Source organism: Paenarthrobacter nitroguajacolicus (assembly GCF_031455195.1).
Classification (GTDB): Bacteria; Actinomycetota; Actinomycetes; order Actinomycetales; family Micrococcaceae; genus Arthrobacter; species Arthrobacter nitroguajacolicus_D.
This window is the reverse complement of record NZ_JAVDSH010000002.1, coordinates 169319-226989: the sequence shown is the minus strand read 5'-3', so window position 1 is coordinate 226989 and position 57671 is coordinate 169319. Positions and strand designations below refer to the sequence as shown.

46 protein-coding genes and 1 riboswitch (2 of these 47 running past the window's edge) are annotated in these 57671 nt (G+C 63.6%); of the genes, 13 read left to right on the top strand and 33 right to left on the bottom strand.

Annotated elements, in window-relative coordinates; translation table 11 throughout:
* A protein-coding gene (locus J2Y68_RS04820; protein ID WP_309990428.1) for a response regulator transcription factor crosses the window boundary here: on the bottom strand, positions 1-124 show its start. 620 nt of this gene lie to the left of the window's left edge; 124 of the gene's 744 nt are visible here — the first part of the coding sequence; it begins with the start codon at positions 122-124; its stop codon lies off the left edge, out of view.
* Between the two features lie 99 nt (positions 125-223).
* Here J2Y68_RS04820 and J2Y68_RS04815 point away from each other — a divergent pair, with 99 nt between their 5' ends.
* Positions 224-1894, top strand: a complete 1671-nt coding sequence (locus J2Y68_RS04815; protein ID WP_309990425.1) for a sensor histidine kinase — start codon at positions 224-226, stop codon at positions 1892-1894.
* A gap of 3 nt (positions 1895-1897) precedes the next feature.
* Here the strand turns inward: J2Y68_RS04815 and J2Y68_RS04810 are convergent, their stop codons facing one another.
* The 13 genes from J2Y68_RS04810 to speB form a co-directional block, all read right to left on the bottom strand.
* Entirely contained in the window at positions 1898-2152 is a 255-nt protein-coding gene (locus tag J2Y68_RS04810) for a PLDc N-terminal domain-containing protein (protein WP_309990423.1), read from the bottom strand.
* Positions 2153-2188: 36 nt separating this feature from the next.
* Positions 2189-3397 (bottom strand): 5-methylcytosine restriction system specificity protein McrC, encoded by a 1209-nt coding sequence (locus J2Y68_RS04805; RefSeq protein WP_309990421.1) that lies wholly within the window; start codon positions 3395-3397, stop codon positions 2189-2191.
* Between the two features lie 73 nt (positions 3398-3470).
* Complete coding sequence (locus J2Y68_RS04800; protein ID WP_309990418.1) at positions 3471-5705, bottom strand: McrB family protein; 2235 nt, start codon at positions 5703-5705, stop codon at positions 3471-3473.
* Between the two features lie 72 nt (positions 5706-5777).
* On the bottom strand, positions 5778-7715 hold the full coding sequence (locus tag J2Y68_RS04795; protein WP_309990417.1) for a DUF5107 domain-containing protein: 1938 nt from the start codon (positions 7713-7715) through the stop codon (positions 5778-5780).
* Between the two features lies 1 nt (position 7716).
* Positions 7717-10779: a glycoside hydrolase domain-containing protein gene (locus J2Y68_RS04790; RefSeq protein ID WP_309990415.1), complete on the bottom strand. Its 3063-nt coding sequence runs from the start codon at positions 10777-10779 to the stop codon at positions 7717-7719.
* Positions 10780-10926: 147 nt separating this feature from the next.
* Complete coding sequence (locus J2Y68_RS04785) at positions 10927-11688, bottom strand: copper homeostasis protein CutC (protein WP_309990413.1); 762 nt, start codon at positions 11686-11688, stop codon at positions 10927-10929.
* A gap of 82 nt (positions 11689-11770) precedes the next feature.
* Positions 11771-12190, bottom strand: coding sequence for an acyl-CoA thioesterase (locus J2Y68_RS04780; RefSeq protein WP_309991622.1), 420 nt, complete (start codon positions 12188-12190; stop codon positions 11771-11773).
* Between the two features lie 74 nt (positions 12191-12264).
* The gene (locus J2Y68_RS04775) at positions 12265-14343 is read right to left on the bottom strand and encodes an ABC transporter ATP-binding protein (protein ID WP_309990410.1); all 2079 of its coding nucleotides are present in this window, start codon (positions 14341-14343) and stop codon (positions 12265-12267) included.
* Complete coding sequence (locus J2Y68_RS04770) at positions 14340-16073, bottom strand: ABC transporter ATP-binding protein (protein WP_309990407.1); 1734 nt, start codon at positions 16071-16073, stop codon at positions 14340-14342. The genes J2Y68_RS04775 and J2Y68_RS04770 overlap by 4 nt, the downstream gene beginning before the upstream one ends.
* A 310-nt stretch (positions 16074-16383) precedes the next feature.
* Positions 16384-18423 (bottom strand): MDR family MFS transporter, encoded by a 2040-nt coding sequence (locus tag J2Y68_RS04765; protein ID WP_309990406.1) that lies wholly within the window; start codon positions 18421-18423, stop codon positions 16384-16386.
* Positions 18424-18432: 9 nt separating this feature from the next.
* Positions 18433-18915: a MarR family winged helix-turn-helix transcriptional regulator gene (locus J2Y68_RS04760; RefSeq protein WP_309990404.1), complete on the bottom strand. Its 483-nt coding sequence runs from the start codon at positions 18913-18915 to the stop codon at positions 18433-18435.
* A gap of 197 nt (positions 18916-19112) precedes the next feature.
* Positions 19113-20816, bottom strand: a complete 1704-nt coding sequence (locus tag J2Y68_RS04755) for a thiamine pyrophosphate-binding protein (protein WP_309990402.1) — start codon at positions 20814-20816, stop codon at positions 19113-19115.
* Positions 20813-21874, bottom strand: a complete 1062-nt coding sequence (gene speB, locus J2Y68_RS04750; RefSeq protein ID WP_309990400.1) for an agmatinase — start codon at positions 21872-21874, stop codon at positions 20813-20815. Before speB ends, J2Y68_RS04755 begins: the two co-directional genes overlap by 4 nt.
* Positions 21875-22090: 216 nt before the next feature.
* Here speB and J2Y68_RS04745 point away from each other — a divergent pair, with 216 nt between their 5' ends.
* Positions 22091-24064 carry an APC family permease gene (locus J2Y68_RS04745; RefSeq protein ID WP_309990398.1) on the top strand — a complete coding sequence of 658 codons (1974 nt, stop codon included), beginning with the start codon at positions 22091-22093 and terminating at the stop codon, positions 24062-24064.
* Positions 24065-24372: 308 nt separating this feature from the next.
* A complete protein-coding gene (locus tag J2Y68_RS04740; RefSeq protein ID WP_309990395.1) occupies positions 24373-24816 on the top strand; it encodes an endonuclease domain-containing protein in 444 nt (147 codons plus the stop codon).
* 117 nt (positions 24817-24933) lie between these two features.
* Here J2Y68_RS04740 and J2Y68_RS04735 read toward each other — a convergent pair whose 3' ends face one another.
* Positions 24934-25509 (bottom strand): helix-turn-helix domain-containing protein, encoded by a 576-nt coding sequence (locus tag J2Y68_RS04735; RefSeq protein ID WP_235519052.1) that lies wholly within the window; start codon positions 25507-25509, stop codon positions 24934-24936.
* Between the two features lie 266 nt (positions 25510-25775).
* Here J2Y68_RS04735 and J2Y68_RS04730 point away from each other — a divergent pair, with 266 nt between their 5' ends.
* Positions 25776-27317: a sodium:solute symporter family protein gene (locus J2Y68_RS04730; protein WP_309990388.1), complete on the top strand. Its 1542-nt coding sequence runs from the start codon at positions 25776-25778 to the stop codon at positions 27315-27317.
* A 187-nt stretch (positions 27318-27504) separates the two neighbouring features.
* Positions 27505-27624: riboswitch (SAM riboswitch) on the top strand.
* Between the two features lie 16 nt (positions 27625-27640).
* Positions 27641-27982, top strand: coding sequence for a hypothetical protein (locus tag J2Y68_RS04725; protein WP_309990386.1), 342 nt, complete (start codon positions 27641-27643; stop codon positions 27980-27982).
* Here J2Y68_RS04725 and J2Y68_RS04720 read toward each other — a convergent pair.
* Positions 27979-28170, bottom strand: a complete 192-nt coding sequence (locus J2Y68_RS04720) for a hypothetical protein (protein ID WP_211712919.1) — start codon at positions 28168-28170, stop codon at positions 27979-27981. The genes J2Y68_RS04725 and J2Y68_RS04720 overlap by 4 nt on opposite strands.
* A gap of 225 nt (positions 28171-28395) precedes the next feature.
* Between J2Y68_RS04720 and J2Y68_RS04715 the strand changes: the two genes are divergently transcribed.
* From J2Y68_RS04715 to J2Y68_RS04705, 3 genes are all read left to right on the top strand, one after another.
* Entirely contained in the window at positions 28396-29568 is a 1173-nt protein-coding gene (locus J2Y68_RS04715; RefSeq protein ID WP_309990383.1) for a VIT1/CCC1 transporter family protein, read from the top strand.
* Positions 29569-29653: 85 nt separating this feature from the next.
* A complete protein-coding gene (locus J2Y68_RS04710; RefSeq protein WP_309990380.1) occupies positions 29654-30547 on the top strand; it encodes a matrixin family metalloprotease in 894 nt (297 codons plus the stop codon).
* A 119-nt stretch (positions 30548-30666) separates the two neighbouring features.
* Positions 30667-31602, top strand: a complete 936-nt coding sequence (locus tag J2Y68_RS04705) for a matrixin family metalloprotease (protein WP_309990376.1) — start codon at positions 30667-30669, stop codon at positions 31600-31602.
* 20 nt (positions 31603-31622) lie between these two features.
* Here the strand turns inward: J2Y68_RS04705 and J2Y68_RS04700 are convergent, their stop codons facing one another.
* Positions 31623-32762, bottom strand: coding sequence for an LOG family protein (locus J2Y68_RS04700; RefSeq protein WP_309990373.1), 1140 nt, complete (start codon positions 32760-32762; stop codon positions 31623-31625).
* Between the two features lie 258 nt (positions 32763-33020).
* Here J2Y68_RS04700 and J2Y68_RS04695 point away from each other — a divergent pair, with 258 nt between their 5' ends.
* Both J2Y68_RS04695 and J2Y68_RS04690 read left to right on the top strand, forming a co-directional pair.
* Positions 33021-35867, top strand: coding sequence for a chitobiase/beta-hexosaminidase C-terminal domain-containing protein (locus J2Y68_RS04695; protein WP_309990371.1), 2847 nt, complete (start codon positions 33021-33023; stop codon positions 35865-35867).
* Positions 35868-36111: 244 nt separating this feature from the next.
* Entirely contained in the window at positions 36112-37137 is a 1026-nt protein-coding gene (locus tag J2Y68_RS04690; protein ID WP_309990368.1) for a Gfo/Idh/MocA family protein, read from the top strand.
* 83 nt (positions 37138-37220) lie between these two features.
* Here J2Y68_RS04690 and J2Y68_RS04685 read toward each other — a convergent pair whose 3' ends face one another.
* Positions 37221-38240, bottom strand: a complete 1020-nt coding sequence (locus J2Y68_RS04685; RefSeq protein WP_309990365.1) for a sugar phosphate isomerase/epimerase family protein — start codon at positions 38238-38240, stop codon at positions 37221-37223.
* Positions 38237-39424, bottom strand: coding sequence for a Gfo/Idh/MocA family protein (locus J2Y68_RS04680; protein ID WP_309990360.1), 1188 nt, complete (start codon positions 39422-39424; stop codon positions 38237-38239). Before J2Y68_RS04680 ends, J2Y68_RS04685 begins: the two co-directional genes overlap by 4 nt.
* A gap of 157 nt (positions 39425-39581) precedes the next feature.
* Between J2Y68_RS04680 and J2Y68_RS04675 the strand changes: the two genes are divergently transcribed.
* Positions 39582-40577 (top strand): LacI family DNA-binding transcriptional regulator, encoded by a 996-nt coding sequence (locus tag J2Y68_RS04675; RefSeq protein WP_309990358.1) that lies wholly within the window; start codon positions 39582-39584, stop codon positions 40575-40577.
* A gap of 75 nt (positions 40578-40652) precedes the next feature.
* On the opposite strand, the gene J2Y68_RS04670 is transcribed toward J2Y68_RS04675, so the two are convergent.
* The 3 genes from J2Y68_RS04670 to J2Y68_RS04660 all read right to left on the bottom strand — a co-directional run bounded on the left by J2Y68_RS04670 (position 40653) and on the right by J2Y68_RS04660 (position 43711).
* Complete coding sequence (locus J2Y68_RS04670) at positions 40653-41579, bottom strand: ATP-binding cassette domain-containing protein (RefSeq protein WP_211712911.1); 927 nt, start codon at positions 41577-41579, stop codon at positions 40653-40655.
* Positions 41580-41591: 12 nt separating this feature from the next.
* A complete protein-coding gene (locus J2Y68_RS04665; protein ID WP_211712910.1) occupies positions 41592-42650 on the bottom strand; it encodes an ABC transporter permease in 1059 nt (352 codons plus the stop codon).
* 65 nt (positions 42651-42715) lie between these two features.
* Positions 42716-43711, bottom strand: a complete 996-nt coding sequence (locus J2Y68_RS04660; protein ID WP_211712909.1) for a substrate-binding domain-containing protein — start codon at positions 43709-43711, stop codon at positions 42716-42718.
* A 307-nt stretch (positions 43712-44018) separates the two neighbouring features.
* On the opposite strand from J2Y68_RS04660, the gene J2Y68_RS04655 reads away from it, so the two are divergent.
* Complete coding sequence (locus J2Y68_RS04655) at positions 44019-44759, top strand: GntR family transcriptional regulator (RefSeq protein ID WP_211712908.1); 741 nt, start codon at positions 44019-44021, stop codon at positions 44757-44759.
* 14 nt (positions 44760-44773) lie between these two features.
* Positions 44774-45667: a 5-deoxy-glucuronate isomerase gene (gene iolB, locus J2Y68_RS04650; protein ID WP_309990353.1), complete on the top strand. Its 894-nt coding sequence runs from the start codon at positions 44774-44776 to the stop codon at positions 45665-45667.
* 65 nt (positions 45668-45732) lie between these two features.
* On the opposite strand, the gene J2Y68_RS04645 is transcribed toward iolB, so the two are convergent.
* From J2Y68_RS04645 to sucC, 11 genes are all read right to left on the bottom strand, one after another.
* Entirely contained in the window at positions 45733-47148 is a 1416-nt protein-coding gene (locus J2Y68_RS04645) for a sugar porter family MFS transporter (protein WP_309990350.1), read from the bottom strand.
* Positions 47145-48017 (bottom strand): sugar phosphate isomerase/epimerase family protein, encoded by an 873-nt coding sequence (locus J2Y68_RS04640; protein WP_309990347.1) that lies wholly within the window; start codon positions 48015-48017, stop codon positions 47145-47147. The genes J2Y68_RS04645 and J2Y68_RS04640 overlap by 4 nt, the downstream gene beginning before the upstream one ends.
* A gap of 10 nt (positions 48018-48027) precedes the next feature.
* On the bottom strand, positions 48028-49041 hold the full coding sequence (locus tag J2Y68_RS04635; RefSeq protein WP_309990345.1) for a Gfo/Idh/MocA family protein: 1014 nt from the start codon (positions 49039-49041) through the stop codon (positions 48028-48030).
* A 59-nt stretch (positions 49042-49100) separates the two neighbouring features.
* The gene (locus J2Y68_RS04630) at positions 49101-50018 is read right to left on the bottom strand and encodes a sugar phosphate isomerase/epimerase family protein (RefSeq protein WP_309990342.1); all 918 of its coding nucleotides are present in this window, start codon (positions 50016-50018) and stop codon (positions 49101-49103) included.
* 33 nt (positions 50019-50051) lie between these two features.
* Complete coding sequence (locus J2Y68_RS04625; RefSeq protein WP_309990340.1) at positions 50052-51563, bottom strand: CoA-acylating methylmalonate-semialdehyde dehydrogenase; 1512 nt, start codon at positions 51561-51563, stop codon at positions 50052-50054.
* A 43-nt stretch (positions 51564-51606) separates the two neighbouring features.
* Entirely contained in the window at positions 51607-53532 is a 1926-nt protein-coding gene (iolD, locus tag J2Y68_RS04620; RefSeq protein ID WP_309991619.1) for a 3D-(3,5/4)-trihydroxycyclohexane-1,2-dione acylhydrolase (decyclizing), read from the bottom strand.
* A 21-nt stretch (positions 53533-53553) separates the two neighbouring features.
* Positions 53554-54525: a Cgl0159 family (beta/alpha)8-fold protein gene (locus tag J2Y68_RS04615; RefSeq protein WP_309990335.1), complete on the bottom strand. Its 972-nt coding sequence runs from the start codon at positions 54523-54525 to the stop codon at positions 53554-53556.
* Positions 54522-55526 (bottom strand): 5-dehydro-2-deoxygluconokinase, encoded by a 1005-nt coding sequence (gene iolC, locus J2Y68_RS04610; RefSeq protein ID WP_309990331.1) that lies wholly within the window; start codon positions 55524-55526, stop codon positions 54522-54524. Before iolC ends, J2Y68_RS04615 begins: the two co-directional genes overlap by 4 nt.
* Before the next feature lie 162 nt (positions 55527-55688).
* Entirely contained in the window at positions 55689-56093 is a 405-nt protein-coding gene (locus J2Y68_RS04605) for a tautomerase family protein (RefSeq protein ID WP_309990328.1), read from the bottom strand.
* Positions 56094-56457: 364 nt separating this feature from the next.
* On the bottom strand, positions 56458-57360 hold the full coding sequence (gene sucD, locus J2Y68_RS04600) for a succinate--CoA ligase subunit alpha (protein WP_309990324.1): 903 nt from the start codon (positions 57358-57360) through the stop codon (positions 56458-56460).
* Between the two features lie 12 nt (positions 57361-57372).
* Positions 57373-57671: the 3' end of an ADP-forming succinate--CoA ligase subunit beta gene (sucC, locus tag J2Y68_RS04595; RefSeq protein WP_211712897.1), read on the bottom strand. The gene runs 871 nt beyond the window's last position; only the last 299 of its 1170 coding nucleotides appear in the window; its start codon lies off the right edge, out of view — the gene reads right to left on this strand; the stop codon is at positions 57373-57375.

The following is a 57671-nucleotide window of genomic DNA, read 5'->3' as shown; positions in this document are numbered from 1 at the left end:
TGACGCCGGCAGATCCCGTGGACGCAGTGTGGACATCAAACCCCGCCTGGGATAGAACCACACGTACCAATTCGCGAATATCCTGGTCATCTTCAATGACCAACCCCACACGTACTTCATTCATCGCTGCCCCTCAGCCCCTTCGATAACCTCAGAAGTATATCCGTTATGGTTAGGCTGATCTCATGAACCAAATTTCTTCTGCATCCGTGGTGGATGTGCCATGACCGGCCCTTCTTTTTGGGATATTGGCGAAAAGAAGAAATTGTTGATCTTTCAGCGCTCCTTCCATGAACATACCCTGCGGATGCGGGTAGCCCTCAGCCAATTGCCGTTATCTGTATGTGTCTGCTTGTCGGCTGTATTGGTTTGGCTGTTTTTTCCGGCCACACTCGGAAATCCGTTGTTCCTGATCTTCCTGCTCAGCCAGGCTTTTTTGTTGGCATTGTGCATCATTGTGCCGTGGCACAGGCTTCCCTTTGCCAGCTTCCTGGCCATCCCCATCCTGGACATGGTGTCGATCGCGTTCGGCCGGGAGGGTGGACAGGAAGCGCTCACCGGCCTCAGCGTCCTGGTTGTGCTGCCCGTCATTTGGCTATGCGCTTCGGGCCTGTACCCGAAACTGGCCATAGTCCTGTCCTTCATTGGCCCCTTGGCCATCGTGTGGTTCCCCTTGTTCGTCCGTGGTGACCTCTCGGAGCAAGCCCTGACCAAGCCGCTCCTGTTCCCCATACTCATTCTTGGCATCGGCGTGTCGGTCAGCGTCCTGACCTTGAGCATGGTTCGCCAACAGCGAGCCATGGAGCAGAAGGACGAGGCACTCAAGGAAGCACTGGAAGTCAGCACCAAGCAGGAGCGGCTCCTGAACACTGTCATGGAGGCCTTGCCGCTGGGTGTGGTGGCGGTGGACGGGGACGGGCACGACATCCTCATGAACCGTCGCCAACGGCAAACCCACGCCCTGGCGACTCCCCCGGACAACGACGACCCCAACGAATCCCAGCTGCTCATCTTCGACACCGACCGCACCACCCCGTTGCCGGCCGACCGCCGCCCAGTGCGCCGTGCTGTACTGGGCGAACGGTTCACCGACCAGCTCGTGTGGCTCGGCGACGGCAAGGACCAGCGCGCCTTCACCGCTAGCGCCCGCCCCATGGTGGACGATGCCGGGAAGTTTGCCGGGTCAGTGGTGGTGTTCAGCGATGTCACGGAGTTAGTGAACGCGTTGGCTGCCAAGGACGACTTTGTTGCCAACGTTTCCCACGAATTCCGAACGCCGCTGACGTCAATCCTGGGCTACGTGGAACTGATCCTGGACGATCCTGATGCCTTGGATGCGCGGTCCCAGAAGCAGCTGGATATTGTCCGGCGCAACGCCGAACGGCTGCTCACCCTCGTCTCGGACCTCCTGGCTGTCCGCTCGGGCCAAATCGCCATCCAGCCTCACGCCGTGGACGTCGCGGAACTGGTGCGGGGCAGTGTTTCCTCCGCCGAACCCCGTGCAGCGAAGGCCGGGATCAGGCTGTCCATGGACTTGCCTGACGCCTTGGAAGCGCACGTCGACTCGTCACGGATCGCGCAGGTGCTGGACAACCTGGTGTCCAACGCCATCAAATACTCACCCGACGGCGGGGACGTCGAGGTAGCTGCCTGGGAGGATCAGGACTTCGTTTTCTGCCGTGTCACCGACACCGGAATGGGCATGAACGAAGAAGAACAGGCGGAGGCCTTCACCAAGTTCTTCCGCGCCGGGGGCGTCCGCAACAGCGCCATCCCCGGGGTAGGTCTGGGACTGCCCATCAGCAAGGCGATCGTTGAAGCGCACGGTGGCACCATCACCTTGGAAAGCGAACCGGGGCGCGGCACGACCTTCACGGTGAAGGTGCCCGCCTGAGGCTCAACGCTTGGCCGGCGATCCTCCCACCAAGGCCGAATCCCGACGGCGGCCGAACAGGAAGTAGCTGACGGGGCCGAAGAAGTTGACGAACGAAACAGCTCGCCAGATGCCCTTCTTGCCCCGGATGTTGGCGTCCGGGGTTTTGGCGATGCTCCGCTGCGCGGCCACCAGCAACGCCATGTTCACCACGCCGCTGGCCACCACGGAAATCCGCTGGCCCTTGCTCATATCCCGCCACGATTTCTTGCGAGCCATGGTTTTGCCTCCACTCCGGATAGGTTCCTTCTCAGGCTAGTCCGACGGCGGTCCACCCGCCACAGCCTGGCGCACCACTTCGCCCCACGACTGTTCGGCGAGGTCTGCCACCGCAGCCAGGATTTCCGCGGGCGGCCCGGAAAGGTCCAGCGGATACTCCACAATGTCTATGTCAGTGTTCAGGATCCGCCGCAACTTCATTTCCCCGGAACCGGCGTACACCAACCAGGCGGTGGGAACCCTGAGCGCGGTGCAGTAGGCCAGCAACTGGTAATGGTCGGCACTCAAGGAGGCACCGGCGTCGGAAGCTGCTTTGTACTTGGAGTCGTACACCACCACGGGCCGGCCGCCCAGGAAGTGGACAGCATCGGGCCGGACGGTGAGGCGATCGGAGTCACGGACGGCCTCGTTCAGCAGGGCGCCGTACTGGAGCCGCATCTCTCCCGGGTGGGCGCTCATGGCACTGCGCAGGGCTGCGCCCACGAACTCCTCGAAAACCTGGCCCATGTCCACCACGAAGGAAGCGCTCTGCTGTTTGCCCATACCGGCCTCGGCGGAGGCATTGCGGAGGATCACCTCGGAGAGACGCAGGACCGCGTGGTACCTGAGGTTCATCCGGTTGGCCCGCCACGGCGGAAGCGGAGCCCTCGACTGAAGGCGGGTGACGGCGTCGAGCTTTCCCTTGAGCTGGCGCAAGCGACTCAGGACGTCGGGCCGGACACCGGGCACCTGTCCCATCCGCTCCAAGGCGGCCCGAAGAATCCGGTTCTCGGCAATGTCCTCCGTGAATTCGTCGTAGGACACCTCCAACGGAACCATCATTCCGGGGCGGCGGGAGATTTGGTCCGAGATGCGGATGCGGCCCTTGACCGTCCGGAGCGATTCGTCCACTGTCAGGTAGCCCTGGAGGACGCCCCGGCTCAGTGCCTTGTCCGCAAGTTGGGCCAGCGACTCGGCGAGCGCGCTCCACAAGTCCGGGTGCTCCACGGCCTCCACCGACTGGTCGCGGAAGCCTTGCTCGCCGGCGTAGCTGAGCAGGAAGAGCAAGCGGCTGAGGCCCAGCCGGTCTTTCGGGCGGACTTCCAACTGCACCGTGGCAGTGCGCACGGAGCCCACCTTGCCCACCGGTTCTATCCGGTAGAGGCCCATGCCCATGGGCGATGCCTTCGCCAGTCCGCTGGCGTTGATAAACGCCGCCGATTCGGGGTCCAGCTTGTCCACTACTCCGCCGGAGAGCTCATCCATGACAATGTGCCGTGGACCCGATGGTCCGCGGCGGGCACTCGCAGGAGCCCGGCCGGGCTTCGGCGGGATGGCGCTAGCGGGCTGCAAGACGTCCCAGCAACTGTTCCAGGCCGAAGCGTTCTTCCAACTGTGCCCGGTTCAGCTGCCCGTGGTAGTGCTCCTCCAGCAACGGCATGAGCTCGTACTTCCAGATGCGGCGCAGGCCCGTGGGATTCTGGGCCGTGTTCTTCATGAAATACGACGGCCCGATCATGAGGTCACGGTCCCAGTCGTCGATGGCGTCGTTGAGCGCGTCGAGGAGGTCCGCGTTGAGCGTATCCAGGCCGCGGGCTTCCAGGAACCGGCGCAGCGTGCCACGGATCGGCTCCTCTTTGGGGTGCAGTTCGATGAACGCGAAACGTCGGCGGATAGCGGCGTCCATCATGGCGATGGAGCGGTCCGCCGTGTTCATGGTGCCAATGATGTAGAGGTTGTCCGGAAGGCTGAAGGGCTCGTTGGGACTGTACTGCAGGTAGATGCGGTCGTCCCGGTATTCGAGCAGGAAGTACAGTTCGCCGAACACCTTGGCCAGGTTGGCGCGGTTCATTTCGTCGATGATCAGGAAGTACGGTTTGTGCGCATTCTCCGGTTTGGCGGCTTCCTCAGCGAGCCGGCGCAAGGGTCCGGCAACAAGCTTGAAGGAAACCTGGCCGTCGTCGGTCTTGTCTGGCCGGTAGCCCTCAAAGAAGTCCTCATAGGCGTATGAAGGGTGGAACTGGACCAGCTTCACGCGCTCGTCCGTGTGGTCTCCTGCGAGCTCGGCCGCGAGGTGCTTGGCAAGGTAGGTCTTGCCTGTTCCCGGAGGACCGTACAGGACCAGTTGCCGGTTGTCTTCAAGCAGTTCGGCGATCTCCTTGAGGGGTTCGAGGTCCATGTGCAGGGACGCGGCAAACTCTTCCGTCAGGGGACGGAAACCTTGCTGGACAACCTCGACGACGGCGGTTGGCGGCGCTTCGTCCTCGCCGTCGGTTTCGGCTTCCACCGGGAGCAGCTCCTGCAGGGCCTGGATGACCCGGGTGACATCCACGAGTATGCCGGGCGTGGAGAGCTGCCGCTGTGCGTGGCGAGGAAGCTCGGGGATGGCATAGCTGTCATCGAACCAGCGGACCTTGCGGCGGATGCGCCGGTTGTCCTCGTGGTGCTCAGGCTCGCCGAGAACCACGCCAACCCGCACCCGCCCCGCGTGCTGGTAGAGCGTGAGATCGCCTGGCTTCATGACTGTCAGGAACGCGAAGACTGCCGTCTTGGTGTCTTCACGTTCAACGTAGCCAAGATGCTTGTAATCCTCATCCACGGCATGCTGGACCACGCCGGCGGTAACTCCCGCGGTGAGGGTGCGCAGGTGCTCCACATCGAGGGTGGCCTTTTCTTCGGCAACCCATGAAGCCAGGAGGTCGGCATTGTCATGGTGCGTGCGCAGGAGCCAAGAACGGCGCCCCGGGTCCCCTACCTTCCGCCACTGGCTCACCAGTTGGCGGGCGTACCAGTCGATGCGTTGCCCGGCCTGCTCGTCCAAGTGCAAGCGGATCCGGTGGATGTCCGCCGTAATGTCCTCGTCCGTGTCGCCCTTGGCCCCGCCCACCAACGACGCGAAAGCATCCCTGATCTCCTGGCGTTCGACGTCCGCAACCACAGGCTCGAAATAGCTTGGCCACACCAGGTACTCGATGCTTCGACGCAGGGCGGGCTGGTCCCCGGGTGTACCGGCCGCAAGTTCGTGGAAGGCCAAGGGGTCCGCGAGCGCCTGGCTGATGGTTGCTGTGCTTTGGCTGTCCACGTGGGCCACAAAACGGCACAGCCATTTGAGGTGGTCCCAGATGGTCCAGTTGAATTCCGCGGTCCGGTCACGGATCACGCCGTGGTCCGTCATGCCCTCGTAGAGTTCCTCAGGGAGCTCGATGGGCGGCTCAACCCACGATGCTGCCTCAGCAACGCGGGCACGCTTCACCCGCAGGGACTTGACCTCGTGGGCGAGGGGCAGGGACTGCAGGAACAGCAATTCAACGGCCAGGAGCTTGGCCTCCCGGGAGGCACCTTCAAGGTTTTGGCGCAGGTTGGTCATCATGGGCGCCTTGGAGTCTTCCACCCCGCGTTCAAGCCGTTCAAGGAGCTCCGCGGCAGCGTCCGATGTCCACGTCAATGTCCGTCCGTCCAGCGCAGAAGGTCTCCCCTTCAGCGCCGGACCGAGCACATACCAGGCCGCGTCCTCGATCTCCTTGGAGACTCCGGGGGCGCGGTCAATGGCAGGTTCTACGGAGGGAATCACCATGCCAACTTACCCTGTTTGGCTTAAGCAAGCATCTGGATATCCACAGCCTGGCAGCGCAGGCCGGGGCTCCCGTCAGTGCATGCCGAACTGGTACGCCGCCGGTACGGGTTCACCTGGGCACACTTCCTCCCACAGCGCCGCAATCGCGTCTTCGCCCTCCCGGAGGTCCGGAATTTCGACGCCGTTCCGCAGTATCGCGGCGGCCTCCGCGCCGTGGCCGCCCCTGGCAAGCGCCAAGGCCTTAAGGAACGTCAAACGCCCGACGGCGGCGCCCTCCTTGGGTGCCGACTCCGCCAAGTCCAAGGCCATGGTGGGATCGCCATGCCGGATACCCAGGGTGACGGCCTCCGAGAGCAAGGCAGTCGCGGAGGAATCGGTTTCGACGCCGCTACGCAGTTCGGCGAGCCCTTCTGCGTCCCTCCCCGCCGCGAGCAACGCCAGGCCGAGCCCGCGGTGCGCAAGCGCCTTGGTGCGCCTCCGCACCCCCTTGGCCTCTAGGACCTTCCGGTACCCTTCCTTTGCGCCTTCGAGGTCCTGCCGTGCGTGCCTCATCGTGGCCAGATGGAACGTGGCTTCAGGATTGTCCTGCGCGGCAAGCAACTCTTCCCAGTCCCACCCCGCAACGAAACTTTGTGCGCCGTCGAACGCCTTTCCGTGCAGAAGCCCAAGCCAGGGTTCCTGTTCCTCCGTGACACTCTCGTCCACGAACGGGGTCCCGCTTTCATCGATCCAGCGCCTGCCGCCCTTGAGCCGCCGGGCACGTTCCACGACACCCCAGCCGCTGCCGTGCAGGAGCATTTTCGACGGCGGGACATCGGCATTCGTGATAGCGGCCGGGAGCATGGCCTCAAGATCATCATGGGGCAGCAACTCTTCCAGGCGGGCGCCCGCATCGGCCACGGCAGCGACCCAGTCCGCGCCGTGCGAAGCTTCCGGGTCCAGATGCCCGTTACCGTATGCCTCCACCCAGGCCCACTCCGCGCCGGCGGGCATCACCAGGTGTTCGAACTGTGTCTGCGCCAGGCCCGCTTGGATTTCCGCGTAGGGACCTGCTCCGGGGCTGAGCCACTCCTGCCAGCGTTTGCCACCCTGGCCCTGGCCCCACACGAACAGCTTCTTTCCCCGCAGGAGGCCCGTGGACAGCATCGCCAGCCCGTCGCCGTCGTCGTCTGCCGCTACCACCCAGCGCCGCTCGCCGGGGTCGATGTCGAAGAAGAAGTCAGCTGCGTGCGGGCTGTTGACCAGCCAGGTTCCGTCATAGCCTTCATGGCTGGTGGGCGTGACGCGGGTGATGTCCGTGGTGTAGTCGCTGCCGAAAGCTTCGTCTGCCGGGGCGATGACGCGGGTCCGGTCGGTCTCCGGGATGGCTGCGTTGCTCCACCAGTACATGGGGACGTCGTGGTCGTTCGGGTTTCGGAGCCGGACGGCCGCGAACACCACTGCCGAGTCCTCGGGAAGCCAAATGTCCACTTGGAACACCACTTCGCGCAGCCGTTCGTACTCCCACATGCGAAGGATGTGCTTGCCGTCGGGTGTGTGGACGATCGCCGTATGCAGCGGGTCGCAGCTGGTGGGCGAGTGTCCGCGCGTGCCGATGTTCCATTCCAATCCGCCCGCGAACCACGCCTTGCGCAGCGCGATGTTGGCCAATTGCGGGGCGTCGTGGGTGTGGAGCAACTGTTTGCCGGTGGCTTTGTCGAACAGTTCCCAGATGCGGCCGCCCAGCGACGGAAGGACCGTCACCCTCAGTTTGCTGTTTTCAAGAACGACGGCGGGCAGCTCCTTGGGTGCCGCCTCCCGGCTGTAGCCGTCCTGCATCAGGTACGGGTAAACGTTGGGCACCACGCCGTAACGGGCTGACGCTTGGAGTTCCTCCGGGACTCCCTCACCCACGGTGTAGGGCTGGTCCAGTTCGGCTGCGACCACAGGCAGGGGATTCAGGGGGCCGAGCTCGGCCATGGTCAGCGAGATGGTGGTGACGGTCAGGTTGGAAGTTGCTGTGTGTGCCACGTCAGAATCCGATCCAGAGAAGGAGGCCGCGCTGCGGCTCGATGGTTATTGATTGGCCGGGGGCGTACTCCGCGGCTGGCTGGAAGCCGCGGATCGCGGGCGCTTCCATGCGACGGCCGGTGGCGGCAGCGCCGTGCCCCGCGGAGGTGACGGCAGCGTCGTCGAATATCAACGTCACGTCCTCAGTTTGCCCGGCCCATGATGCGAGCGCCACAACCATTCCGCGCACCGTGAGCCAGGTGGTGGCCAGGACATCCGGATGGCTTGTGCGGACGGGTGATTGCGGGTCCCAGAAGCCCTGCATCTGCGCGCCCTCCAGGCCGGTGGTTGCCCAGAACTCCCAGAGTGGACGGTTATCGACGGCGGGGGCCCGGCCGGTCATGCCGAACACCATGCCACGCCATGGGTTTCCCCCGCCTTCGAGCATTTCGCCCATGAGGCCAAAGGGAATGCCGGACAGTTCCACCAACCAGTAGTCGGGGTCTGTGTTGTCGTAGTCGAAGTACTCCCCCAGCCATAGCCTGTCCACATAGGGCAGCTGCTCCATGTACAGATTGGCCGAGGACGCGTACCCGTCATGCGCTGTGAACTGGTTGGCCGAGTGGAGGTCGATCTCCGGTCCAACCACACCCCGCGTCGCGCAGGCCCTCTCGAGGACCTTGCGCACGCGCAACATTGCATGCCGGTCGTAGGCGATGTCATCCAGGTAGATACCATCGATCCCGTCATCTCCCTTGGCCAGTTCCTGCAGGCTGCGCACGTAGAAGTTCTCCCACCGCGACTCGCCTGTGGTCACCACTGCGATGTCCTCGACGTTCGGCGCGAACCACGCGGACACGTAGCCGCTGCCGGCGTGTTCCTGTAGCCAGATGTGGCCCGCCCCCGGGCCGTCGCTGAAGATCTCATGGTCGAGGTGCAGCAAGGGCAGCAGCTCCGGGCTGTGGAAGGTGAGCTCCCGGACGGTGTTGTAGATTTTGGCTTTGAGCCCTTTCTGATGGCAAGCAGCCACATACTTCCTCAGCCGTTCGGCGCTGAGAAGGGGGTCGTTGATGTAGGGCGCCGGTGCTGTTGCGTGATGGATGTTGACCACCGTGGCGCCGGCGGCTTTGATCTCGGACGGGTTGGCCGGTTCGTGGAAATAGCGCTTGCCCAAGTGCTTTCCGGGCTGGATCGGCTTGAACGGTGTCAGCAGGAGCCGGAAGTCGAAGTCCAGTGGCTTGCCCGCTTCCAACGTCCGGGCGCCACTTGATGCGCGGACCATGACATCGTCTCCAACGGTCCGCAGCGTGACCCCGCCCCCAACTGTGCTGCCCTGGCGGTTGGCCCACGACGCCGGTTCCACCAACGGCTTTTCCCGATAGAAATTGGTGTTGAGGGGACGCTCGTAGCTGCCGTCCCGCAAAGCCAGCTGGATTCCGGCGTTCACCCCACCCAGCCACAGCGAATCCTGGTTCCTCGTTGCGACGTCCCACGCCCAATCGATGGTTTCAGGCCGACGGCCGCCCGGCACGCCCAAGCCCATCGCGAACGGAACCGCAGCCTGATGGAACACCAGTCGCAGGCCGACGTCGTCCGCCGCGAAAGTCGACTCTGGCGCGAGGCGCAGGCTGTACGTCACTGTTCCATCGGCGTCGAGAACTCCCTCCAACCCGAGTGACATGGTGGTTTGGCCCGCGTGACCGGTCCACTGGGACCGCCACGAGACCCGGGCCGGGCCTTCCCGCTTGAACGTGATCGGCGAATGCGTCCACTCCACACCGTCCACGTCCAACTGGATGGGCGCACTGAGAAGCTCGACGGCGGGACCTTCAGTTGACGTCACAGCGGCGGTGAACGTTGACGTCACCTGGGCTGGAAGCCCAGATTCCGTCAGCCGCAGCGTCCTGCCCAGGATCCCGAGGGTCCTGGCTGATTCGTTGAGCGATATGGCGCTGAACGGCGCCACGAGCTCCGCATCTTGGGCAACTGCCGAATCGAGCCAAGCCAGGCGCCGGAGGTAGCGGGGGTCGCCGAAACCGCCCGCACTGACTACCGGGTCCGCCTCTTCCTCCGGGAGGATATCAAGCGCGACGTCGACGGTCCGCACTGGATGACCCGTTGCGCTGAGGGTGATCGACGCATAGTGCGTGGTCCCGGCGGCGTGCCGCGGGATGGGGAGGATAACGAACAAGGCCCGTACCGTCCCCGCTGGAACGTCCAGGGTCCTATGCCACGGCCGGCCCAGGCGGTCCACGCCGTCGGTGTTAATGCAGTGCCCACCCGTCTGTGGGGTCACGTCCACGGACACACATTCCAGGTCCTGCTGCGCGTACAACCCGAGCTGGACCACGTAGTCCTCGCCTGGCTGGGCCGTCGCATGGAACGAGTCCGATGGGCCGTTGATCACCCAGTGCGCCGGCAGGTCCGTCCGCATGGAAACGGGGTTCAGTCGGTCCTCAGGGAATACCAGGAAGGCCTTCCCCGGGTGCCGGGCGTGGAGTGCTTCCAGTTCGGTTGCGGTTGCGGTGAAATTCATCGGCGCGAAGGAATCGCGCTCGCTGGCGGCCTCATAGCGCAGGACTTTCGCGCGGGGCAGCTCCCTTTGCGCTGCAGGTTCCCAAGAAGAACGCCCGACGGCGGCCGCCCACGCAGGATCGGCAGCAGGCCGGCTCGGGAGGTACTGCGCCTGGGGATAATGGGCCTTCCCCAGCATTGCGTAAGGCAGGTAGTACACGAAGTAGGTGCCAGCTCCGTCGATGGCTTCGAACACGAGGGTTCCCGACTCCCTTGTGGCGCGTTCCACCGTCAGGTTCCTGACCCTGCCTCCGGATTGCGCCGAGACGACAATGACATCCACGGCTGCCGGCTCATGGTCCTGTCGACGCCACGGCAGAACCACAACGTGCGCCCGTCCTACTCCTGCCTGGGCGTGGGTTGTGTCGACTTCGATGACGAAGCGGTGGTTTCCGTACAGCAGTTTGTCCCACTCCCCGATGCCACACTCCACCTCCGGATGTCCGGGGCTGTTCCTGGTAGATCGAAGGGGGTGGGCAAGGGCCGGTGAAACCGGCGAGGACAGCGGCATCGCTGGGACTCCTGAAGGTAGCTTCCGGGGCTTTTCACCACGTTGGTGAATCCTTCAATCATTGGCGGTGCGTCGACCTCTGTAAAGGGTCATTACGATGCGTACTCACTGGGATTCGTCCGCTATTGGGCTGGACGGGAGGGCTACTCAGGCATGGCGCAAATTCAGTGCGTTGACCTTCGCCTTGGCTGCCCGAACGGTTTCGCGGTCGGTGACGGTGTAGGCCGTGGGATCGTTGCCGTCCTGCGCGCCGAGGGAAATGGTTCCCTCCCCGAGAGTGGAGACGATCTTCTTGGCCGATAGGTGGACAGCCGAAAGGCCCGCCCCGTGCATCGCGGGGATGTCGTCGAGCGCCAGTCCCCCGCCAGCCATGATCTGCAAGGCAGCTCCAGCTCGTTCTGCCATGGTGGCTAGAGTGGGCAGCCCTGCTCCCGCGGTGGCTTCGTGCCCGGAGGTGAGGACCCGCGTGAATCCCAGTTCGAGGAGCTGCTCCACAGCGGCCAGCGGGTCCTTGGACTGGTCGATGGCACGGTGGAAGGTCAGCTGGGCGTCCTGGTTGGCGTCCCGGGCAGACTCTGCAAGGCGACGCAGGGTGTGCACATCCAGTTCGCCCGACGGAGTGAGGGCCCCCACTACAACCCCGTGTGCGCCCTGGGCCAGCAGGTGCCGGATCTCGTGCACCATGGTGTCCACGTCCGACACGGAATACCGGAAATCGCCGGGCCTGCAACGAATCAGCGGATGGATTTCCAAGCGGCCGTCGACGTGCTCCATGCTGGCTTCCATGAGGCCCTGGCTGGGCGTGATGCCACCGAGTTCCAGGCTGCTGCACAGTTCGATGCGGTCGGCGCCTTCCGACGCGGCAATCCCGGCTCCTGCAGCACTCACCACGGCTATTTCAAGTTTCATGCTGAAACTCTACGTGCCCGCTGCTTTGTCTACGCGAACGGCCCCCGGGAACGCCTCCCAGGGGCCGCACGCGCATTTGACGTCAGGAAGCCTGGTAGCGCCCCAGCTGTTCCTTCTGCTTGGGAGTGAGCCGGAGGACGCGGCCTGTGGCCTCAGCGACGAAGGCTAGGTGTGTGCTGGCTTTGACGCAATCCTCCCGGGTGACCGGGTCCTTGATGACGTAGTGCAGATCGAAGCTGGCACCTTTGACGGAACCCACCCAAATCTCGACGACAGCCGGGATGTTGCGGTATTCCAGCGTCCGGACGTAGCGGACTTTGTGTTCGACAACCAGGGTCATGGTGCCCTCGTCAACATCGTTGAAAAGAGCAGCCGGTGGCTCAACCCCAGGGAGTCCCGCCCCACGGGGTGGCCCGAAGGCTGCGATGCGGGCTTCCTCGAGCATGCGCACGATCTGGACGTTGTTGATGTGTCCGTAGGCGTCCATGTCGCCCCAACGCATGGGCACAAGGACCTCAATGCGTTGGGGCGTCGCGGATGCCGGTGCGGTCACTCCGCTTGTCAGGGATTCCTGGCTCAGCTGTGCACCGCCGTCGAATCGTCCACCGCGGTCTCTTGCTCACCTGCGAACTGCGACATGTACAACCGGTAGTACGCGCCCTGCAGTGTGAGCAGGTGTGCGTGGTTGCCTTGTTCCACGATCTTGCCGTTCTCCATGACCAGGATGGTATCGGCGTCCCGGATGGTGGAGAGACGGTGAGCAATAACGAAGCTTGTCCGGTCCGTGCGCAGGGCCGCCATGGCCTTCTGCAGCAACAGTTCCGTACGGGTATCCACGGAACTGGTGGCTTCGTCCAGGATGAGCAACGAAGGATCGGAGACGAAGGCACGGGCGATGGTGATGAGCTGCTTTTCACCGGCACTGACGTTGCTGCCTTCTTCGTCGATGATCGTTTGGTAACCATCGGGCAGGGCACGCACGAACCGGTCCACGTAGGTGGCCTTGGCCGCCTCCATGATCTGGTCCTCCGTGGCGTCCAACTTGCCGTACTTGATGTTGTCGTAGATGGTTCCACCGAAAAGCCAGGCATCCTGAAGCACCATGCCCACCTTGGATCGCAGCTCCGCACGGCTGAGGTCCTTGATGTCCACACCGTCCAGGGTGATACGGCCGGCGTTGAGCTCGTAGAAACGCATGACGAGGTTGACCAGGGTGGTCTTGCCCGCACCTGTTGGTCCAACGATCGCTACCGTATGCCCGGGCTCAGCGCTGAAGGAGAGGTCCTCGATCAGTGGCTTGTCCTCCACGTAGCTGAACGAGACGTGCTCGAACTCAACGTGGCCGTCGGTCTTGGCGGGCAGGTGGCGTGTGCCGGTCTCTTCGATTTCTTCATCGGCATCGAGGAATTCGAAGACCCGCTCGGCAGAGGCAACGCCAGACTGCAGCATGTTGGCCATACCGGCGATCTGGCCGAGGGGCTGGGTGAATTCGCGCGAGTACTGGATGAAGGCGGTGGCGTCACCCAGGCTCATTGAACCCGACGCAACCCGCAGGCCGCCCACCACGGCGATGCCAACGTAGGACAGGTAGGACACAAAGTTCATCGCCGGGAAGATCACGCCGGAAACAAACTGGGCACCGAACGACGCCTTATAGAGTTCATCGTTCTTCTGGTCGAAGCGCGCCAACATGTCTGCGTCGCGGCCAAAGACCTTCACCAGATCATGACCGGAGAACGATTCCTCGATCTGGCCGTTCAAAGCGCCGGTGTTCTTCCACTGTGCCGCGAAGAGCTTCTGGCTACGGGCACCGATGACGCCTGCCAGGATCCCGGAAAGGGGCAGTGCGATCAACGCGATCAGCGCCAATTCCCAGGAAACGATGAACATCATGACGGTGATGCCCAGCACGGTGAGCACGGAGCTGACCAGCTGGGAGAAGGCCTGCTGCAGACCTTGCTGGACGTTGTCGACGTCGTTGGTCACGCGGGACAGGATGTCGCCACGCTGGCGGGTGTCGAAGTAGTTCAAGGGGAGCCGGTTGAGCTTGGCCTGGACGTCGTTGCGGAGCTTCTTGATGACCCGCATGACGATCCTGTTGAGCAGCCAGCCCTGTGCCCAGAGGAAGATATTGGCTACGAAGTACATCAAGAGAACGATCGAGATCAGGAACGTCAGCTTGGGGAAGTCGATGCCGTTGGTGAGGTGCATCTTGGAGACCATGTCCGCATAGTTGTTCTGGCCCTGCTGGCGCATGAGCTCTACGAACTGTTCCTGGGAGACACCCTCGGGAACCTGTTTGCCCAAGACGCCACCGAAGATGACGTCCATGGCACTGCCGAGGACCTTGGGGGCAATGACGTTGAGGACCACCGAGACCACCACCAGGCCGATCACGATGTAGACGCCGACACTCTCGGGTTTCAGCAGGCCCATGAGCCGCTTGGCCGACGGCCAGAACGCCTTGGCCTTCTTTGCCGGAACATCGCCGAACATGCCGCCGTCAGCCTCTGTGGGGACGTATTCCTCCTCTACGAAGTCTTCGTCCTCGAGCATTTCGGTTGCGACCTCGGCCTCGGATGTCGCCTTGGCATTCTTCGCGGCTTCTGCCTTGGCAGCCCAGCCGCGCTTCTTCTGCTGGTTCAGCTCGCTCATGCCACTTCCTCCACGCTCAGCTGGGATTCAACGATTTCCTGGTACGTGGGCGACGTTTCCAGCAGTTCGTCGTGCGTTCCGCGGTCCACGATCCGGCCGTTGTCCAGGACCAGGATCTCGTCGGCGTCTGCGATGGTGGAGACACGCTGGGCCACGATGATGACCGTGGCGTCCCTCGTCTTGGCCTTCAGCGCCTTCCGGAGCCTGGCATCGGTGGCAACGTCCAGGGCCGAGAACGAATCATCGAACAGGTAGACGTTCGGTTTGGTGACCAGTGCCCTGGCAATGGACAGCCGCTGGCGCTGCCCGCCGGACACGTTGGTTCCGCCTTGCGCGATGCGCCGGTTCAAACCGGACGACTTCTCTTCGACGAAGCCCTTGGCCTGCGCGGTTTCCAGCGCATCCCACAGTTCCTCGTCCGTTGCTTCCGGCTTGCCGAAACGCAGGTTGTGCTCGATGGTGCCGGAGAACAGATATGGCTTCTGCGGAACAGCCGAGACCCGGCTGGTGATCTCCGAAGCATCCATCTTGGTGACGGGTACGCCGTCGAGCAGTACATCCCCGGAAGCGACGTCGTAAAGCCGCGGAAGCAGCGAAACCAGAGTGGTCTTGCCGGCGCCCGTGGACCCGATGATTGCCAGGGTCTTGCCCGGCTCTGCGGTGAAGGAAATGTTGCTCAGCACGGGTGCCTCGGCGCCGGGGTACTTGAAGGTGACGTCGCGGAACTCGACACGTCCCTTCTTCTCAGCAGGCACGACCGGGGAGGTGGGGTTATGGATGGAAGGCTCGACGTCGAGCACCTCGCCGATGCGGTCGGCGCAGACGGAGGCACGCGGAATCATCATGGCCATGAAGGTACCCATCATGACGGCCATGAGGATCTGGAGCAGGTACTGGAGGAACGCCGTGAGCGCCCCGACCTGCATGTCGCCGGAGTCCACGCGCTGGCCACCGAACCACAGCACAGCTGCCGTGGAGAGGTGCAGGATCATCCCAATGGCCGGGAACATCAGGACGAAAAGGTTGCCGATCTTCACGGACACTGCGGTCAATTCGTCGTTGGCATCACCGAAGCGTTTGGCCTCGTGGGGCTCACGTACGAAGGCACGCACCACGCGGATGCCGATGATCTGCTCGCGGAGCACGCCGTTGATTGCGTCGATCTTGGTCTGCATGGAGCGGAACAAGGGCATCAGGCGGACCACCAGGTAACCCACTACTGCGACGAGGACCGGAACTGATACCCAGACGAGCCAGGAGAGGCTGAGGTCCTCGCGGAGTGCCATGATGATGCCGCCAACACACATAATGGGCGTCGAAACCATGAAGTTCAGGCCCATGAGCACCAGCATCTGGACTTGCTGGACGTCGTTGGTGCCGCGGGTAATCAGCGTAGGGGCACCGAACCGGTTGACGTCCTGTGCGGAGAAACTGCTGACCTGGCGGTAGACGCTGCGGCGAAGGTCGCGGCCGATGGCCATGGCAACCCGGGCACCGAAGTAGACCGCGATGATGGCAGCGAGCACCTGGCCGAGGGCCACCGCGAGCATGAGGGCGCCGGTCTGCCAGATGAAGTCGGTGTCACCGCGGGAAACACCCTCATCGATGATCCTGGCATTGAGGCTGGGGAGGTAGAGCGTGGCAATGGTGGACGCCAGCTGAAAGAACAGCACGGCCACTATCTGCGGCAAATACGGCTTGGAATAGCGCCGTATAAGGGTGACAAGCATGCCCACGTGTCCTTAGAAAGAGTGCGTGAATGAGATAGGAAGAAGTTTTGCAGCAGGGGCTGACAGTATTAGCCTCCCCACTGTACGAAATCCTTTGCTGCGGCGAAACAACCTACGGAAAAGATCATCCCAGCGGAGTATTTCCCGTGTCCCGGGTGCTCCCCCGGGTGCACGTGGCCCAGCAAGGGCAGCGTCTTAACACAGCGAAGCGCCGGCTGGTCACCCAGCCGGCGCCCTTGCTCCGGCCCTCGTTCGCTACACCGGCCGAACTACGCCGGGGGTTACGAACAAGGGCAGGAACTAGAAGGCATTAGCCAGCGTGTTTACCGTGGTCCGCACGGGCCTCAGCGCCCTGGAGAAGCAGGAGTGCCATGCGTTCCTGCTGCCTGCGTTCGCGCTTGAGCTCCTTGCGAATCGCCGCCAGCTCTTCGGCCGTGGTGGCCTGTTGCTGCGCGATCGCTTGCTGCTCCCGCAAGCGTGCCTGGAGTTCAACGTTGGCGCGGCTGAGCTGCAATTGCTGTTCGGCCAGGACGTACTGCGTCCGGGACAGCTGCTCCTGGACTTCCTTGACGTCACCAGCGGCGTGAGGCCGTTCCTGGGTGAGGATCCGAGCGAACTCCAGGTCCAGGTCGGATCCGGAATCCTGCTTCGGAATCCGGCGGTCCGCCCCACCGGCGGGGCGTTCGGCACCCAGGCCGCTGCCGCCGTCGTCGGTCTTTACCGCGTCCAGGGACGAGGTGTCCAGGGACATTCCGGCGTCGCCGGAAGCCGTGGCGATCAGTTCCTTTTCGGGAGCGGCATCAACCGTGCGGCGCAGGGGACGTTCCTTGATGAACAGCACGGCCAGGAGGGCCACCACGCTGATGATCGCGGAAATAAGGAAGATCTGTGCGGTTGCATCACCGTAGGCAGCGCGCATGATCTCGGCGATGGGAGCAGGCATATCGGCCAGGTCCATGCTGGCTCCGGACCCGCTACCCTGGACGGGGATGCCAGCAGCAGCCATTCCTTCCACGGCAAGGTCCTTCACGTGGTTGGACATGATGGCGCCGAGGACGGAGACGCCGATCGCGCCACCCACCGACCGGAAGAATGCCACCGAAGCACTTGCCGTTCCGATGTCCTTGGCCTGGACGGTGTTCTGTACGGCCAGCACAAGGTTCTGCATCAGCATGCCCAAGCCGAGGCCGAACACACCGGTGTAAATGGCAACGATCCACAGTTCCGTGGTGTGGTCCATGGTGCCGGCGAAGGCCAGGCCACCAATGAGCAGCACCGAACCTGCGATCAGGAACCGCTTCCACTTACCAAAGCGGCTGATCAGGATGCCCGATGCCACCGAACCAATAAGGTTGCCCGCGATCATGGGCAGCGTCAGGAGGCCAGCCTCGGTAGGCGTGGCGCCACGAGCCACCTGGAAATACTGGCCCAGGAAGGTGGAGGAACCGAACATGGCGATACCTACGGCGATCGACGCAACGATGGCCAGTGCGGTGGTGCGCTCGGAGATGATCTTCAGCGGGATGATCGGCTGGGCAACCTTGGTTTCCACGAACACCAGGAGGGCAAGCAAGGCTACGCCGCCGCCGACCATGAGCGCGGACTGCCAGGAGAACCAGTCGTAGTAGTCCGGGTTACCGGCGAAGGAAACCCAGATCAGGAGCAGGCTCACGCCGGAGGTGAGGAGGATGGAACCAAGCCAGTCGATCTTGGCGGGGCGCTTGATGTGCTCAATCTTGAGGGTGATCTGGAGGAGGATCAGTGCCACAACAGCCAAGGGAACACAGACGAAGAACGTCCAGCGCCAGCCGAGCGGGCTGTCAACAATGAAGCCACCCAGCAGCGGGCCGCCAGCGGTGCCGACTGCCATGACAGCGCCCATGTAACCCGAGTACTTTCCGCGGTCGCGCGGCGGGATCATGGAACCGATGATCGCCTGCGCCAGGGCGGTAAGGCCACCCATCGCGATACCTTGGATGACGCGTGCGGTCAGCAGCAGCGGGATGGTCTCGGACAGGCCGGCCATGACCGAGCCCGCCACGAAGATGATAATGCTCAGCTGGACCAGGAGCTTCTTGTCGAAGAGGTCAGCGAGTTTGCCCCAGATGGGCGTGGTGGCGGCGTTCGCCAGGAGCGCTGCCGTGATGACCCACGCGAAGTCGGTCTGAGTGCCCTTGAGCTCGGACATGATGGTTGGCAGTGCGTTGGCGACGATCGTGCTGCTGAGGATCGCCGTGAAGAAAGCCGCGAGGAGGCCGGTCAGGGCTTCCATGATCTGCCGGTGCGTCATGGGCGCAGCAGCATTTGCTACGGCGCCCACCGCCGTCGGGGTTTGTGTTGGTTTAGCCATTCCGGGCTCCTAAGCTGTCTGGTTTGTTGTGATGGAGCCGGCCGCCGTTGCCCGGATTGAGTCCTTGAGGGACTCCGTGAGTTTGTTGATCACCTGGGAGGCCTCGAGGGCGTCAGCCTCGCTCCAATCCGCCAGGTAATCCCGCAGTCTCACGCTGCGTTGTTCTTCGAATTCGTGCAGCTTGGCCGCACCCTTTTCGGTGAGGGCCAGGAGTTGCGCCCTGCCGTCTGCCGGATCCGGACGACGGACCACAAAGCCGAGCTCTTCGAGTTCCGCGATGTGCCTGCTCAGGACCGGAGCGCTGACGCCCAGGCGCGAAGCGAGGTGCGTCGCGCGGGCCTCCCCCTCGCCGATGAACCGCATGACGCCTTGGAGCGCCATTCCGACGTCGGGAACGCGGGCCATGTGGGCGGTCACCACGCAACGCAGGGTTCGCTGGAGGTCGAAGATTTGATGAACAAGATCGGTTGCGGTGGCAGAACCGACGGACATGGGAAACACCCCTCTTTTTGTTTGCCTAAAGCAACTATAACTCAGATTGATTGCTTTGGGAAACTAATGATGGAGTTCGTGGAGGCGTTGTGGGGCCCGCTTTGCGCCCCAATGAACGAATTTGGGGAGCAGAGCAGGCCCCACAGCGCAGAAAACCCCCGCACGGATGACCGTGCGGGGGCTGACTGTTTGGCGTTTTAGTCGTCCAGGTGAGTGGGGCCGAACATCTTCAGCAACGTCTCAACCACGACGACGTTGGGTCCGTCCGCTTCGAAGGACGCCTTAAGCGCGTCCCCCACTTCCTCGGGGGCTACCCGACGGGCCGGGACGCCGAATGACTCGGCCAGCTTCACGAAGTCCGGACGGGCAAGTTCGGTGGCCGTGGCCTGCCCAAAGGCACCCACCATGTATTCACGAAGGATGCCGTAGCCGCCGTCGTCCACGATCAACCAGGTGACCGGTACGTTGTGCTGCTTCGCGGTGGCGAGCTCGGAGATGGAGTACATGGATGAACCGTCACCGGACACGGCGAGCACACGGCTCGGTTTACCCGAGGTCTCCAACCCGACTGCTCCACCGATAGCGGCAGGGAACCCGTAACCGAGGCCGCCCGCGCCCTGCGCTGAGTGGAACTGGCCCTGCCGGGCGTCCCAGCAGCTCCAGCCCCAGTATGCGGAGATGGTCATGTCCCAGAACGTCTGCATGTCCGCCGGCACAGCCTCGCGGATGTCCGACATGAACTTCAGTTCCTTGGCCAGGTCCTGGGATTCCAACCGTGCCTTGACCTTTGCCAGGGACTCTTTGACCACGTCTTCCGGGCTGGTTCCGTGCCAATCACGCTTGGTTGCATCCGCCACCCCCGCTGCTGCGAGGGCTTCATCCAGCGCAGCGAGTGCCTGGCCTGCGTCGGCGCGAATGCCCAAGCCTGGCCGGTTGGATTCCAGAACGCGTGGTTCGGCGTCGATCTGGATGATCCGGCCGCGCGGTTCGAACGTGAAGTAGTTCGAGGTCACTTCACCCAGCGACGAGCCAATCACTATCAGGACATCGGCGTCTTCGAGGACATCAGTCATGTACCGGTCCTCGATCCACGACTGCAACGACAGTTCGTGGGTCCAAGGGAACGCACCGTTGCCGCCGGGTGTGCAGATGACCGGGGCCCGCAGCTGCTCTGCAATCGAGAGCAGCGACTTCTCGGCCCGGCCACGGCGGGTACCGCCGCCTGCGATGATCGCCGGACGTTCCGCCGTCGAAAGCCACTTCACGGCCTCCCGGATCAGCTCGACGCGCGGCGGGTTGTCGAATGCCTCGGCCAGGGCGTCTTCCACCGGCGGGACCATGATGGGATCCAGCAGGACGTTCTGCGGGATCTCGATCCACACAGGACCCTGCGGCGAGGAAATCGCCTCGGTCCAGGCGTCCTGGATCGCCGACGGGATACCGGAGGCGTGCTGGATCAGTCGCTGGCTCTTGGTGACATTCGCGGCCGAGGCCTTCTGGTCATCGAGCTGGTGCAGCATGCCCTTGCGGCGGGCGCCCAAACCATCGAGCGGGATCTGGCTGGCAACAACCACCATCGGAACACCCGTGGCGTAAGCCTCCTGCAAACCGGCAAGGGACGTCAGCGCGCCCGGACCCGTGGACAGGAACAGCACACCCACCTCACCGGTGGCGCGGGAATAACCGTCAGCGGCGAACGCCGAGTTGTTCTCCACCCGGGAGGAAACGAAGTGCAGGTTGCCGCGTCCCATGGCGTCGAAGAGGCCCAGCGCATGCTGGCCCGGGATACCGAAAACAGTCTTCGCGCCCAGCGCTTCGAGGGTCTCGACGACGAGGTCCCCGCCATTGCGCTGGTTGGTCCCCTTGGTGGGCGCTGCCGTGCCCGGATCGAAATCGATCATCGCTGGTCTCCCGAGGCTTTTGCGAGTTCCTCGATGCGGGCGCCGAGTGCCTGCTGCGCGTAGCCGTTGGGGGCGCCCAGCCGATCGTCTTCGACGGCGTTGTCTGCCATCAGGGTGACGAGCTCGTAGGCGACGTGGCTGCCGGCAACACCGGTGATCTCCGCATGGTCGTAGGCGGGAGCAACTTCGACGATGTCCGCGCCAACAAGGTTCATGCCGCGGAAACCCCGGATGATTTCGAGGAGTTCGCGGCTGCTGATCCCGCCGGCCTCGGGAGTGCCGGTGCCGGGTGCGTGCGCGGGATCCAGGACGTCAATGTCCACGGAGATGTACAGCGGACGGTTGCCGATGCGGTCCCGGATCTTCGCGACCGTTTCCAGGACGCCCTGGTAGTAGACGTCCGCGGAGGTGACGATTCCGAACCCGAAGCGGTGGTCGTCGTCGAGGTCCTTCTTGCCGTAAAGCGGACCGCGGGTACCCACGTGGCTAATGGCTTCCGTGTCCAGGATGCCCTCTTCCACGGCACGGCGGAACGGGGTGCCGTGGGTGTACTCCGCGCCGAAGTATGTGTCCCAGGTATCCAGGTGCGCGTCGAAGTGGAGCATCGCGATGGGTTCGCCGGCGCGCTCTGCTGCTGCCCTCAAGAGCGGGAGGGCGATGGTGTGGTCACCGCCGAGGGTAACCAGCTTGCTGCCGTTGGCGGTGAGGTCCAGGGCGTTCTGCTGGATGGTCTCGATCGCCTCATTGATGTTGAAGGGGTTCACGGCCATGTCACCAGCGTCGGCGACCTGGATGTTTTCAAACGGGCTGACATCCCACGCAGGGTTGTAGGGGCGCAGCAGGCGGCTGGCCTCACGTACGTGGTTGGCGCCGAAGCGCGCGCCCGGGCGGTACGAGACGCCTGAGTCGAAGGGGACGCCAACAACAGTGACGTCAGCCTTGGCGACCTGGTCAAGGCGGGGCAGGCGGGCGTAGGTGGCGGCACCGGCATAGCGCGGGATGCGGGACGAATCGATGGGACCAAGGTTTCCGTTGGCCTCAATACGGAGCTCTTCCAAAATGCGCCACTCCTTAGTGGATCGGGGGTGAATCAGTGACTGTGACACCCATCATACACTCGAAGTTGCCTAATAAGCATCAGTTGTTTACAACTTTCAAAAGACGTGAGACGCCCATCACAGCGGGCGTAAAGATTCCATAAAAACGGGGGTGCCGACGTCGAAGGCGGTCCTACGCTCGACCGGGAGCAGCACCGTGCTGCGCGAAAGGACACCGTGACCACCCTGTCGAGGCCTCCGGCCGATCCGGCCAACCGGCCAAAAAATTCCTTCAAGCTCAAACCCTGGCTGCTGGAAGGAATGCCGGACACCTCAGGCAAGCGGCAAGGCCCCCACGGCCGCCCCTCGGAGTCGCACAAGCCGCAGGCCTGGTGGAAGGTCATGTGCCTCACCGGCCTGGATTACTTCTCCACGCTCGGCTACCAACCCGCCATCGCCGCATTGGCGGCAGGCCTGCTCTCCCCGCTGGCAACGCTGCTCCTGGTTGTCGCAACCCTGGCCGGCGCCCTGCCCGTATACCGGAGGGTTGCGAAGGAAAGCCCCCGCGGTGAAGGTTCCATTGCCATGCTGGAGCGCCTCCTCCCCCGCTGGAGCGGCAAGCTCTTCGTTCTGGCGCTCCTGGGCTTCGCTGCCACCGACTTCATGATCACCATCACGCTGTCCGCGGCCGACGCCACGGCCCACCTCATCGAAAACCCGTTCGCCCCGGACTTCCTCGAGGGGCAGCACGTCGTCATCACCTTGGCACTGATTGCAGGACTGGGCGTGGTCTTCCTTCGCGGCTTCAAAGAGGCCATCAACGTTGCCGTCGTCCTGGTAGCCGCTTTCCTGGCCCTGAACCTGGTAGTGATCACCATTTCCCTGGGGCACCTCTTCACCGAAGCACACGTCATCACCGACTGGTGGACAGCACTGACAACATCGCATGGTGACCCCATCATGATGGTTGCCCTGGCGCTCCTGGTCTTCCCCCGGCTCGCCCTTGGCCTGTCCGGATTCGAGACCGGCGTAGCAGTCATGCCGCAGATCAAGGGTCACCCATCCGATACTGAAGCCAATCCCGCCGGACGGATCAAGGGCGCCCATCGGCTCCTGACCACAGCGGCGATCATCATGAGCTCGTTCCTGATTACCTCCAGTTTCACCACGGTGATGCTTATCCCGGCGGCCGAATTCGAATCCGGGGGCAAAGCCGAAGGCCGCGCACTTGCCTACCTCGCCCACAAGTTCCTTGGCGACGGATTCGGAACGGTCTACGACATCAGCACCATCGCGATCCTCTGGTTCGCCGGCGCATCCGCCATGGCAGGCTTGCTCAACCTCGTCCCGCGCTACCTTCCCCGCTACGGAATGGCTCCCGCGTGGGCCCGGGCCCTTCGCCCACTGGTCCTGGTCTTTACCGTGATCGCCTTCATCGTGACCATCATTTTTCAGGCCGACGTCAATGCCCAGGGTGGGGCGTATGCCACCGGCGTCCTTGTCCTGATCACCTCCGCTTCCATCGCGGTGACCCTTTCGGCACGGCGCAAGAAGCAGCGGGCCCAGTTCATCGGCTTCGGGATCATCTCCCTGGTCTTCGTCTACACCACGGTGGTCAACTCCATCGAACGCCCGGACGGCCTGAAAATCGCAGCCCTCTTCATCCTGGGCATCATGGTGGTCAGCTTCATCTCCCGGATGCGCCGCGCATTCGAACTACGGGCCACGCACATCAAACTGGACGAGAAAGCGTTGGAGTTCACGGCGAACCACGCCGAGGGTCCGGTCCGGATCATCGCCCACGAACCCAAGCACCTGAGCGCCAGCCGTTACCGGGAGAAGCTCCAGCACGCCCAGCAGGCAAACCACCTTCCCGTCGACTGCGACGCAGTGTTCATTGAGATCATCGTGGACGACAGCTCCGACTTTGAGCAGGAACTGCAGGTGGTGGGCAAGGAGAGGCACGGCTTCAAGATCCTGGAAGTGCATAGCAACAACGTGCCCAATACCCTGGCCGCGGTTTTGCTGCACATCCGCGACGTCACCGGCTTCATGCCGCACATCTACTTCCGCTGGACCGAGGGAAACCCGATCTCCAACCTGAGCAAGTTCCTGTTCTTCGGCGAGGGCGAAATCGCGCCGGTAACCCGGGAAGTGCTGCGGGAAGCGGAACCGGACATCACCCGCCGGCCCTGGGTCCACGTGGGCTAGCCCCTCTTCCGCCGCGCTCCTCCCCAGTTGCCGGCGGGGCGGGCACGCGTTGATCCCGGGTTTCCGCGCCCGCCCTGGGGCCTTGGGCCTCCCGGGTCAAAGCAAACGGGGAGGAACGCAGCTGCGGATTGGTCCAAACGGGGAGGAACGCCGGCACAACCATCCGGACAGCCGCCCACGGGCACGGCTCAGGGTTCGTGCGGCACCGGACCATAAGGTTCGACGCCGATCCAGCACTTCCGCTCGCAAGCGTCGAGGATGCGGCGATTCACTCGCTGGGGTGCCTCCAACCCAATGCCGCAGCAGCGATGGCAGTTTCAGCTGTCCGGCTCCGCGGAGTCCCTTTGGCCTTGCTGCGGGGCGAACTCAGCGCCCACAAATCCCGCCCATCACTGCTGATACTTCAAGAACTCGACCTGCGGGCCGAGTCCATCGTGGAAGTCGATACCCAACACCTCCTAAAAAGCCATGGCATTGCCTACGATGCTCAAGTGCAGCTCCCGGGCATCGGCCGCGTGGATTTCCTGATCGAAGGAGTGCTCATTGTCGAGGTGGATGGCTTCGCTTTCCATGCGGACCGGTCAGCTCTGCGTCGGGATCTGTTCCGCAACAACGCGTCCACGTTTAAGGGATTGTCCGTCCTCCGCTACCCGCCGGAGGCCATCTGGTACGAACCGGGCCGGGTCATAGCGGAAATCCGGGCAGTGCTGGAACGGCGGCGCGACGCTCCTCCCCGGTTGGTCAGCAAGTAAGTCCAAGCAAACCCCGGAATTACAGGGCAAAGGATCACCGAGAACCCCCGGGAAGCGAGGCAACCGGGAAGAGGCAACCGGGAAGGAGCACAGAGGCTCCGCACCAAGAGGAAAGAACTACCGGCTCGCGGCCGGGACCAGCACCCAGAGCACTTCGACGGTTTCGTCCGTGGGGTTGATCCAGGTGTGGGGTTCCCGGCCCGGGAAGGAGAGCGTGTCGCCTTCCGCGAGGTCGTATTCCTCATTGGTCAGGATGAGTTTGATCCGGCCCTTGACAACATGCAGGACATCCACATCGCAGTCCACCGCGTACAGCTCGTTCTCACCGCGGCCGCGGGGTTCGATGGTGGCCTGCAGGATTTGCAGGCGGCGCTCGGAGCGCGCAGTCAGCAGGCGTTCCACTATTCCTTGACCACCCAAGGAGATACGGGGGCCGTCGTCGCGCTTGGTCAGGTGGGTTTCCGGCGCCGCGAACAAATCCCCCACGGAGACCGACAGAACCTGGCACAGGGTGACCAGGGACGCGACCGACGGCGATGTCAGGTCCCGCTCCACACGGCTAAGAAACCCTTTGGTGAGACCTGTAGCATCCGCCACTTGCTCGATGGTGAGGCGCTGCGCTTGCCGGGCTGCGCGGATTCTGGAACCGATGGCAACAGGAACGTTGCTTGGTTCAACGGGGAGAGCCTTCATTCACGAACCTTTCAGGCCTGTCATGTGGCCCTGTCATTGGAGCAATAGTAGCCGGATCGCGCAGAAGGGAAGCCAGAAACTACGGAAGCATGTCTTAAGCATCTTGACTGTTACTCCGATCACAACATATCCTCAGGGGCAACAAGTGTTGTCTGTGAGGCATACAACACCTCCCCAATCTCCAATCATCAGCACGGAGACTTCGACCCTTCGCAGGAGTATCGTCGAAATCCCCAACCTCCGTGCATCAGCTCCAAGGACCGTTCATGGAATCTTCGGCTATTAACATCGCAATCGTGGTGGTGTACCTGCTCGCCATGCTGGCGTTCGGCTGGTGGGGCAAGTCCCGCACCAAGAACAACAGCGACTTCCTGGTGGCCGGCCGCCGCCTTGGCCCCTTCCTTTACACAGGCACCATGGCCGCGGTGGTCCTCGGTGGCGCATCCACCGTCGGCGGCGTCGGCCTGGGCTACAAATTCGGCATTTCCGGTATGTGGCTCGTCGTGGCCATCGGCGCCGGCGTGCTGCTGCTGAGCCTGCTCTTCGCGGGCACCATCCAGCGCCTGAAGATCTACACCGTCTCCCAGATGCTTAGCCTCCGCTACGGCAGCAAGGCCACGCAGACGTCCGGAATCGTGATGCTCGCGTACACGCTGATGCTGTGCGCTACGTCCACCGGTGCCTACGCCACCATCTTCGTGGTGCTCTTCGATTGGGAACGCTGGCTGGCCATCGCTGTTGGCGGCGCAATCGTGCTGGTCTACTCAACCATCGGCGGCATGTGGTCCATCACCCTGGCCGACCAGGTGCAGTTCATCATCAAGACTGTGGGCATCTTCTTCCTGATGCTTCCGTTCGTTATGAACGCTGCCGGCGGCATGGACGGCATCCGTGGGCGCCTCGAAGACAGCTTCTTCCAAATCGACGGCATAGGCACCCAGACGATCATCACGTACTTCGTCGTCTACACGCTGGGCCTGCTGATCGGCCAGGACATCTGGCAGCGCGTCTTCACAGCCAAGACCCCCACGGTTGCACGCTGGGGTGGCGCAACGGCCGGTGTCTACTGCATCCTCTACGGCATCGCCGGCGCCTTGATTGGTCTTGCAGCCCGCGTGGCCCTCCCGGACATTGACGTCGCCAACCTCGGCAAGGACGTCGTCTACGCGGAGGTCGCAACACACATCCTTCCCGTCGGCATCGGAGGCCTGGTCATGGCCGCTGCTGTCGCTGCCATGATGTCCACCGCCTCGGGCGCCCTGATCGCGGCAGCAACCGTTGCCCGCGCCGACGTCGTCCCGTTCGTGGCCAGCTGGTTCGGCAAGACCATCAACACTGACGACACGGAAAACCCCGAGCACGACGTCAAGGCCAACCGTTACTGGGTCCTGGGCCTGGGCATCGTTGCGGTCCTGATCTCCATGGCCGCACAGGACGTGGTGGTAGCCCTCACCATCGCCTACGACATCCTGGTGGGCGGCCTTCTGGTCGCGATCCTCGGCGGCCTGGTGTGGAAGCGCGGAACAGGCATTGCGGCTGCATGGTCCATGGCAGTTGGCTCGGTACTGACACTGGCCTTGCTGATCATGTTCGCAACCGGAGTCATTCCCAGCGAAGACGGCGTCTACGCAAACGAACCCATCTACTACGGCCTCGCCGCCTCGTTCGTCGCTTACGTGGTCATCTCGCTCCTCACCCCGCGCACCGACCCCGCAGTCCGGGCCGCCTGGGACAAGCGAGTGGCTGGCGCGATCTCCGACGAACTGCCGATCGAAGCTCACCCGGTCAGCTCCAACAGGGCCAACTAACCCAAACACGCAGGACAAGCGAAACAAAGCAACGCCCGACGGCGGCGCTCCCCTTATCGGGGAGCGTCGCCGTAGTTGTGTCCCCGGCAGGTACACGTTGTGGGGCCCGCTCCGCGGACTTAAACTCCATCCAACCCTGCGGAGCAGGCCCCACAACGAGAGCGCGCGTGCGGTAGTGTGGTGCCAGCTTCAAGAGATGTGGTGCCAAGCTCCGACTGGCCACACACCAACCCCATGTTCACGGGTGGTTCGGATGAGGAAGCGGCCCGCCCCGGACCAAAGACAACCGAGCGGGCAAGAGCACTCCCCCAAGGAGACGTACCTTGCCGTACCAAGCCGACAGCAGCCAAGCCTCCAACCTGCCGGCTCCCGGCGCCCAAACACCTGGCGCCCAAACAACCGGTACCCCCGCCGAAGCCGCAGCCGGCATGGTCGCGGTGATACCCGCCGTCGACCTCTTTCTGGGGACCGTCACCCTTCTGGCCGGGACGACGAGCGTGACATTGCCGCACTCGGATCCACAGTTGATTGCCCGTGCGCTTTCGCAGGCCGTCCGCCCTACCCAATGGTGCGCAGCGTCAGGGACGCTGACAGTGACCGTTGCCGCCGTCGGGAAACCAAGGGGGCTGGCGAGGCACTTCACCTTTCCGGAGCAACCTGCCTAATCCTCGGCGTCTTCCTCCCGGAAGTCATCGGTTTCATCAATCGGGACCACCCGTTCGTCATCCTCCGGGGCGTCCACTTCCTCCACCCAGGCTTCGTCCACTTCCTGGTCTTCCGCGTAGTCGTAGGCCGGGTCGGACTCCACAGTTGCCCGTTCCGGGTAGTTGGCGTGTGATTCGGTGGTGTTCATGATGCAACCTCCGTCCCATGGGCCGCGAACGGCCCGATGACCTCGTGCGGGAGACCCCGCCCTGTCATTCCATCTGAGCACCGGCCCACGGACCGGTCAAGGGGCGGAAATTAAGGTGCACCGAACATTCCGGTTGAGGAATACCAGCCAAAAAACCCCGGGAATAAGCGGTAGTGTGGGGCGTGCAATGGGGCCGCAACTACCCCACCCAGCACAGGAGAAAAAGTGCAACAGCACCAGGAATCCCACGGTTCGTCGAGCCCCGCTCCGGACCCCGTCCACGAAACCGAAGCCCCCCAAAACGCCGGAGCGCCGCAAACCGCGCCGACGTCCTCGGACATCCGGCGTTGGCGGCAATACCTGGCTGACGAACGGGCCGAAGCCGCCGTCTACCGGGAACTCGCCCAACGCCGGGACGGCGAAGAACGCCAGATCCTGCTGGCCTTGGCCGAGGCCGAAGGCAGGCACGAAGCCCACTGGCTCAAGCTCCTTGGGGAGCACGCAGGAATGCCCAAGGCGGCGTCCGGCCGGAGCCAGTTCCTGGGTTTCCTGGCCCGCAACTTCGGCTCGGTGTTCGTGCTCGCGTTGGCGCAGCGGGCCGAAGGCCGCTCCCCCTACGGCACCGAACCGGCCGCGACGCCTGCCATGGTGGCAGATGAGCAGATCCATGAAGAAGTAGTCCGCGGGCTTGCCACCCGTGGCCGGAACAGGTTGTCCGGCACCTTCCGCGCCGCAGTCTTCGGCGCCAACGACGGCCTGGTCAGCAACCTCTCCCTGGTCATGGGCATGGCCGCCACCGGAGTGCCCAGCCCCGTTGTGCTGATGAGTGGCGTGGCAGGTTTGCTGGCCGGAGCCCTCTCCATGGGCGCCGGCGAATACGTCTCGGTGCGGTCGCAACGGGAATTGCTCAACGCCACCCTCCCCACACAGGCCACGCTCACTGCTGCACCTTCCCTGGACATTGAGCACAACGAACTGGTCCTGGTGTACCTGGCCCGGGGCATGACCCAGGAAGCCGCCGAGCACCGCGCCGCCGAACGCATGGGGTTGTTCAGCTGCGATTGCGACCCCAGCCTCTCCCTGCAACCCGAAAAGCCGGCAGCGGACGAGCACGAATCCGTAGGCTCGGCCTGGGGCGCAGCGCTGTCCAGCTTCTGCTTCTTCGCTTCGGGTGCCATCATCCCCATCCTGCCGTTCCTCTTTGGCATGACCGGCGTGGCTGCCCTGATGGTGGCCGGTGTGCTGGTGGGCATCGCGCTGTTGGCGACCGGCGCCGTCGTCGGCCTGCTTTCCGGAACGTCGCCGCTGAGCCGTGGCCTGCGGCAGCTTGCGATCGGCCTCGGAGCGGCGGCCGCCACCTATGGACTGGGATTGCTCTTCGGCGCAGCGATCGTCTGAGTTTGGACGGCTCAGTCCGCAGCCCGTACTGTTGGTTCGTCCTCCGCGCTGCCCCGCGTGACCAGGGCGTGAGGAATGGAGAACCGTGGACCCGGAGCGGGAAGAAGTGCGTGCGCCCAGGCACCGGCGCGCGGGAACGGCCCTTCGTGTGCTCCGCGGTGTCCTCCTCGCCGCCGTCGCGGCGGTCATTGCCGTCCTGGTCAGCGGATTCCTGCACGGCGACCCCCGCATAACAGCGCTCTTTCCCGGGGCGGGCGTGCCTGGCACACCGCAGCAAGGAAGCCAGGGGCAGGGGAAGGCCGCCCGACCGGTCGACGCGCCGCCGCCGGGACTTGAGGAAGCAGACGCCCCGCTGGCCTCGCCTCCGGCGCCCGGAACCACCAACGATTCGTACAAGTTCCTGGCAACCAACGACGACGGCACCCCCGTTGGGTACTCGCCTTGCCGACCGCTGCATTACGTCGTCAACAACGCCACCGCACCGGAAGGATCCGACGCACTGCTGGCCACCGCGATTGCGAACATCTCCGCAGCGTCGGGCATCCAGTTCGTCAACGACGGCACCACCGACGAACTGCCAGTTGAGCGCCGTGAGCCCTATCAACCCGCCAAATACGGCGACCGGTGGGCTCCGCTCCTGATTTCCTGGACGACGCCGGAGGTTGCGCCGGCCCTGGCCGACAAAGTGATCGGCACTGGCGGCAGCACCATGTACTCCCTCAATAACGGCCCCAAAAGCTACATCACCGGCAGCCTCGAGCTGGACACCCCGCAGGTGACAGAGCTGATGGCCAGCGGCGGCGCGGACTATGTCCTGGCGGTCATGCAACACGAGCTGGGACACGTGATGGGATTGGACCACGTGGACGACCCCATCCAGCTCATGTACCCGGAAATTGGGGCACCGGACGGACTTGCCGCAGGCGACCTGAACGGCTTGCACCTGCTGGCTTCAGCACCCTGCCGCAAGGACATCTGACAAGCACGGCTTTCCAGCAGTCGCGCCATGGACTCGCGGCGTCGCCGGACTTATGCTGACGGTTACGGCCGACGGCGGCGCCCCCACCACCCGTCGCAGCCGCCACGTCAGGGGGTTCCATGGAACCTTTCGGGTCGTCCAAATGGCCAGACCATGATCCTCCCCGGCCGAATTTCCTCCCAGTGGCTGCCCGTCCGCCCGATGACCCACCCGTCCGGCCACCCATCAAACACAGCAGCATCGCCGCCATCATGTTCTTCTTCGGCATCCTCGGCCTCGTCTGCGCGGGCGCTTACTTCAGCGGCGAACTGCAACAACTCGTGGGTGGTTCCTCCGTTGCGCAAGGACAACAACCACGGCCCGGGGTGGTTCCCTTCGGGCAGCGCCAGGATCGGCTGCCTGGGCTCGAGGAAGCCGACGCGCCCCTTGGCAAACCTGCCCCGTTGAGCAAAACCAGCACCTCGTACAAGTTCCTGGCCGTCAAGGAAGACGGGACCCCGTTGGCCTATTCGCCCTGCCGGCCCATCCACTACGTGGTGAACTCCGATGTGGCGCCGGCTTCCTGGCAGGCACTGGTGGATGCAGCCGTTCGGCGGGCGAGCCTCGCTACCGGACTGAAATTCATCTACGACGGCCCCAGTTCCGAGGTCCCGTCCACCAACAGGTCCGGGTACCAGCCCGCCAGATACGGCGACCGCTGGGCGCCAGTACTCATCGCGTGGAGTACGCCGGAGCAGGTCCCGCGCCTGACCGGACAGACAGTTGGGCTGGGCGGAAGCTCTTCGATCGGCCTCAGCAACGGGTACAAGGCATACGTGACCGGCACCGTGTCTTTGGATGCACCCCAGTTCGCCGGGATCGTTGATACCCCCAACGGCCAGGAGATTGGCGTGGCCGTCATCATGCACGAACTGGGGCACCTGGTAGGCCTGGACCACGTCAGTGACCCGCGGCAACTCATGTTCGACGAAGCCTCCTGGGTTCGGGACTACGCTGCGGGCGACCTCACAGGGCTCGCGCAACTTGGCTCCGGTCCCTGCAGCAAGGACTTCTGAGCAGCCTCCTCAGTGTTCGGTCACACCCGTTCCGTCACAACCGCGAGCGCTTCCTCGACGCTGTCCACCAGGAAGATCCGGCTTTCCATGGGTTTCCCTGCCGCCAGGCTCTGGAGCATGGGCCAGGCCGGGAAGGTCCGTTCCCAGTGTTCGCGACCCACCAGCACCATGGGCGTGATGGTCTCGGGCGCGCCATAGTAGTTTTCGCAGGCGTCCTGGAAGATCTCCTGCACAGTTCCAGCCGCGCCCGGCAGGAAGACGATCCCGCCATTGCACAGTTCCAGCAGGATGGCTTCGCGGACGGCGTTGGCGAAGTATTTGGCGATGTGGGTGGCGAACAGGTTGGGAGGTTCGTGTCCGTAGAACCACGTGGGGATGCCAAGCGTTGGAGTGCCTTGCGGATGCTGTTGGACCACGGCTGCTGCCTGGCGCCCCCACGCTGTCACGGACGGCCTGAACCCGGGTGCCAGGGCGAGCGTGCCAAGCGCGGCTGCGGTATCGGCGTCGGGCAGTCCGCTCAAGTAGGCGCCCATGTTGGCCGCTTCCATGGCACCAGGCCCACCGCCGGTGGCCACCGCGAAGCCGGCTTGGGCAAGGAGCCGTCCCAGCCGGGCGGCGTCGGCGAATTCCCGGGTCCCGCGCTCGGCGGCATGCCCGCCCATGACTCCCACCAGTTTGCGGCCTGACAGGGCGCCCTGGTCCAGCAGTTCGTCCAAGGCATCACCGATCGCATGGTCGTGCAGGGCCGCGGCAAGGGTGGCATCCAGGCTCTTCCGTTGCCCGGACAGGATGCTCCACTGGTAAATCCTGGCGTCGAGGGTGGCTTCGTACTCTGTGGCGGAAATGTCCTGGTAGAGCTCGTCGGCCGAGTAGAGGCTCCCCCGGTACGGGTCGAACGGGATCCCTTGCATTTTGGGGAAGATGAGCGCCCCGCGGCGTCGGAGGCTCTCTTCCACGCCGTCGTCGAAAGTGCAGCCAAGGAAGATCGCGCCTTGGGGGTCCAGGACCTTAAGCTCACGTGAGTGTCCACGGAGGTCCAAAGACTGCGCGTGCCAACCGTGCATGGACCCGGCCCCTCCGGCCACCAGCCGGTCGAAGTGGACCACGCTTTCGACGTCGAGCGTCCTCGGACTCGGGTTCAAAGCTCCGGTGCGATTCATGGTTTCAGCGTAGTGGCCCGAACCCTACCCATGCCCGGACCGAAGGAGTACAGTAACTCGCATCACGACGCCCACGGCTCTCCCGCCAGCGGGCCGAGTACATAACTCCATTCACATGACGCTCTGGGGGCGTCGTTAAGTTCGCCGGCTGGGGGGCCCAACATCTGCTCGAGGAGCATGGTTGTGGACCGTCCAAAACCCTTTCGCCGCCCCGGATTTCGCGTTGTAACCCCACCCACTTCCAGAAGTCGCCGATTAATGGCGTGGCTTCTGGCTCTTTCCATGACCATCACGGGCCTGACGCTTGGCTTCACGGCGTCCGCGTCCGCGGCCGTGCCGCCCTGCGCAGGTACCGGTGGCGCCATGCAGATCGTGGCCCATACTGACGACGACCTGATCTTTATCAGCCCGGACTTCATGCGCGACATCCAAGCCAAGCGGTGTGTCCAGACCGTCTACACCACGGCCGGGGAAGCCGGCGAGGGGCCTGCTTACTGGAAAAGCCTTGAGGCTGGCATCAGGGCCAGCTACGCGAAAATGGCTGGAGTTGCGGACTCTTGGACCACGTCTGACGCCGGTGTACCGAACCGTCCGCTGACCATGCAGACACTCAATGGTGCCCCTAACGTCTCCGTTGTCTTTATGCGCCTGCCCGACGGTTTCCCCAACGGACTGGGCAGCGCCGCCTATAATTCCCAAAGCATCCTCAAACTTTGGGATGGACGGTTGTCTTCCATCCGTCCGGTGGATAACGCGGCTGCCTTCACCAAGACACAGTTCCAAACAGCACTGAACCGTCTGGTGGCCAACTTCCAACCCACCACCTTCCGCACCCAGGATTGGACCGGGACCTACAAGAACCCGTACGACCATAGTGACCATTGGGCTACCGCCAAGTTCGCCCAGCTCGCCAGCCGCAGTTACGCAGGACCCCATACAGCCCTGGCCTATGACGCGTACGTCATTGACGAGTACGCCCAAAATGTGACGGGTGCCGAGCTTACAGCGAAGGTAGATACGTTCGTTCGGTTCGCGGACTTCGACATGTACATCTGCAGCAGCCCAGGCGAAGGATGTCCCGACTCCCCCTACGACGAATGGCTGAAACGGCAGTACATCACGGCCATCGAGTGGACAGGCAACGCAGCCAAGTCCCCCGGCACCACGGTGTCTTCGTCCTCGCAGAAGGCCACGGCACAGGGCCCGGAGAAGGCGCGAGACGGCTACGCGTGGGGAGCCCCCATGGACGCGAGCCGTGAATGGGTGACCGCTGGCGAAAAAGCCGGCAGCTGGATCGAATACGATTTCTCGCCCACCCGCACCATAAATGCGGTTACCTTGGCCGATCGCCCTGTGCTCACAGATCAAGTTACGGGAGGCAATCTACAGTTCTCCGATGGCAGCTCTGTGCCTGTTCCGGCCCTTCCCAACAATGGGTCCGGCCTCACCATCAATTTCCCTTCCAAAACAGTGAGTTCTGTCAGGCTCAACATCACCTCAGTCAGCCCCACTACGACCAACGCCGGCTTGGCCGAGTTTGAGGCCTACCTCGGAACAGACAACGTGGCACCTTCAGTAACACCGACGCCTCCCGGCGGAACCTACTCCGTTGGGCAGACCGTCACCCTCACGGCCAACGAGACGGCCACAATTTATTACACGACCGATGGCAGCACGCCCACGACCACCAGCAACAAGTACACCGCTCCGCTGACGCTGAGCGGTCCGCTGACCCTGAAGTACTTCGCAGTGGACAGCGCCAACAACGCTTCCGCGGTGGCCACGCAGACCTACTCCACGGGGCCGGACACGACCAAACCCATAGTGACCGCCAACCCGGCGGGAGGAGCGTACGCTGCCGGCACGTCGATCACTTTGACAGCCAATGAACCGAATTCGGTGATCAAATACACCACGGACGGCACGGATCCGTTGACCGCCGGGTTGGTGTACTCCACTCCGATCACGTTCCCGGGCACCGGCCCGATGACGCTGAAGTATTTCGCTACCGACCCTGCCGGCAATGCCTCAGATGTTGCCTCGCAGACCTACACAGTCCCGGCAGACACCACGGCTCCCACAGTAACGGCCAATCCCACCGGCCGTCCGTTGTCCAGTGGAGCCACCATTTCCCTGTCCGCCAATGAGGCTGGGACAACCATCTACTACACCACCGATGGCAGCACACCGACGGCAACGGAGAGCGCCACCAACTTCAAGTACGCGGCTCCAATCGTGATGGGCAATTCCGCACTGGTGCTCAAATACATCGGAGTGGACCCCGCCGGCAACACCTCCGCCGTGGCCACCCAGACCTACAGCGTTCCCGCAGCCGGTCCTCCGTCGGCCCATGATTTCGACGGTGACGGCAAAGCCGACGTCCTGGCCTCCGATGCGACGGGAAACCTGTACCTGTACCCGGGTGACGGCGCTGGCGGCCTCCAGGCCAGGAAGCTTGCCATACCGGCCTCGGACTGGTCGACGGTGACTGACGCCATCACCCCCGGTGACTTCAACCGGGACGGCAAGGCCGACGTCGTTGCCCGAGCGGGAGATGTCCTGTGGCTGTACCCAGGGGACGGGGCCGGTGGCTTTGGTGCCCGCTCGCAGATCAGTACCGGCTGGAGTGCCATGACCCAACTGTTCTCCCCCGGGGACTTCAGCGGTGACGGCATTCCCGACATCATGGCCCGGCGCAGCACCGGGGACCTGCGCCTCTACGCAGGAAACGGCAGCGGTGGCCTCCGGACGCCCACCACGGTGGGAACGGGCTGGAATGTCATGAATGCAATCTTCAGCACCGGGGACTTTAATGGAGATGGTAAAGCAGACGTGCTGGCCCGGCGTGCGGATACCGGCGCACTCTGGCTCTATCCCGGTGACGGAGCCAGCGATTGGTTGCCGTGGAAGCAGATCTCCGCGGGTTGGGACAACAGAACATCGATGGCAGGGCCCCGGGACTTGGACGGTGACGCCAAGAATGACGTCCTCGGCCGCATCGGAGACACCCTGTGGCTGTATCCGGGCTCGGGCAGCGGAACGTTCAGAAACGTTCCCCCCACCAGCCTGGGTACCGGTTGGCAGGCGATGAAGATCATCGCCTGACCGGCCCCATGGACCTGGCGCGGGTCGGAGTTTTCCCCCAGACTCTTCGGCCCGCGTCAGCCATGTCCACCCCTCACTCACATCCCACCCCCTTCAGCCAGACGCTCACTCACATCCCACCCCCTTCAGCCAGACGCTCACTCACATCCCCACCTATGTTTGACAGGACAATCTGACAACCTCTAGTCTCACTTCAGGAATCTCTCTCTGGAGATGACCTTCTGCTGCACCGACGGAGACAGAAATGACCAAGAACGTGACCCTCGGCCTCGTAGGCGTAGGCCGGATCGGCGTGATGCATGCCAAGAACATCAGCGCCCTCAACGAGTCCCTCAACCCTGACGGCATCCATGTGAGCCTCAAACTGACGGATGTGGCCGGGGATCATGCCCGTGCAGTGGCCGAGAGCGTGGGCGCCGAATTCCTGGGATCAGCGGAGGAGCTCATCGGGTCCGGAGTGGACGGCCTGGTCATCGCAACAGGCACAGCCACTCACCCTGGTCTCATCCGTGCGGGTGTGAACGCAGGCATCCCGGTGTTCTGCGAAAAACCCGTGGCTGTCAATGTGGCGGAGTCCCAACCCGTCCTCGACTACATCAGCGAGAAATCGGGCACCGTCCAAATCGGTCACCAGCGTCGATTCGATGCCGGGTACTTGGAGGCCAAACGGGCCTACGAGGCCGGGGAGCTTGGTTGGATCCACTCACTTCGGGCTGTCACCTGCGACATGACACCGCCGCCGGTGGAGTTCCTTGCAACATCGGGCGGCCTATTCCGCGACTGTTCAGTCCACGACTTCGACATTCTCCGATGGCTCACAGGCAGGGACATCGTGGAAGTCTACGCCAAGGGCTCCAACAACGGCGACCCGGCCATCGGTGAGGTGGGCGACGTCGACACCGCCCTGGCTCTGGTGACGTTCGACGACGGCACGGTGGGTACGGTATCGGCCAGCCGCTACAACGGAGCCGGGCATGACGTCCGCTTGGAACTTCAAGGCTCCGAGCAATCAGTGCTGGTGGGAATGGACCAGCAGATGGCACTGAGGTCGGCCGAGCCCACAGTTACGTTCCCGTCCGGCACTGCGCACACCACGTTCGCCGAGCGGTTTGACCAGGCCTACCGGGCCGAGATGGCGGCCTTCGTAGAGGTTGTGCTGGGCAAACGTAAGAATCCTTGCACTCCCGAAGACGCCGTGGCGGCGTCAAAGGTAGCCGACGCAGCACAACTGTCCCTGGAGACCGGCGTACCCGTCAGGGTCCAGGCCTAGCATCAGCGTGCAGCACCCGGAACGGTGAACGGCGCGTCCGGGGCGGGGGCCGTAGCCGCCGCCCCGGACACAGCACGGGAGTCTCAGGCAGGGACGTTGAGCGATGCCTCAAGGGCTGCGTCGGCGTCGCGAAGCACCTGTGCCGCGACCTCGAGCCCCTCGATCCGACCCAGCGAAACGTCCTCGTGCTCGATATTGACCAGCATGTTCGGATCGACGTCGTGCAGGGCCCGGAGGAACTCGGTCCAGAACGCGGTGTCGTGACCACGGCCCAGGGCCACGAAGTCCCAGGCAGAGTTCTTGGGCCATTCGTTGGCCCATTCGTCGCCACCAAGGTTGGTCCGGTTTTCCGTTTCCGAGAGCCGCCGGAAGCTGTTGTCCAACACACCGTAGAGCGCAGCGTTGTCCTTGTTCACACGGACGTCCTTGGCTGCCGCCTGAAAGACCAGTGGCCCAAGTTCCCGGACCACCGCCACTGGATCCATCTGCTGCCAGAACAAGTGGGATGCGTCCAGTTCGACGCCAACGTGGGTGGCACCGGTGAGCTCGACCAGCTTGTAGACATCCGCGGTATTGAAAACAATGTTCTGCGGGTGCAGCTCCAACGCCACCTTGACGCCATGGTCTGCGGCGAGCCGGTCCGTTTCCTTCCAGAAGGCTGCCGCTACTCCCCACTGGTAGTCCAGGACATCCAGCGCCGCGGAGTTCCAGGCGTTGACCACCCAGTTCACCGTGGTGGCGCCGGGCTCTCCCCCGGGCAGCCCGGACATGGTGACCACGCGGTCCTGGCCCAGCCGGTTGGCCAAGCGGATGGAACGACGGATGTCCTCGGCGTGCTTTTCGCCAATTTCCGGCTTGGGATGCAGGGGGTTTCCGTTGCAATTCAGGCCAGCGATTGAAACCCCGGTGCCCTCAAAGATCCCGAGGTAGTCGTCGCGGGCGGCGTCGCTTTCCAGGATCTGGTCGAACGTGGGGACATGCACGGCGGGAAGGAATCCGCCGGTGTTGATCTCGATGCCAGTCAGGCCAAGGTCGGCGATGACTTTGAGCGCTTCAGGAAGCGGACGGTCGTGGAGGATCGCGTTGTAGACCCCGAGCTTCATAGCGTGATCTTCTTTCCGTTGTCCAGGGCGGACTCAGTGACCGCGCCCAGGAGTTCCATGTTGCGGACACCTTCGTCGAACGTTGCGCAACGGGGCAGGGAGTCCGCTTCGGCCAAGCCCGCGACCTCTTCGAGGAAGGCCCGTGCCTGGTATCCGAAGGCATCGTTCTGGCCGAAGCCGACTTCCGGGGCGTCCATGGCCAGGCCGCCGGCAATGTAGGGGTGTCCTGGGCCCAGGATCACTTGGCGGTACCCGCCTTGCAGGCCGGAGCCATCGTTGAGGAAAAGCTGGATTTCGTTGGGGCGGCGCTGGTCGAACTTGGCTCCGCCGTTCTCGCAGAAGACCTCGAATTGGAGGCTGTTGGCGTGTCCTGCTGCAACGCGGGACACTTCGAAGCTGCCGGCACCGTTGGTGAACTCGGCGTTGAAGGCGGCGTAGTCATCGTTCTCCACGGCTTCGAACGTGTCGCTGACGGCAACGTGGTCGTGGCCCATGACTGCGCTGAGCGGGAGCGGGCGCTTGTCGATCGCGGTGGACAGCCTGCCACCACTGATGGAGGTGATGTTGCCGCAGAGGAATTCGGCGACATAGGTCAGGTGGCTTCCGACGTCGGCCAGCGCACCTGAGCCCGGTCCGCCTTTGTAGCGCCAGCTCATGGGAGCCTGGGGGCTGAATCCGTAGTCGGTCCAGTATCGGCCACTGAAGTGCAGGACGTTCCCCAGCACGCCGTTCCGGACCAGGTCGCGGATGTAGGCGATGCCTGGGGTGCGGCGGAAGGTGAATCCGATGCGTGCCAGGTTTCCGCGGGCCTCGGCGGCGCGTGCTGCGTGCGCCATGGCACGGGCGTCGTCCAGGGTGTCACTGAGTGGCTTTTCGCAGAGGACATGTTTGCCGGCCGCGAGCAGGCCTTCGACCACCTCGCGGTGCAGCGAGTTGGCGATCACCACGCTGACGACGTCGATGTCATCAGCTTCCGCAATGGCCTGCCATGAGGTGTCATTGCGTTCGTAGCCGAATCGGCGTGCAGCCAGGGAACCGAACTCAGCATTGACGTCGCCAATGGAGACGAGGCGGATCTGGGGAAGCACGGGGCTATAAAGGGCAGATGCCGTGCGGTACGCGGCGGCGTGGGCCTTGCCTGCCATGCCTGCTCCGATGACGGCTACGCCGAGGCTTTCAGCCATTGATTTCTCCTTCGAAATTCTGCCGTCGCATGAGGATCGTCCGGCATTTTGTAGCGCTACAATTTTTACGCTGGATTTGAGCGTAACCATGTCTATATGTCCTGTCAATCCTTAACGGACTATCCTCGGGGGAGGACACGAAAGGCAGCCAAATACGTTGAACAACAACCGACGCCCCACGCTCTACGACGTCGCCACACAAGCCGGCGTTTCGCCGTCGTTGGTTTCGCTGTTCCTCAAAGACCCCGAAAGAATCAGCGAAAAGCGCCGTAACGCCGTCCGGGACGCCATCACTGAACTGGGCTACCGGCCGAGCCGTGCCGCCACCACCCTGGCAAGCAGCAGCACAAAAAGCATCGGCCTGGTCATCGATGACTACCGGAACCCCTGGTTCGTTGACCTGCTCCGTGGAATGGAATCCGTCCTTTCAAACCTTGGGTACCAGGTGATGCTTGCGGACTCCAGGCCGGGCGAAAACCGGATCAAGGAAGCCACAGACGGACTGCTCGCCATGCACGTCGATGCGCTGGTGATAGCCGCCGAACCGAGCGATGCCATGCTCGCCAAGACCTGGGTGCCCACCGTGGTGGCCGGCTGGCGCAAAGGCGTGCCCTTGGGCGCTGACCTCATCACCAACGATGACGACGGCGGCGGAAGCATGGCAGCCAACCACCTGTTGGGTTTGGGCCACGTCCGCATCGGCCACGTCTCAGGGTCCGACGGCGCCTCCGCACACCGGCGCGCCGGTTACCGTCGCGCCGTGGAAGCTGCCGGCGTCGAGCCTTTCATCAGCGAGTCCAGCGGAACGTCGGAGGAAGACGGCTACGAGACAGCAAGCCGACTCCTGGAACGCCACCCGGACACCACTGCGATCTTCGCAGCGAACGACTCCATGGCCCTTGGCGCCTTCGCAGCCATCAAAGCGCGCGGCCTCGCAGTACCTGCCGACGTTTCGGTGATCGGCTACGACAACTCCCCCTTGGCCAAGTCGCGTTTCCTGGACCTGACGTCCATCGACAACCGCAGCGACATTGTTGGGGCGGACTCCGCCCGCAGGCTACTGGCCCGCATAGCGGATCCGACGCTGGAACCGGAGCGCACGCTCATTGAGCCGAAACTGGCGCTGCGCGGCACCACAGCGCCGCCTCGCTAGGGTTGGCTCCTTGCCGGAAACAGTCCTGCCCGGAGCCAACATGCGCTCCGGGCAGGACTTTCAGCAGCTATCGCGTCAGTGCCGCTTAGTGGCGTTTTCCGGAACGGATTCCTCCACACCGGCCACCTCGGCTTTGACTTCCTCAAGGGCGTCGGAGTGGCCACCGAGCTGCTCCAACTCGTGGGCCAGCTCTGCGAGTTCTGCACCGCCGGCCATCTGGGCCGTCAGCTCATCCAGGGTGATGTCCTTCTTGTCGTAATACCCAATCGACTTGCCCCGCTTGAGCAACAGGAACCGGTCGCCCACGGGGAAAGCGTGGTGCGGATTGTGGGTGATGAAGATGACGCCCAGGCCACGGTCGCGGGCCTGCAGGATGTAGCGGAGCACCACGCCGGACTGCTTCACGCCAAGTGCCGCAGTGGGCTCGTCGAGGATCAGGACCTTGGCCCCGAAGTACACGGCCCGGGCGATCGCCACGCACTGGCGCTCACCGCCGGACAGTTGACCAATGGGCTGCTCCACATCGCGCAAGTCGATGCCCATCTGGGCCAGTTCGCTGAGCGTGATCTCCTTCATTTTCTGGACATCCATGCTCTTGAACGGTCCAAATCCCTTGGTCAGTTCAGAGCCGAGGAAGAAGTTGCGCCAGATGGGCATCAGCGGAACAACTGCCAGGTCCTGGTACACCGTGGCAATACCGGCGTCGAGCGCGTCCCTCGGTGAGTTGAACTTCCTGGCATCGCCCATCACGTGCAGGGTGCCTTCGTCGTGCTGGTGCAGGCCGGCGATGATCTTAATCAGGGTTGACTTGCCTGCGCCGTTATCACCCAGGACACAGGTGACACGGCCGTTGTCCACGGCCATGGTGACATCCCGCAGCGCGATGATGTTGCCGTAGTGCTTGCCCACTCCATCGAGGGACAGCAGGTGGACCGGCGTGTGTGTCAAGGGATCCTTCTCGCCTTTCAGCAGGGTTTGCTGATCGATCTGTTGTGCGTTCATTGTTCCGGCCCCTTACTTGAGCTCTGCCCGGCGCTTGACGATGAGGTTGACGATGGTGGCCAGCAGCAGCATCAAGCCCAGGAAGAACTTGAACCAGTCCGGATTCCATTGTGCGTACACGATGCCCTTGTTGGCCATGCCAAAGATAAAGGCGCCGATAGCACCACCCACTGCCGAGCCGTAGCCGCCGGTCAGGAGGCAGCCACCGATGACGGCCGCGATGATGTAGAGGAATTCGTTGCCCACTCCTTCGCCGGACTGCACGGCGTCGAAGGCGAACAGGTTGTGCATACCCAGAATCCAGCCGCAGAAACCGACGGCCATGAAGAGGCCGATCTTGGTCTTTGTTACCGGAACACCCACGGCGCGGGCGGCGTTTGCGTCGCCGCCTACTGCGAAGATCCAGTTCCCGATCCGGGTGCGCAGCAGGATCCACGAGGCCACGGCCACCAGGACGATCCAGAAGAAGACCGTGATCTTGACCTCCACCCCGCCGATGCTGACGGAGGACGCGAAGACCGCACGTGCTGATTCGAAGCCGTCCAGCTTGGAGATCGACGGCGAGGATACGCTACCGCCGATGAGGCGGGTGAGTGCCAGGTTGAGGCCGGTAAGCATCAGGAATGTGGCCAGGGTGACGATGAAGCTGGGCAGTTTGGTTTTGACGAGGATCCAGCCGTTGATGAAACCGATGCCCAGGGAGACCACCAGGGCCAGGCCCACGCCGACCCAGGCGTTCAGGGAGAAGTTCCAGCTGAACAGCGACGCGGTGAGTGCGGAGGAGATCACGGCAACACCGGTGGAGAGGTCGAACTCCCCACCGATCATCAGCAGGGACACGCCTACCGCCATGATTCCGATGGTCGATGAGCCGTAGAGCACGGTAGCAAGTGCGTTGGGTTGGGTGAACGTCTGCGAAACGGACGCGAAGAAGATGAAGAGGACCACCGCGCCCACCAATGCTCCAACTTCGGGCCTTGCGAGGAACTTCTGGAGGGGGCTGCGCCGCCCGATCCGTTCATCGCCGGGGGCCGTAGCCGGCGCCGGCGGCAGGGTTGCTGTGTTTGCCATAGGGGAGGACTCCTTGTTGGTCAGGCTGCGCGGCAGGGAGCCGCCGCGCAGCCTGGTTCCTGGATCTAGCGGACGCCCTGCTGGGCGAACTTGAGGACATCGGATGCGTTGGTCTTGTCCACGATGGTTGGGCCGGTGAGGACGGGCTGGCCGCCACCGATCTTGAAGCCACCGCGCTTGGCCTGCCACAGGGAGTCAACGGACATGTAGCCCTGGAGCCACGGCTGCTGGTCGACCGTGAAGATCACGGCGCCGTCCACGATCTTCTGGGCAAGGTCGGCGTTGAGGTCAAAGCTGGCAACCTTCGACGAGCTGCCGGCGTCAGTGACGGACTTCAGCAGGGTCAGGGTGATCGGAGCGCCGAGGCCGATGATGACGTCGGCGTCCTTGGCGGCCTGGAGCTTTGCCGTGGCGGTGGACTGGACCGCAGTCATGTCCTTGCCGTCCACGTACAGGATTTCGGTTGCGGGCACCTTGGCTTTCACACCGGCGCAACGGGCTTCAAGGCCGACGTGGCCCTGCTGCTGGATCACGCAGACGGGGTGCTTGTACCCCTCGGAGGCGAGCCTGGTGCCGACTGCTTCGCCGGCAAGTTGCTCGTTGGAACCGAAGTGGGTGAAGGCACCCAACTGCTTGGAGACTGATTCGCCGGCGTTGAGGCTGACCACCGGGATGCCCGCGTCGGTGGCCTTCTTGAGGACATCCTTCAGCGCGTCCGGGGTTGCCAGGGTGACGGCGATGCCATCCACCTTCTGGTCAATGGCCTGCTGGACCAGCTGCGCCTGGCGACCGGCCTCAGGGTCGCTGGTGTAGAGGAGTTCAACGTTGTCTTTCGCCGATGCTTCCTCGGCACCCTTGCGGACGATGTCCCAGAACGTGTCGCCGGCAGCGGCGTGCGTAATCAGCGCTACCTTGATCCGGTCAGTTGATGCCACCTGGCCAGCGGCTGCGGCGCCGCCGTTATCGGCCGGCTTGCCGCCCTGGCTTGAACAGGCGCTCAGTGCCACCAGGGGAACCACTGCTGCGACGACCGCCGCTTTGCGCCATGAGAATTTTGCCACCGTTATCTCCTTTGATGTCAGCTTCAGGTTTCCGGGACTCGTATCCGGAACACCTGCTACTCAGATCATGGTGACTGACCTCACACTTTGTCAATAGTTTGTCCTGACATTAGGATGTTTTAACGTAATATCGCTATCGTGAAGGCCGAACCCACCCCTTCCTTGACGGCCCAACCGCGGCTGCTATCATCAGAAAAAGGCAGTATGTCCTATCAAGAGAACATGAGCGGACATACGCTACCATCCGGCAGAGGAGCCGCAGACCCGCTCCCCCGGCCGGCCTTCAGCAGGCGTCTAGGAGAATCCAGTGGCGAACCAACTCAGTCTCAGCATCGATCGTTCGTCCCCTGTACCGCTTTACCATCAGGTGGTCCAGGGAATCGAGGCCGCCATCCACAGCGGCATCCTGGAACCCGGCAGCCGCCTGGACAACGAAATCGACCTCGCGGCACAGCTGAACCTATCCCGCCCCACCATGCGCAAAGCCATGGATGAACTGGTCCGGGCCGGACTACTGGTCCGCAAACGCGGTGTGGGAACCCAGGTGGTTTCAAGCCAGGTCCGCCGGCCCCTGGAACTCTCCAGCCTCTATGACGACCTCAGCAACAACGGCAAAAAGCCCACCACGGACGTCCTCAGCTTCTCGCACATCGAAGCCGACGCGGCAACGCTGACCGCCCTGCAGCTGCCGGCCGGTTCCAAGGTCTACCACTTCACCCGCCTGCGCAAAGTAGGTGGCAAGCCCCTGGCGCTCATGGAGAACTGGGTCCGCGACGACATCACCAGCATGGACGAGGCACAGCTTGCCAACGAAGGCCTCTACGCGATCCTGCGCCGCGGCGGGGTCAACTTCCGGCTGGCCTCGCAACGGATCGGCGCGATGATCGCCAACGACTACCAGGCTCCCCTCCTCGAAGCCGAGGTGGGGTCGGCGCTGGTCACCATGGAACGCACCGCGGTGGATGACACCGGACGCATGGTGGAAACCGGCCACCACGTCTACCGCGCAGACTCCTACAGCTTTGAAATGACACTCGTACAGCGCTAAACAAGGACACACACATGACCAACTGGGTATACCCGCTGGGAACAGCCACTGACGGTAAATGGGACATCTCCCTGGGAACCTCTGACTCCACCCTGGCCGTAGACGGCTGGGCCCACACGGGACTGAAGGTCGCGACGCTCGCCGCAGGTGCCGCCGTCGAGCTTCCCGCGGCTCCGGAGGAGCGCATCGTGGTGCCGCTGAGCGGATCCTTCACCGTAACGGTCGACGACGGCGAGTACAGCCTCGCGGGACGGCAGTCGGTTTTCCACGGGCCAAGTGACGTCCTGTACACGGGGATCGACACGGCCGTCAGCATCAGCTCGAACGACGGCGGCAGGGTGGCCATTGCGACGGCGCCCGCCAAAGCCGGCTATCCCACCCGCCTGATCACGGCCAAGGAAACCCCGGTGGAGCTCCGCGGAGCAGGGAACTGCTCACGCCAGGTCCACAACTTTGGCACGCCGGCTGCTCTGGAAGCCGATCGGTTCATCGTGTGCGAGGTCATCACCCCCGCCGGCAACTGGTCCTCCTACCCTCCCCACAAGCACGATGAGGAGAAGGACGGCGAGACCAGCCTTGAGGAGATCTACTACTTTGAGACCCGCGTTGCCCCGGGGTCCCAGGCACTGGAGGACACGGATCCGATCGGGTATGCCCGCGTCTACGCCTCCGACGAGCGTCCCATCGACGTCTCCGCCGAGGTGCGTACCGGCGACGTCGTGCTGGTCCCCTATGGTTGGCACGGACCGGCTATGGCTGCCCCGGGCTACGACCTGTATTACCTGAACGTCATGGCCGGCCCCGGCCGCGTGCGTGACTGGCTCATCAGCGACGACCCCCACCACGGCTGGATCCGCCAAACGTGGGAAGGCCAGGACACCGATCCGCGGCTCCCGTTCGGCGCGTAACCCACACAGCGAAGGCCGCCTGGATGTTCCAGGCGGCCTTCGCTGTATGCTTCTGAAGCCTTGCGCTAGGGTCGTGAACCGGCCTTGAAGAACTCTTCCAGCTCTTCGAGGCTCTTCCCCTTGGTTTCGGGCATGGCGCGTTTCACCCAGGCGATGGCCACCAGTTGGAGCGCAACGAACACCAGGAACGTCGCCGAGACGCCCATCCAGGCAACCATTTGCGGGAAAAAGAAGCCCACCAGGAAGTTGAACATCCAGAGCACGAAGACGCAGATACCCATTCCCACCCCGCGCACGTGCAGCGGGAAGATCTCTGCCAGGGTCAACCAGGTGACCGTACCAATGCACGACTGCATGGAGGCCAGGAAGGTCACCATGAACAGCAGCACAAGGTAGCCACGCAGGGTTCCCCCCGGAACCGCGACGGAGATGATCGAAATGGCTGTGAGCGACACAGCGGTACCGGATAGCCCGGCAATGAGCATCGCCTTCCGGGGAAGCCTGGTCATCAACGACATACCCACGATCACGGCAACCACGGAAGTCACACCGTTGACCACGTTTGCCAGGAGCGCGCCCTGGTCGCCGAAACCGGAGGACGACAGGATGGACGTGCCGTAGTACATGATGGCGTTGACGCCGCTGATCTGGTTGATGATGGCAAGGCCGAGTCCCACCACGAAGATCCTGCGTATCCACGGCACGGTGAGGTCCTTGAAGGTGCCCATCCGGGACTGGTAATCCTCGCGCGCGGCGCGCCGGACGTCGTCGAACTCCGCAGAGACGTCGTCGGCGGCGCGGGTCTGCCGCAGGACATCCATCACCTCGCCGAACCGGCCCGAGGACGCCAACCAGCGGGGACTCTCGGGCAGTATGAGCATGCCGAACCACAGAATGACGGCGGGCAAGGTGGCAACAACCAGCATCCAGCGCCACACGTGCATCTCTTCAGGGAACAGGTTCCCGAGCACCGCGTTGAACGTGAAAGCCAGGAACTGGCCCGTCACAATCATGAGTTCGTTTTGGGTGACGATCCTGCCGCGCTGCGCGGCAGGCGACATTTCGGCCAGGTACACCGGGACGATCACCGAGGCACCGCCGACGGCGAGACCCAGGACAGTGCGGGCAAGCACCAGCAGCTCCGTGGTTGGTGCAAGGGAGCAGGCAACGGTGGCCACGGCGAAGATGACGGCCAGGCCCATGATGGTCCTGCGGCGGCCGAAGCGGTCGGACAAACGTCCGGCGCTGATGGCACCGAACGCCGCACCGAAGAGCAGCATCGAAGTGACGAGGCCCTCGGTCAACGGCGTCAGGCCCAGGTCTTTCTGCATGAACGGCAAGGCACCGTTGATCACGCCGGTGTCATAGCCGAACAGCAGGCCGCCGAACGTGGAGAACAGCGCCACCTTGCGAAGGAATTTCCTGGGGTTGGCCGGTTTGCCGGTTTTCCCTGCGGTTACGGGGAGCGAACCAACCGTCATTTTGTCCGGGCGACGTAGTCGACCATTGTCTTGAGCTGGTACCGGGAGACGTCCTCGGCATTCTCGTCCTCCGCGAACACGGAAGAGACCATGACGGTGTTCTCCTTGTCCAGGAAGCCGATCTCCTTCAGCCCGCCAAAGAACTCGTCCCAGTTCACGTCGCCGTCGCCGATCTTCAGGTGCTGGTGGACGCGGACGGCGTTGCCCGGCGGATTGGTGATGTACCGCAAGCCGTGGGACGCATGGTGGTCCATGGTGTCGGATACGTGCACCAGCCGCAGCTTGTCGCCGGCAGCCCGCATGATCTCCAGGGGCTTGTTGCCCATGTGGAAGCTGTGGGAGGCGACGTAGACCATGCCGATGTTCGGCGAGTTGACCCCACGGATAACCCGCAAAGCTGCCAGTCCGTCTTCCACGAAGTCGTCCGGGTGCGGATCGATCAGGACGTCCATGCCCTCGCGCTCGATGATCGGCAGCAGTTCCTCCATGGAACGGTAGAACGCACGCTCGGACTCTTCCGCCTTCTCCGGGCGGCCGCTGAACTCTGTGTTCATGGTCTGGACGCCGAGGTCCACTGCGATCTGGATAGCCCGCTTCCAGTAGCGGACGGCTGCCTCGCGTGCGTCTTCATCCGGGCCGGACCAGCGGAGGACGGGCAGGACAGAGGCGATCTCTACGCCGGCATCCTTGCACGCAGCTTTCAGCTTGCCTACCAGCTCGTCGTCGGCCTTGGGATGGTTGTAGAACGGGATGAGGTCCGCATGCGGGGTCATCTGCAGGTATTTGTAACCAAGGTCTGCCGCTACCCGGGGGAATTCGAGCAGGCCGTGGCTGTGGTGGAACGGTGTGGGGTCAAGGGCGATTTTCATGCTCAGTCCCCTACTTGTACAGGTCCGGCTTGGTGTTCAACTGGACCTTGACCTTTTCGCCGGACTTCTGCGCTTCGACACCAGCCTCGCAGCATGCTGCCGTGGCATAGCCGTCCCAAGCGGTAGGTCCGCCGATTTCGCCGCGGAGGGCGGCGTCCGCCCAAGCCTGCACCTCGACGTCGTACGCGGTTCCGAATCGTTCCTCGAAACCGGGGGTGACGTTTCCGCCCCACTTACCGGCTGCCTGGACGTAGGGGCCGTTGTCGCCGCCGATGCTCACGATGCCATCCTCGAAGGACGCCTGCGTGGCCACCTGGTAGCCGAACTTGGCGTTGACGTAGATTTCGACGTCGGCCAGCACACCGGATTCGGTTTCGAGCAGCACGTGCTGCGGGTCGTGCTGGCCGTTGGGTGCGCTGCGGGTCGGTTTGCCCAAGCGGACCTGGACGGAGGTGATTTCCTCACCGGTGAAGTAGCGGATGGCGTCGAACTCATGCACTACTGAGTCGTTGATCAGCATCTCGTTGGTGAAGCCCTCAGGCGTGGTGGGGTTGCGGTGCTGGTGGTGCAGCATCAACAACTCCCCCAATTCGCTGTTGCGGATGATGGCGCCCAGTGCCGAGTACTCGGCGTCGAAGCGGCGCATGAACCCCACCTGGATGCGCTTGTGGCCCAGAGCCTGCTCAGCCTGGACAACTTTCCAGGCGCTTTCGGCGTCGGGGGTCAGCGGCTTTTCGCACAGGATCGGGAAATCCTTCTCCAATGCCTTGTACAGGATTTCCTCGTGGAGGAAGCCCGGAGTGGCGATCAGCACGGCATTCACGTCGCCATTGTTGAGCGCTTCGTCTGCGCTGGCGAGTGCCACGGCGCCGTCGATACCCTCGATGGCGGCCTGGGCCCTGGCGAGGTCGACGTCGACGACGGCGGCCACTTCAGCGCCGTGGATGCGGGTGCTGAGGCGCTTGATGTGGTCCGCACCCATGCGGCCTGCGCCGATGACGGCAACGCGGAGAGTCTTTGTCACTGTATCTGTCCTTCGTGAAGTTCTTCTGGGGTGCTGCTGGCAGGGGCTACTGGGCTGCGTTACTCAACGCGGGTACGGGAACCGCAGGAAAGCAGGTAGTTGCGGGTGCGCTTGGCGATGGGCATTGGCACATCGAACGCTACCGGGTACATGTCCTGCTCCACGATGCCGAAGATGGGCCGGTTGAGCGCTTCGACTGCTTCGATGACTGCGCGCAGGTCCGGGAGGCCGTGCGGCGGCTCGGTCATGACGCCGGCCAGGTTGGCAGCCGCCCAGGTCATGTTCTTCTCGTTGACTTCGGCCAGGACCTGAGGGTTGATCTGCTTGAGGTGCAGGTAGCCGATGCGGTCCGGGTAGTTCTTGATCAGTTCCAGGCTGGAAGCTCCGCAGTATTCCGCGTGTCCTGTGTCCAGGCAGAGGTTCAAGTACTGCGGATCCGTGGCGGCCAGCAGGGTTTCGATGTCCTTTTGCGCGCCCACATGTGAATCCGCGTGGGAGTGGAACTGCTGGTGCAGGCCGAAGTCCTCCAGGAGGACCTTGCCCATCCGGTTGTGGCCGGCGAAGAGGTCCGCCCACTGCTCGTCCGTGAGTTCGCCGTTCTCCACAGCTTCGCCGGTGACGTCGTCGCGCCACATGGCGGGGATGACCACGATGTGTTCTCCACCCATGGCTGCGGTCAGTTCCGCGACCTTGCGGGCCGGCTCCCACGCTTCGTCGTACTGGCCGGCACCGCGGTGGAAGGCGGTGAAGACCGTTCCCGCCGTGACCTGGAGGTCCCGCTGTTTCAGTTCCTCGGCCAGGCGGGTGGGGTCGTTGGGCAGGTACCCGTAAGGGCCAAGTTCGATCCACTTGTAGCCGGACTCCGCAACCTCATCCAGGAATCGCTCCCACGGAGTCTGCTGGGGATCATCCGGGAACCAGACACCCCAGGAGTCCGGGGCGGTGCCGATGATCAGTTTGTTCTCGACATCAGTCATGACAGCGTTGTCTTCCTTTGCGGCGGTGGGGACTTAGTTGGAGGGGAAGTTGTAGGAAGCGCCGGAGGCGTGGGTGGGCTCGGGCCAGCGGGACGTGATGACCTTGCCGCGGGTGTAGAAGGAAACGCCTTCGGGGCCGTAGATGTGCTTGTCGCCGAAGAGGGAATTCTTCCAGCCGCCGAAGGAGTGGTAGGCCACCGGCACGGGCAGGGGAACGTTGATGCCGACCATGCCCACGGTGACGGAGCGCTGGAACTTCCGCGCTGCTGCGCCGTTGGAGGTAAAGATCGCGGTGCCGTTGCCGTACGGGTTGGAGTTGATCAGGTTGATGCCGTCCTCGAGGGTATTGACGCGTACTACCACCAGGACGGGTCCGAAGATTTCTTCGGTATAGGCGGTCATCTCGGTTTTGACGTGGTCGATCACGGTGGGACCTACCCAGAAGCCGTCTTCGTGGCCGGGGACCACCAGGTCACGGCCGTCCACCACCATCGCTGCACCGGCCTGCTCGGCTTCGGTGACGATCTTGACGATGCGTTCCTTGGAGGCCGGGGTGATGACCGGGCCCATTTCGGCGTCGGGCTCGGTGCCGTTGTTGACCTTCACGGCCAGGGCCCGTTCTTCGACCTTCTTCACGATCAGGTCCGCGGCGTCCCCGACGGCGACGGCCACCGAGATGGCCATGCAGCGTTCCCCGGCGGAGCCGAACGCGGCGGCGGCGAGGTGGTCGGCGGCGTTGTCCAGGTCAGCGTCAGGGAGCACGATTGCGTGGTTCTTCGCCCCACCCAATGCCTGGACGCGTTTGCCGTGCTTGGTGGCGGTTTCGTGGACGTACTGGGCGATCGGGGTGGAACCAACGAAGCTGATGCCATCCACGTCCGGGTGCGTCAACAGGCCGTCGACGGTCTCCTTGCCACCGTGCAGGACCTGGAACACGCCATCGGGCAGGCCGGCCTGCTTCCAGAGCTTGGCCAGGAGCATCGAAGCGGACGGGTCGCGCTCGGACGGCTTGAGGATAAACGCGTTGCCGGTGGCGATGGCCATCGGCGCCATCCACAACGGAACCATGACCGGGAAGTTGAACGGCGTGATGCCGGCAACGACGCCCAGGGGTTCGCGGAAAGAGAAGACGTCGATCCCGGTGGAGACCTGGTCCGAGTAGTCGCCCTTGAGCAGCTGCGGGATGCCGCAGGCGAACTCGATGACTTCCAGGCCACGGCCGATCTCACCCTTCGCGTCGGAAAGGACCTTGCCATGCTCAGCGGTGATTAGCTCGGCCAGCTCGTCCACGTGGGCTGCGACGAGTTCACGGAACTTGAACAAGACGGCGGTGCGCTTGGCCAGGGAAATGTCACCCCAGGTATCGGCCGCCTTGCGGGCCGCTGCGACCGTGGTGTTCAGGTCCGCCTCGTTGGCCAGGCGCAATTCACCGGTGACCTGGCCAGTGGCCGGGTTGTACACCGGCTGGGTACGGTCGCCCTCGCCCGTGGTTTCAGCGCCGTTGATGAAGTGGTGGATGGTGGTCAGTGTGGTCGTCGTCGACATGTGCGGACTTCCTTGTGGTCTGTGGGATCTGTGTGTCTGGGATTCAGCCGAGCAGCTTGCGCTGGCGGCTCTTGTGGTCTGTGTACGTCTTGTAGGCCTGCTGGGTGGATTCCAGCTCGGAGACTGCCGAGACGGGGACGTCCCACCAGGACTCGGAGCTCGGGGCGTCCAACAAGGGATCGGACTCGACGTGGATCACGATCGGACCGGTCTCCGGAGCTGCCTTGGCTTCCTTGATCGCCGCACCAAGGGCTTCGATGACGTTGTCGCCCGGTTCGATGCGGATGACTTTCGCGCCCAGCGACTCGGCGTTCGTGGCGAGGTCGATGGGCAGGTGCTCCCCGGCGTCGAAGCTGTGCTGCTCCTTGTCCAGAACCCGGTACTGGGTACCAAAGCGCTGGGAACCGAGGGACTCGGACAGCGAACCGATGGACGCGTAGCCGTGGTTCTGGATGAGGACCACGATCAGTTTGATGCGTTCGGCGACGGCGGTAACCAGTTCGGTGTGCATCATCAGGTAGGAGCCGTCCCCCACCATGACCACCACATCCCTGTCGGGGCCACCGGCTGCCGCTTCGGCCAGCGCTGCTCGTTTGACGCCGAGGCCGCCGGGGATTTCGTAGCCCATGCAGGAGTACGCGTATTCCACGTGGTAGCCGAACGGGTCCCGGACGCGCCACATCTTATGCAGGTCACCGGGCAGCGACCCCGCGGCACAGATGACAACGTCGTGGTCGTCCATGGCCTTATTGGTAGCGCCGATGATTTCGTTCTGGGCAGGCAACGGCGTGTAGCGGGTTTCGAAGGCTTCGTCCACGATCGCGTTCCAGCGCTTCTTCTCCGCCGCAACCTTCTCTTCCAGGTCCGCACCCACGCGGTAACCGCCCAAGGCCTGGTTGAGCTTCACCAGCGCCTTGCGGGCATCGGCGACGATCGGCAGCGTCGTGCCGTGCTTGTAGGCATCGATCGGCGCGACGTTGATGTTCACGAACTTTACGTCCGGGTTCTGGAACGCCGTACGGGATGCGGTGGTGAAGTCCTCGTAGCGCGTTCCGATCCCGATGATCAGGTCCGCTTCTGCCGCGATGGCGTTGGCCGCCGTCGTACCGGTTGAGCCGATGGCACCGAGGGAGAACTTGTGGTCCCAGGGCAGGACGCCGACGCCGGCCTGGGTGTTGCCTACCGGGATTCCGGTCAGCTCAGCGAACCTGGCGAGTTCGTCATTTGCGTAGGCGTACAGGACACCGCCGCCGGCAATGATCAGTGGGCGTTTCGCGGCGCGGATGGCCTCCACGGCACGGCGGATGTCATCGTCCTCCGCCTCGGGACGGCGGATCCGCCACTCACGTTCGGACAGGAACTCTTCGGGAACATCGAAAGCTTCGGCCTGGACGTCCTGCGGCAGGGAAATCGTCACCGCGCCCGTTTCGGCCGGATCAGTCAGGACCCGGAGGCCGTGGTGGAACGCGGAGAACAGCTGCTCCGGCCGGGAGACCCGGTCAAAGAACTTCGACAACGGCCGGAACGCGTCGTTCACCGTGATGTCGTAGGCGTACGGCAACTCCAACTGCTGCAACACAGGGTCAGCAGCGCGGGTAGCGAACGTGTCCGAGGGCAGCAGCAGAACGGGCAGGCGGTTGGTGGTAGCCAACGCGGCACCGGTCAGCAGGTTCGAAGAGCCCGGACCGATGGAGGTGCTGATCGCGAACGTCTGCCGGCGACGGGTATGCCGGGCATAACCGACGGCCTGATGGACCTGGGCCTGCTCGTTGCGCCCCTGGTAGTACGGCATGATGGACGGGTCCGCGGCCTGGTACTGCTTCAACGCTTGGCCCACCCCGGCTACGTTGCCGTGCCCGAAGATGCCGAACGTACCCGGAATCAGGCGCTCGCGGTACTCGACACCGGCCACCGAATCCACGGTGTACTGCTTGGAAAGGAACTCGACCACGGCCTGCGCCACGGTCATCCGGCGGGTAGACATCTGTTCTTACTCCGATACTTTCACGGGGATGCGGTCTGACGAAGGAGCCGGCCTGGCGGCGGACGCAGTGGCGGCAGCGGGCGCAGGGTTGTTCAGCAACGAGGCGGCCGTAGCGACGGCACCTGCCACATCGCCGTCGTGCGGGTAGAGCAGCGTCCGCCCAACAGTGAGGCCGCGGACGCCCGGAAGCGCGAGTGCCGCCTGCCAGGATGCGAACACCTCATCTTGCGTGCCGCTCGGGTCACCGCCCAGCAGGACGGTGGGAAGCGTGGTGGAAGCCATGACCCGTTCCATCTCGTCCACAACGGGCAACTTCATCCAGGTGTAGGCGCTGGTGGAACCCAGCCCTTCGGCGATACCGACCGACTTGATCACGGCATCCGCGCGGAGATCGTTGCGGACCTTGCCGTGCGAATCGCGAACAGACAGGAACGGCTCGACCATGGCGATGAGCTTGCGCTCGGCCAGGGAGTCTATGGCCTTGGCGGTGGCTTCCAGGGTCGCGACCGTATCCGGGTCGCCCAGGCAAATGCGGGTGAGCATCTTCCCACCGTCTGCACCGAGGGCCTCAAGGGCGGCGGCGGTGTGGCCAGTAAAGCGGTCATCGAACTCATTGACCAGGCCAGCGAGGCCGCCGCGGTTCATGGAACCAAAGACGAGCTTGCCTTCCAAGGCGCCCAGGAGCAGGAGGTCGTCCATGATGTCCGGCGAAGCCAGGATGCCATCCACGGCCGGGTTCGCCAAGGCGATCTGCAAACGGTCCAGCAGTTCCCGGCGGTCAGCCATGGCCATGGGGTCCGCGCCCACTGACAGGGCGCCGCGGGCCGGGTGGTCTGCTGCGACGATGAAGTTCTGCACGCCGTGCTTCAGGCCAGGATGACGACGGCGGGTGGCAGCTGCGCGGGCGACGGCCTCCGGATCTTCGAGCCGGATCCGGCTCAGGTGCTCATAGCGGCGGGGGTCATCGTTGGGGCTCAACGCACTGCTCCTTCGGTAAGGGTGGCACCGGGAATGGGGCGGCCGCGTTCGGCGAGCAGCGAGGTAACCTCGTCCGGCGTCGGCATTGCATCCGCGCACGAAACGCGGGAGGCGACGATCGCGCCCGAGGCGTTTGCGTAGTCCAGGACTTCGGACAAGGGCCAGCCGGACAGCAGGCCGTGGCAGAACGCGCCCCCAAAGGAGTCGCCTGCGCCCAGGCCATTGACGGTTTCCACCGGGACCGGCGCTGAGACCACACGCTCGGTTCGGGTCTTGGCCATCACGCCTTCAGCGCCAAGCTTCACGACGGCGATCTCGACACCGGCTGCCAACAGACGGTCCGCCTGCTCGTCGGGCGTCCCCTCGCCAACGGCTACGGCGCACTCCTTGTCGTTGCCGATTGCCACCGTGGCGTACGGGAGGATCTTGGCGACCTCAGCGCGGGCTTCCTCTTCGGAGGCCCAGAACATGGGGCGATAGTCCAGGTCCAGGATGGTGAACTGGCCTTCCTTCAGGCTGGTCCGGGGGCGGGCCTGGTGTGCTGCGAGGTGTGCGCCGCGGCTGGGCTCCTGGCACAGGCCGGTCACCGTGGACCAGAAGATCCTGGCTTCGCGGATCGCGTCCAGGTCGAGCTCTTCGGCCTGGATCTGCAGGTCCGGGGCCGTGGGAAAGCGACCGTAGAAGTAGAGCGGGAATTCGTCTGTTGCGGGCTTGATGGCGCAGAACGTCACCGCCGTGGGGTATTGGGTCACAGGTGAAACGAACGAGTCGTCCACGTTGAACTTGCGCAGTTCCCGGTGGAGGTATGTGCCGAAAGCGTCGTCGCCGGTGCGGGTAATGACTCCGGTGCGACGGCCGTGGCGGGCGGCAGCAACAGCCACGTTGGAGGGCGAACCTCCGAGGTACTTGCCGAAGGACGTCACGTCCTCCAGGTCCACTCCGATGTCGTTCGGGTAGATATCAACGCTGATGCGCCCGATTGTGAGCAGTTCGTGGGTCACGATGATCGTTGACCTTTCTCTTGTGAACTCTGAACCTCTGAGCGCTGGGCCCCGATGCCTTGCCACCCCTCAGTGAGCGGGGCCACATGACTACTTTGCACCAGATTTCATGTCCTGTCAAAGGTTTGTACTGACATATTTACAACATGACACAGACTGCTTTTACTTGCGCGGAACGGCCAGTTCTCCGGTGACATACTGGCTGCGCCCGAAGCCGAAGGACCAGTCCCCCGCAGTGTTTTCGACGTAGCCCACAAAGACGTCCTCGCCACGGATTCCCACAGCCGCCAAGCCGCTGGCGATCGCTTCGAAGAGGGAGCTTTTAGCCACCTGGCTCCGACCCTCCTGGGTGAAGATCTGGATCATCACCACGCCGGCGGTCCGCTCAAAACCAAGCCCGGCGTCCTGTGCGACGATCTGCCCCTGGGGATGTTCCGTGAGGATGTGGAAGTAGTCCCGTTCCGGTACTCCGTATTCAGCCAGGATGGCGTCGTGGATGGCCCGACTGATAGCTGTCAGTTCCTCTGGCGCACGGCCCTGGTTCACATCGATTCGAACGAGTGGCAAGGTGGTCCTCCTCCAATAGTTTGTCCTGACATGCTAACAAACCTATGATGTGTGTGTACAGCACGTGCGCGACACCCATCCCGGCCCAGGACACCCACATCCGGGCGTCACCAACGAATATGCGCGGCACCAACGAATATGCGCGTCGCACCCGCTCTGCGCCCACCAACGACGGAAGGGGCACCGGGCCGCCGCCGCGACACCCATGCACGTACGCGACACCCATCCCGGCCCAGGACACCCACATCCGGGCGTCACCAACGAATATGCGCGGCACTCAGGAACGGGGGGTTAAAGTACGACGACGGCCCGGCACCTTCCGTGGGGAAGGTACCGGGCCGTCGTCGTGAGTTAGCTGTAAAAGCTAGAGCGTAGCGAAAACCTCGCGCAGGAGCTTGGCGGTCTCGGAAGGCGTCTTGCCGACCTTCACGCCTGCGGCTTCGAGAGCTTCCTTCTTGGCCTGGGCCGTGCCTGCCGAGCCCGACACGATGGCGCCTGCGTGGCCCATGGTCTTGCCCTCAGGGGCCGTGAAGCCTGCCACGTAGCCGACAACCGGCTTGGTGACGTTGGCCTTGATGAAGTCGGCTGCGCGCTCTTCAGCGTCGCCACCGATTTCGCCGATCATGACGATTGCCTTGGTCTCGGGGTCAGCCTCGAACGCAGCCAGGGCGTCGATGTGCGTGGTGCCGATGATGGGGTCGCCACCAATACCAATAGCCGTGGAGAAGCCGAGGTCGCGGAGTTCGTACATCATCTGGTAGGTCAAGGTACCGGACTTGGAGACCAGGCCGATGGGGCCCTTGCCCGTGATGTTCGCCGGGGTGATGCCAACCAGTGCTTCACCAGGGGTGATGATGCCGGGGCAGTTCGGTCCGATGATGCGGGTAACCTGCTTGCCCTCAGCGTCCACCTTGGACTGGGCCAGTGCCCAGAATTCGGCGGAGTCCTGGACCGGAACACCTTCGGTGATGACAACAACGAGGCCGATGCCGGCTTCGATGGCTTCAACCACTGCGTCCTTGGTGAATGCCGGCGGTACGAAGACGATGGAAACGTCCGCGCCGGTTTCAGCCATGGCTTCCTTGACGGTGCCGAAGACGGTGATTTCCTTGTCGCCGTGCAGGACCGTGGTACCGGCCTTGCGGGCGTTGACGCCACCAACAATGTTGGTGCCGGCCTTGAGCATCAGTGCGGTGTGCTTGGTGCCTTCGCCGCCGGTGATGCCCTGAACGATGACCTTGGAGTCTTTGTTGAGGTAGATAGACATTCTCGGGTCCCTTTACTTAGCTGCGTTGGCGAGCTCGGCGGCCTTGTCGGCGCCCTCGTCCATGGTGGCCGCCAGGGTAACCAGCGGGTGGTTGGCCTCGGTCAGGATGCGGCGGCCTTCCTCGACGTTGTTGCCGTCGAGGCGAACAACCAGCGGCTTGTTCGCGGAGGTACCGAGCTCGGCCAATGCACCAACGATGCCCTTGGCAACAGCGTCACAAGCGGTGATGCCGCCGAAGACGTTCACGAACACGCTCTTGACCTGGGAGTCGCCCAGGATGACGTCCAGGCCATTGGCCATGACCTCGGCGG

What these genes read in the sequence shown, in the direction of transcription:
- J2Y68_RS04815 (WP_309990425.1), top strand. Translation starts at nt 224, where the DNA reads ATGACCGGCCCTTCTTTTTGGGATATTGGCGAAAAGAAGAAATTGTTG.
- J2Y68_RS04810 (WP_309990423.1), bottom strand. Translation starts at nt 2,152, where the DNA reads ATGGCTCGCAAGAAATCGTGGCGGGATATGAGCAAGGGCCAGCGGATT.
- J2Y68_RS04805 (WP_309990421.1), bottom strand. Translation starts at nt 3,397, where the DNA reads ATGGATGAGCTCTCCGGCGGAGTAGTGGACAAGCTGGACCCCGAATCG.
- J2Y68_RS04800 (WP_309990418.1), bottom strand. Translation starts at nt 5,705, where the DNA reads ATGGTGATTCCCTCCGTAGAACCTGCCATTGACCGCGCCCCCGGAGTC.
- J2Y68_RS04790 (WP_309990415.1), bottom strand. Translation starts at nt 10,779, where the DNA reads ATGCCGCTGTCCTCGCCGGTTTCACCGGCCCTTGCCCACCCCCTTCGA.
- J2Y68_RS04785 (WP_309990413.1), bottom strand. Translation starts at nt 11,688, where the DNA reads ATGAAACTTGAAATAGCCGTGGTGAGTGCTGCAGGAGCCGGGATTGCC.
- J2Y68_RS04780 (WP_309991622.1), bottom strand. Translation starts at nt 12,190, where the DNA reads ATGCGTTGGGGCGACATGGACGCCTACGGACACATCAACAACGTCCAG.
- J2Y68_RS04775 (WP_309990410.1), bottom strand. Translation starts at nt 14,343, where the DNA reads ATGAGCGAGCTGAACCAGCAGAAGAAGCGCGGCTGGGCTGCCAAGGCA.
- J2Y68_RS04770 (WP_309990407.1), bottom strand. Translation starts at nt 16,073, where the DNA reads ATGCTTGTCACCCTTATACGGCGCTATTCCAAGCCGTATTTGCCGCAG.
- J2Y68_RS04765 (WP_309990406.1), bottom strand. Translation starts at nt 18,423, where the DNA reads ATGGCTAAACCAACACAAACCCCGACGGCGGTGGGCGCCGTAGCAAAT.
- J2Y68_RS04760 (WP_309990404.1), bottom strand. Translation starts at nt 18,915, where the DNA reads ATGTCCGTCGGTTCTGCCACCGCAACCGATCTTGTTCATCAAATCTTC.
- J2Y68_RS04755 (WP_309990402.1), bottom strand. Translation starts at nt 20,816, where the DNA reads ATGATCGATTTCGATCCGGGCACGGCAGCGCCCACCAAGGGGACCAAC.
- J2Y68_RS04740 (WP_309990395.1), top strand. Translation starts at nt 24,373, where the DNA reads ATGGCAGTTTCAGCTGTCCGGCTCCGCGGAGTCCCTTTGGCCTTGCTG.
- J2Y68_RS04735 (WP_235519052.1), bottom strand. Translation starts at nt 25,509, where the DNA reads ATGAAGGCTCTCCCCGTTGAACCAAGCAACGTTCCTGTTGCCATCGGT.
- J2Y68_RS04730 (WP_309990388.1), top strand. Translation starts at nt 25,776, where the DNA reads ATGGAATCTTCGGCTATTAACATCGCAATCGTGGTGGTGTACCTGCTC.
- J2Y68_RS04720 (WP_211712919.1), bottom strand. Translation starts at nt 28,170, where the DNA reads ATGAACACCACCGAATCACACGCCAACTACCCGGAACGGGCAACTGTG.
- J2Y68_RS04705 (WP_309990376.1), top strand. Translation starts at nt 30,667, where the DNA reads ATGGAACCTTTCGGGTCGTCCAAATGGCCAGACCATGATCCTCCCCGG.
- J2Y68_RS04700 (WP_309990373.1), bottom strand. Translation starts at nt 32,762, where the DNA reads ATGAATCGCACCGGAGCTTTGAACCCGAGTCCGAGGACGCTCGACGTC.
- J2Y68_RS04695 (WP_309990371.1), top strand. Translation starts at nt 33,021, where the DNA reads ATGGCGTGGCTTCTGGCTCTTTCCATGACCATCACGGGCCTGACGCTT.
- J2Y68_RS04690 (WP_309990368.1), top strand. Translation starts at nt 36,112, where the DNA reads ATGACCAAGAACGTGACCCTCGGCCTCGTAGGCGTAGGCCGGATCGGC.
- J2Y68_RS04685 (WP_309990365.1), bottom strand. Translation starts at nt 38,240, where the DNA reads ATGAAGCTCGGGGTCTACAACGCGATCCTCCACGACCGTCCGCTTCCT.
- J2Y68_RS04680 (WP_309990360.1), bottom strand. Translation starts at nt 39,424, where the DNA reads ATGGCTGAAAGCCTCGGCGTAGCCGTCATCGGAGCAGGCATGGCAGGC.
- J2Y68_RS04670 (WP_211712911.1), bottom strand. Translation starts at nt 41,579, where the DNA reads ATGAACGCACAACAGATCGATCAGCAAACCCTGCTGAAAGGCGAGAAG.
- J2Y68_RS04665 (WP_211712910.1), bottom strand. Translation starts at nt 42,650, where the DNA reads ATGGCAAACACAGCAACCCTGCCGCCGGCGCCGGCTACGGCCCCCGGC.
- iolB (WP_309990353.1), top strand. Translation starts at nt 44,774, where the DNA reads ATGACCAACTGGGTATACCCGCTGGGAACAGCCACTGACGGTAAATGG.
- J2Y68_RS04645 (WP_309990350.1), bottom strand. Translation starts at nt 47,148, where the DNA reads ATGACGGTTGGTTCGCTCCCCGTAACCGCAGGGAAAACCGGCAAACCG.
- J2Y68_RS04640 (WP_309990347.1), bottom strand. Translation starts at nt 48,017, where the DNA reads ATGAAAATCGCCCTTGACCCCACACCGTTCCACCACAGCCACGGCCTG.
- J2Y68_RS04630 (WP_309990342.1), bottom strand. Translation starts at nt 50,018, where the DNA reads ATGACTGATGTCGAGAACAAACTGATCATCGGCACCGCCCCGGACTCC.
- J2Y68_RS04625 (WP_309990340.1), bottom strand. Translation starts at nt 51,563, where the DNA reads ATGTCGACGACGACCACACTGACCACCATCCACCACTTCATCAACGGC.
- iolD (WP_309991619.1), bottom strand. Translation starts at nt 53,532, where the DNA reads ATGACCGTGGCGCAGGCCGTGGTCGAGTTCCTTTCCAAGCAGTACACC.
- sucD (WP_309990324.1), bottom strand. Translation starts at nt 57,360, where the DNA reads ATGTCTATCTACCTCAACAAAGACTCCAAGGTCATCGTTCAGGGCATC.